Below are 56,860 nucleotides of genomic sequence, written 5' to 3'. Positions count from 1 at the left end.
CGATGCGCCACGTATTCGTCTATGGCACCTTGAGAGCCGGACAGGCCAACGACATCGGCCATGCGGCCGCCCGCCACGGCATCGCCGCGCCGACGCTGCTGGGCGCGGCCGCGCTGCCGGGCGAACTGTACGATTTCGGCACGTATCCGGGCATGATCGCCGGGCCGGCCGGCAAGTCACTGGTGTGGGGCGACGTCTACGAGGTCGACGAGCAGCTCGTCCCGGTGCTCGACGAGATCGAGCGCGTGTATCCGGGCGTCGACTCGCTGTTCAAGCCGGAAGAGGTGATCGTCGAGCTCGGCGGCCGGCAATATGCCTGCCTGTATTATCCGGTCGCCGCACATGCGGCAGCCGGGCGTCCGCGCATCGCGTCGGGCGACTGGGTTCAGCACCGGCGCGAGCAGGAAGCCGCCTGAGCGCGCCTGCCGGCGGCGGTTGAATTCGCCACACAAGAAAAAAAGCGCCCCGCGGGGCGCTTTTTTCATGCCGTCACCGCATGCGAGCGGCGGCACAGCGTGGGCCGGCCGTCGAGCGCATCGGACAGGCGCGTCAGATTTCCTCGTACAGCGGCAGCGTCAGGAATTCGGTGAAGCCTTCCGACGTCGACATCTGCTCGAAGATCGCCGCGGCGCGTTCGTACGGCTGCGTGTTGCCGCCGACCGCGCGCTTCACGTTGTCGAGCTCGATCTTCGCGAATTCGCGCACGAGTTCGGCCGTGACCTTGCGGCCGTCGTCGAGCACGCCCTTCGGCGAGCGGATCCACTGCCACACCTGCGAGCGGGAAATCTCGGCCGTCGCCGCATCTTCCATCAGGTTGTGGATCGGCACGCAGCCGTTGCCGTCGAGCCACGCGCCGAGGTAGTGAATCCCGACGTTGATGTTGTTGCGCAGGCCGGCTTCGGTGATCGGCGCTTCCGGCTGGAAGTCGAGCAGGTTCTTGCCTTCGACCTGCACGTCGTCGCGCTGCTTCGCGATCTGGTTCGGCTTGTCGCCGAGCACCTTGACGAACTCTTCCATCGCGATCGGCACGAGGCCCGGGTGCGCGACCCAGCCGCCGTCGTAGCCGTCGGTCGCGTCGCGCTGCTTGTCCGAGCGCACGCCGCCCATCGCCTTGTCGTTCGCTTCCGGATCGTTCTTGATCGGGATCAGCGCGCTCATCCCGCCGATCGCCGGCGCGTTGCGCTTGTGGCAGGTCTTCAGCAGCAGCAGCGCGTACGCCCGCATGAACGGCACCGTCATCGTGATCTTCGAGCGGTCGGCCAGGCAGAAGTCGCGGTCGTTCTTGAACTTCTTGATCGCCGAGAAGATGTAGTCCCAGCGGCCGGCGTTCAGGCCCGAGCTGTGTTCGCGCAGTTCGTACAGGATCTCGTCCATCTCGAACGCGGCGAGGATCGTCTCGATCAGCACCGTCGCGCGGATCGTGCCGCGCGGCACGCCGACCGCTTCCTGCGCGGCGACGAAGATGTCGTTCCACAGGCGCGCCTCGAGATGGCTTTCCATCTTCGGCAGGTAGAAGTACGGGCCCGACCCGCGCGCGAGCAGTTCCTTCGCGTTGTGGAACAGGAACAGCGCGAAATCGAAGATGCCGCCGGACACGCGCTGGCCGTCGACCGTCACGTGCTTTTCGTCGAGGTGCCAGCCGCGCGGACGCACGATCAGCGTCGCGACCTTGTCGTTCAGCTTGTACGACTTGCCGTTCTGTTCGAGCGAGATCGTGCGGCGGACCGCGTCCTTCAGGTTGATCTGGCCGTCGATCTGGTTCGTCCAGCTCGGCGCGTTCGAATCCTCGAAGTCCGTCATGTACGAATCGGCGCCCGAGTTCAGCGCGTTGATGATCATCTTGCGCTCGACGGGGCCCGTGATCTCGACCCGGCGGCATTGCAGGTCGGCCGGCAGCGGCGCGACCTTCCAGTCGCCTTCGCGAATCGCCTTCGTCTCGGCCAGGAAGTCGGGGCGCTCGCCCGCGTCCAGGCGTTTCGTCCGCTCGACGCGCGCCTGCAGCAGCGCCTGGCGGCGCGGCTCGAACGTGCGGTGCAGCGCCGCGACGAGTGCCAGCGCGTCGGGCGTCAGGATGGCTTCGTAACCCGGCTTGATTTCGCCGGTGATCGTCATGCCTTGCGGCAGCGTGATCGGGGTGCTCATGAGTCTCATCTCCTTGGTCGGTCAGTTGCGGTTTCGGTGAAGGGGGAAGGCGGCAGCTGCGAGCGTCATGCACCCGGGCCGGGGCGCGTGCGGTTCGCAGGTTTGCCGGACGGAGCCGGGGTGGCGAGGAAGGCGAGCAGGTCGGCCATGCCGGTGCCCGTGCCGTCGGGCGGCGCGCCGAGTTCCTCGGCGGGCGCGCCCGTGCGGTTGAGCCAGAACGTCGTGTAGCCGAACCAGGTGGCGCCGGCGACGTCCCACGCGTTCGACGACACGAACACGATGCCGCGCCGGTTCGCCCCGAACGCGGCGGTGCCGAGCGCGTAGGCGGCCGGGCTCGGCTTGTACGCGCGCACGGTGTCGGCTGACAGCACGCGATCGAACAGCCCGGACATGCCGGCGCTCTTGATCGCGATGTCGAGCATCTGCGGGGTGCCGTTGGACAGGATCGCGAGCGGCGGGCGCGGTTCGAGCGCGCGCAGCTTGCGCAACGCGGGCACCGTGTCGGGATAGGTCGACAGGCACGCGTATTCGTCCATCAAGCGCTTCTCGGCCGCGCTGTTCAGCGCGAGCCCGAGCCGGCGCGCGGCGAACCGCAGCGCATCGAGCGTGATGTCCCGGAACGGGCGGTAGCGGGCGCCGGCCGGATCGGCGAGCGTGCGCAACTGCGAGTATTCGATCTGCTTGCGTCGCCACAGCTGCGACAACCGTTCCCCGTGACCGGGAAACATCTGCTCTGCCGCGGCCAGCACGGCACGCACGTCGAACAACGTGCCGAAAGCGTCGAAGAGAATGGCGTCGGGAGAGGAGAGTGTCGTTGTGGCCGACATAGCCTTGCGCTCCAGTTTCAGAGGTCGGGTCGATTCTATTCGTGATCGAAGGTGCTAAAAAAGACGCTAATCATCACTTGATCTTTTACTTTCATATACCTAATCTTGAGCGGCTCACGCTATTTGAAGGGCGGCGATGCCGTCGCCGAGAGTCATGGACCGGTTCAAACAGATCGAAACGTTCGCCGCGGTCGCGGCGAAAGGCAGCCTGTCGGCGGCGGCGCATGCGGAAGGCGTCGCGCCGGCGATCATCGGGCGCCGCCTCGACGCGCTCGAGGAGCGGCTCGGCGTCAAGCTGCTGGTGCGCACGACGCGCAAGCTCACGCTGACGTTCGAGGGCTCGGCATTCCTCGAGGATTGCCAGCGCATCATCAACGACATGCAGAACGCGGAAGCGAGCGTGTCCGCCGGCGGCGTCAAGGCGAGCGGCCACCTGCGGATTTCCGCGCCGGCCGGCTTCGGCCGCCGGCACGTCGCACCGCTCGTGCCCGAATTCAGCGTCGGGCACCCGGACGTGTCGGTCACGCTCGACCTGTCCGACCGGATGGTCGATCTCGTCAACGAAGGGTTCGATTGCGCGGTGCGGCTCGGCGAGCTGCCCGACTCGTCGCTGGTGTCGCTGAAGCTCGGCGAGAATCGCCGCGTGTGCGTCGCGTCTCCCGCATATCTCGCGCGGCGCGGCACGCCGGTCACGCTCGCGGAACTGGCGCGGCACAACTGCCTGGCCCTGGCGGCGAACGCGAACCAGCAGCGCGGCTGGGCGTTCCAGGAGGACGACAAGGTCGTGTCGATCCGCGTGAACGGCACGATGGAATGCTCGGACGGCGCGGTGCTGCACGAGTGGTGCCTCGCAGGCCATGGCCTCGCGTGGCGCTCGTGGTGGGAAGTCGGCGAGGACATCGCGGCCGGGCGGCTCGTCAGCGTGCTCGACGCGTTCGCCGCGCCGCCGATCGGCATCCACGCGGTGTTTCCGCAGCGCCGGCATCTGCCGCTGCGGGTGCGCCTGTTTCTCGATTACCTGAAGCACACGTACGAGCGGCCCGGTTATTGGGGCGAATAGGCGGGGGCGACGCGCGCCCGCGTGTTTCCGATATGAGGGCGAACCCGCTGGCGGTGCGGCTGGCGCGATTTCGCACACTACAATCGTAAGAGGCATGCGCGTCGTGTCGCGGCGGGCTCGGCTGGAGCCGCGGCGCGCGGCGTGCGATTGACGAAGGAGGGCGCGATGTTCCGGCACATCCTCGTTCCAACCGACGGTTCCGAACTGTCGCAGAAGGCGATCGACGGTGCGATCGACCTGGCTCGTGCGGTCAGCGCGCGCGTGACGGCCTACGCGTGCCTGCCGCAATATCCGTACTCGCCGTTTTCCGAAGTGATCATCGAGCCGCCCGCCGATTTCCGCGCGCGCAGCGAGCGCGAGGCGCGTGCGCATCTCGACGAGGTGGAAGCGGCCGCGCAGGCGGCCGGGGTCGAGTGCGACACGTGGACGAGCGTGCACCCGTCGCCGTATCTCGGCATCATCGAGGCGGCCGAACGCGGGGGGTGCGACGTGATCTTCATGGCGTCCCACGGACGCCGCGGGCTCGGCAGCCTGTTGATCGGCAGCGAGACGCAGCGCGTGCTGACCCATACGAAAATTCCGGTGATCGTCTATCGGTAGGGCAGCGCCGGCCGTGGCCAGGCGGGCTGTACCGTAGAAAAAGGGCGCGCCGGACGAAGCCGGCGCGCATCGTTGCTGGCGGCCCGCAGGCCGCGCGGCCGGTCGCGCGATCGGTGTCGCGCGCCTGCCGTCTCCTCCCTGATTGTTGTTCCGGTGGCCGATGCCGCGGCGGCGCGAGACGCGGCAGGCATCGGCGTCACGCCTGGGCGTGTTACGCGACCTTCTTGCCGTCGAAGAACTGTTCGTCCTCGGTCGACCCGTGCAGCGCGGTCGTCGACGCTTCGCGCTCGACCGTCTGCGTGACCGCGTCGAAGTAGCCCGTGCCGACCTCGCGCTGGTGCTTGACGGCCGTGAAGCCCTTGTCGGCGGCCGCGAACTCGGCCTGCTGCAGTTCGACGAATGCGCTCATCTGCGTGCGGGCATAGCCGTGCGCGAGGTTGAACATCGAGTAGTTCAGCGCATGGAAGCCGGCCAGCGTGATGAACTGGAACTTGTAGCCCATCGCGCCGAGCTCCTTCTGGAACTTCGCGATCGTCGCGTCGTCGAGGTTCTTCTTCCAGTTGAACGACGGCGAGCAGTTGTACGACAGCAGCTTGCCCGGGAACTGCTTGTGGATCGCTTCCGCGAACTTCTTCGCGTACTCGAGATCCGGCTTGCCGGTTTCGCACCAGATCAGGTCGGCGTACGGTGCGTACGCGAGGCCGCGCGAGATCGCCTGTTCGAGGCCCGGCTTCGTGCGGAAGAAGCCTTCGACCGTGCGCTCGCCGGTCAGGAACGGCTTGTCGTTGTCGTCGACGTCGGATGTGATCAGGTCGGCGGCTTCCGCGTCGGTGCGGGCCACCAGCACGGTCGGCGTACCCATCACGTCAGCCGCGAGACGCGCGGCCGACAGCTTCGCGACGGCTTCGCGCGTCGGCACGAGCACCTTGCCGCCCATGTGGCCGCACTTCTTCACCGACGCGAGCTGGTCCTCGAAGTGAACGCCCGACGCACCGGCCTCGATCATCGCCTTCATCAGTTCGAACGCGTTGAGCACGCCGCCGAAACCGGCTTCCGCATCGGCGACGATCGGCGCGAAGAAATCGACGTAGCCTTCGTCGCCCGGATTCTTGCCTTCCGACCACTGGATCTGGTCGGCGCGCGTGAGCGTGTTGTTGATGCGCTTGACGACGAGCGGCACCGAGTTCGCCGGGTACAGCGACTGGTCCGGGTACATTTCGCCCGCGACGTTCGCGTCGCCGGCGACTTGCCAGCCGGACAGGTAGATGGCCTTCAGGCCGGCCTTGACCTGCTGCATCGCCTGGTTGCCGGTCAGCGCGCCGAGTGCGTTGACGAACGGCTCGTTGTTGATGAGGTTCCACAGTTTTTCCGCGCCGCGCTTGGCCAGCGTGTGCTCGATCGGGATCGAGCCGCGCAGGCGGACCACGTCCTCAGCCAAGTAGCCGCGCTTGATGCCCTTCCAGCGCGGATCGGTTTCCCATTGCTGCTGCAGTTCCTGTGCCTGTTGCTGACGCGACATGATGAGCTCCTTGATGCGAGGTATGCGTGACGGTCCGAATCCGACGGGGTGATGCTGTTCGCGAGGGAAGCGAGGCGTTCCGTTCCGCGAGGTCTTGTATAAGAGTCTAGGCAAATCGTCGGGAGCGAAACAGGGGCTATCGCGGGAAGTGTCGATTTTTTTAGTTGTTTTGAATCAATGAGTTGCTTGCATCATTTCGAGATAAGAAATGCATTTTCCTATCCCGCAATCACACGGGTTGTGCCGTGCAGCATGATTTTTTACGACACAAAAAAATTTCCCGCATCGTGAAATTTCGACAAGGCGAAAAAAAACCGGCGCGGATGCGCCGGTTGGCTGGATGGGCAGGGCGCCGATCCGCGGGGCGGCCGCGGGGCCGCCCGGGTGTGCTTACGATGCCGAATTGCTGCGGCGCGGGCCGCCGCTGCGTTGACCGTCGCGACGCGGGCCGCCGTCACGGCTGCCGCCCGGCTTGCCGCTCCAGCCGCCGCCATTGCCGCCGCCGTAGCTGCGGCCGTTGCCGTTGCCGCCATAACCGCCGCCCGGCTTGCCGCCGAAACGACGACCGCCGTTACCGCCGCCCGGACGGCCGCGGCCGCCGTTGCCGCCGTTACGCGGGGGCGCCTTGCGCGGCTCGAAACCTTCGATCACGTTGACCGGCAGCGGCGAGCGCACGAAGCGCTCGATGCGCTTGAGCGCGCCTTGCTCGGCGTGGTGCACGAGGCTCACCGCGATACCCGAACGGCCCGCGCGGCCGGTACGGCCAATACGGTGCACGTAGTCTTCCGCGAACTTCGGCAGGTCGTAGTTGAACACGTGCGTGATGCCCGGGATGTCGATGCCGCGTGCCGCGACGTCGGTGGCCACCAGCACGCGCACGCGGCGCTCGCGCAGCGCACGGATCGTGCGGTTACGCGCGCCCTGCGGCAGGTCGCCGTGCAGCGCGGCCGATTCGAAACCTGCGTCGGCAAGACGGCCGGCGAGCTGGTCGGCATCGATCTTGGTCGCCGTGAAGATGATCGCCTGGTCGAGCGCGTCGTCGCGCAGCAGGTGATCGAGCAGGCGATCCTTGTGATCGCGGTCGTCGACGTAATGGACGGTCTGCGCGATGTTCGCGCGCGATTCCAGGCGCTGCTGGATCTCGATGCGCTCGGGGTCCTTCAGCAGGCGGCTCGTCAGCGAACCGATCTTGCCGTCGAGCGTGGCCGAGAACAGCATCGTCTGGCGCGTGTCCGGCGTGGCGTCGACGATCGTTTCGATGTCTTCGATGAAGCCCATGTCGAGCATGCGGTCGGCTTCGTCGAGCACGAGCATCTTCAGTTCGGACAGGTCGATGCGGCCGCGCTCGAGGTGATCGAGCAGGCGGCCCGGCGTGGCAACCAGGATTTCCGGGTTCTTCGCGAGCAGCATCAGCTGCTGGCCGTACGCGACGCCGCCGAGGATGCTGACCGTGCGCAGGCGCTTCAGGTGCTTGCCGTACGTCGAGGCGGCCGTCGTGACCTGCATCGCGAGTTCGCGGGTCGGCGTCAGCACGAGCAGGCCCGGGCGCGCGACGGGTTGCGGGCGGCGCGCGCGGCGGTCGCCCTGGTTCGGTTCACGCGGCGCGCGCGGTTGCTGCGCCTGCGTCTTCTGGAGCTGCGCGAAACGTTCGATCGCGGGCAGCATGAATGCGGCGGTCTTGCCCGAACCGGTCGGGCTCGACACCAGCAGGTCGCGGCCGGCGATGCCGGCCGGAATCGCGCGCTGCTGGACCGGCGTCGGCTTCACGTAGCCGGCGGCCTGCAGCGCGGAGACGATCTCCGGCGACAACCCGAGCGACGCGAAGCTCGGCTCGTCCGACGCCGGTTCGACCGCGGCCGGTGCGGCGGCGTCGTCGAGACCGAGCGCCTGGTCGGCGATCGCGTTGAGCGGGCTGGAGTTGATGCTCGAAGTCATAACAATCCTTGAAACACAGTGGGTGAAACGTCGGCGCCAATCGCGCATACCCAAGTCGTCGGATTCAGCGAGCAAATCGGGAAACGGGTGCAATCCGCCGAACCGTCGGCGGATGAGGCATTAGAAGCTGTTTTGGGTGCGGCGCGCTTCAGGAGCGGGGCCGCCAGCCTAGTTGACGACCGCAAGGGTCGAAGCAGGAGGGGACAGGTTCTAAACCGGATTGGAGCTTAACGCTACGAGGCGTCGGGCCGGAACGGCTTGCGAGCCGAGCGCGGGAGGTGACGCAGGCCGCATTATAAAGAAATTTGCTGCGCTGCGCCACTGATTTGATTGCCGATTGCGGCGGCGTCGATTCCGTCAGGACGCCGTGCCGTTTTTCAGCGATTCGACGAGTTCGATGTACTGCTGCTTCGCCGCATCCTGCGATGTGCCCTTCAGCGCTTCCCAGGCATCGTACTTGTATTTGCCGACGATGTCGGTGAAACCCGGCTTGTCGCCGTGCGCGTCGCCGTCGGTCGCCTGCTTGAAGAGCGCGTACAGGCGCAGCAAGGTCAGGTTGCCCGGCCGTTCCGTCAGTTGCTTGACGTCGATCTGGGCCTGGTCGAATTGGGCGGTGAGTTCGCTCATCGGGTGTCTCCGTAAGGGTTTCAGATCGGCCGATCTTAACAAGCGGACCGTCGCGCGGGGTCGAGCGATCCTTCCAAACCGCCGCCGACGCCGCCCGTGCGCACAGATCGGGCCCGATCGCCCGTGGGAGCGGGGCGGCGCATTACAATGTCGGCCATGACGCAAACAGTGCTCCTCGCCATCGATACGTCGACCGAATACTGCTCGGTCGCGCTGCTGCGCTCGGCCCACGCCGATGACGCCGTTTCCACCCCGCAAACCTGGGTCCGTCACGAGCCGACGGGCGCCGTGTCGAGCACGCGCGTGCTGCCGGCGATCCAGGAACTCTTCGCCGAATCGGGGCTGACGCTCGCCGATTGCGACGCGATCGCGTTCGGCGCGGGCCCCGGCTCGTTCACCGGCCTGCGGACCGCGACGGGCATTACCCAGGGCCTCGCGTTCGGGGCCGGGCTGCCGGTCGTGCCGATCGGCACGCTGCTCGCGTGCGCCGAGCATGCGCGCCTGCGCGCACCCGGCACGACCCGCGTGCTCGCCGCGCTCGACGCGCGGATGGATGAAGCGTACTGGGCGGATTTCGCGTGGGACGACGGCATCGGCGACTGGCGCACGCTGCAGCCGGCGTCGCTCGACGCACCGGGCGCCGTCGGCGTACCCGACGTGCCGTTCACGCTCGCCGGCAATGCGGCTGCCGCGTTCGGCGCGCAGTTGCCGGCCGCCGCACGGGCGGCCGCGATCGACGGCGACGCGATGCCGCACGCACTGGCGGTCGCGCATGCGGCGCTGCGTGCGTTCCGTGCCGGACGTGCGGTGCCGGCCGACCAGGCCGCGCCCGAGTACGTGCGCGACAAGGTCGCGCAGACGACTGCCGAGCGCATCGCGGCACGGGCCGCGCAGACGGGCGGAGCGAAGGGATGACGGGCGTCCTGCTGAGCGACCGCTATCTGGCGCCGATGACGGACGCCGATCTCGACGAGGTCGTCGCGATCGAGCACGTCGCGTACGAGTTCCCGTGGAGCCGCGGCAACTTCGAGGATTCGTTGCGCAACGGCTATCTGGGCGTATGCCTGCGGCACGTGACGGGGTCGCTCGTCGGCTATTGCGTGCTGATGCCCGTGATCGACGAGATGCATCTGCTGAACCTGTGCGTCGCGCCGGCCGCGCAGCATGCGGGCGCGGGCCTCGCGCTGCTGCGCGAGGCCGTGCGCATTTCGCGCGCGGAGGGGCTCGACGGCGTGCTGCTCGAAGTGCGGCCGTCGAATCCGCGAGCGATCCATCTGTACGAGCGCTTCGGCTTCGTGACGATCGGCCGGCGCAAGAACTACTATCCGGCGAAGCATCGCAGCCGGGAGGACGCGATCGTGATGCGTCTGACGCTGAACAAGGACGAGGGGGACGCGCATGGCATGGGCTGAAGCGGCGCTCGAGGAACTGGGCCTCGCGCAGATCTGGGTGCGGCGCGGGCAGCGCGCGGATGAAGGCGCGGCAGCCGAAGCGCCTGCCGTCGCACCAACCGCGGCGGCCGACGACGGTTCGGCCGTCGCGGTCGAGCGGCCGGTGCGTGCAGCGCATGCGCCGGTGCAGGGCGATGCGCCGACGGCGGTCCCGCGTGGCGCTGCCGAGGGCTTGCCGGCGCGCGAGTCGCGGGCGCCGGCGCACGGTGTCGTCGACGGCGATCGTCCGCGCGCGCAGGCTGCATCGCCCGCATCGACCGATACGATGCCGCCGACGGGCGATGCGCCGCCGGCGGCAGACGACGATTTCGCGTGGTTCGACGCGGCGCCGCCGGGCGAATCCGTGCCCGTGCCGGCCGCCGAATCGCGCCCCGCCGGCGCACCGGTCGCCGCGCTCGACTGGGATGCGCTGGCCGCCCGCGTGGCCGACTGCACGCTGTGCCGTCTGTGCGAGAAGCGGACCAACACCGTGTTCGGCGTCGGCGATCGCGAAGCGGACTGGATGCTGATCGGCGAAGCGCCGGGCGAGAACGAGGACAAGCAGGGCGAGCCGTTCGTCGGCCAGGCCGGCAAGCTGCTCGACAACATGCTGCAGTCGCTGTCGCTCAAGCGCGGCGACAACGTTTACATCGCGAACGTGATCAAGTGCCGGCCGCCCGGCAACCGCAACCCGGAGCCGGACGAAGTCGCGAGCTGCGAGCCGTATCTGCAGCGCCAGGTCGCGCTCGTGAAGCCGAAGCTGATCGTCGCGCTCGGCCGTTTCGCGGCGCAGACGCTGCTGAAGACGGACGCGAGCATCGCGTCGCTGCGCGGCCGCGTGCATGCGTACGAAGGCGTGCCGGTGATCGTCACCTACCACCCGGCCTATCTGTTGCGCAGCCTGCAGGACAAGTCGAAGGCGTGGGCCGACCTGTGCCTCGCGCGCAATACGTTCCGGCGGGCGGAAGGCGCCGACGCGAACGGCCCGGCCGGGCAATGACGAGCGACGCGGCGTTCGCATTCGTCGACACGCTGCATGACGTCGCGGTGCGCGATCTGGGCTGGCTGCTGGCCAGCCCGAGCCTGCTCACCGCGGTACCGGGCGCGCCGCTCGCGTGCCCATGGCCGGATGCGGCGGGCCAAGCGGCCGTCGAGGCGTGGCTCGCCGCGCTCGATGCGCAGCCGGGGCCGCTGCATCGCGCGCTCGACGGATTTCGGCCCACCCGGCTCGGCCGCTACGCCGAATGCCTGCTCGAGTACTTCCTGACGCACGGGCCGTCGCTGCGGCTCGTCGCGGCCAATCTGCCACTGCGCAGCAACGGCCGCACGCTCGGCGAAGTCGATTTTCTCGTCGATGCGCCGGACGGCCGGCGCCTGCACTGGGAACTTGCGGTGAAGTGCTATCTGTGCGCGCCGGTCCGCGACGGCGCGTCGCTCGCCGATTTCGTCGGCCCCAATCTCGTCGACCGGTTCGATCGCAAGCGCAGCCGGCTGCTCGACCATCAGTTGCGGCTCGGCGAACACGACGGCTTTGCCCGGCTCGGCTACGGCGCGCCGTCCGATGCGCAGATGTTCATCAAGGGCTGGCTGTTCCATCCGCACGGTGCGCCGGTGCCGCCGGTGTCCGCCGAAATCGCGCCGGATTACCCGCGCGGTTTCTGGCTGACGCACGCGCAGTGGCCGGCGTGGGCGGCCGCGCAGCGGGACGGCGCGGCATGGAGCGTGTTGCCGAGACTGGCGTGGCTGGCGCCGCGGCGGGCTGCCGCCGGCGCGGGTTTCGCGCCCGAGCCGCTGGCGCGCGCGCTGGCGTTGCCGCCCGTGCTGGCGACGCGCCAGGCGCCTGATCTGATCGCGGTCCATGAAAAGGGTAGTGACGGCACGTGGCGCGAGACGGCGCGCGGTTTCGTCGTGCCCGACGACTGGCCGGTGCGCGCGCAGGCGTTCGCGGCGCAGGATCACTGACCCCGCGTCAGCGGGCGCTCACCACCAGCGATGAAAGTGATGGACCGGGCCGACGCCGTGACCGACGTCGAGGTGCCCGCTCGCGGCAATTGCGCCGGTCAGGTAGGTCTTTGCTTCGCGTACCGCGCTTTCGAGGTCGGGCTGCTGCGGCAGCAGCGCGGCGATCGCCGACGACAGCGTGCAGCCGGTGCCGTGCGTATTGCTGACCGGCACGCGCGCGCCGTCGAGCCGCACGGTGCGCGTCGCTTCGACGAGCCAGTCGGGGCTGGCGGACGCGTCGGGCAGGTGGCCGCCCTTCATCAGCACCGCGCGGGCGCCCGTCTGCAGCAACGCGCGGCCTTGCCGCACCATCTCGTCTTCGGTGGTGGCGGGTGCGTCGTTCAGCAGCGCGGCCGCTTCGGGCAGGTTCGGCGTGACGACCGTCGCGAGCGGCAGCAGCGTGTCGCGCAGCGCGTCGACGGCGTCGGGTGCGAGCAGCGCGTGCGCGCTCTTCGAGATCATCACCGTGTCGAGCACGACGAAGCGCGGCGCGTAACGGCGCAGCGCGTCGGCCACCGCCTGCACGATCGCCGCGTTGGCGAGCATCCCGATCTTGACTGCATCGATGCGGATGTCGCCGAACACCGCGTCGAGCTGCGCGGTCACGAAGGCGGCGTCCGGCGCATGCACGCCCGTCACGCCGCGCGTGTTCTGCGCGGTCAGCGCGGTGATCACGCTCGCGCCGTACGCGCCGAGCGCGGAGAACGTCTTCAGATCGGCCTGAATGCCTGCGCCGCCGCCCGAATCGGAGCCGGCGATCGTCAGGATGTTAGGTATCGGGTGCGTCATGAGGGCAACGCGCCGGTTCGAGGCCCGGCGCCGGCGGACGGAAACGGAGAGTGTAGCGTCAGTGCCGCGATTCGCCGATCAGCGCGACCGAGTCGAACTGACGCTGGTTCGCCTGGTGGCGGCGCATCACGAGCCACATCGTCAGGCACACGAACGTGCCGAACAGCACGATCACGACGCCGACCGGCACGTCGAGCCACACGAGCACCGCGTACAGGCACAGCATCACGAGCACCGACAGGTTCTCGTTGAAGTTCTGCACCGCGATCGAGTGGCCGGCCGACAGCAGCACGTGGCCGCGATGCTGCAGCAGCGCGTTCATCGGCACGACGAAGTAGCCGGACAGCGCGCCGACGCCGATCAGGAAGATGTAGGCGACGATCAGGTAGAACGGCAGGCGCAGATGGCCGAAGTGCACGGCCCAGTGCGACGGGAACAGGTCGCGCGTGTAGAACGCCATCAGCATCACCGCGATGCCCATGACGATGCCGACGGGCAGCACGGTCAGCGACTTCTTCAGCGGAATCCGGGCGGCCGCGGCGATCGCGCCGGCCGCGACGCCGACCGCGACCACGGCCTGCAGGATCGCGCCTTCGGACAGCGACATGTTGAGCGACACCTCGGCCCACTTCAGCACGATGAACTGCAGCGTCGCACCCGCGCCCCAGAACAGCGTGGTGACCGCCAGCGAAATCTGGCCGAGCTTGTCGCGCCAGAGCACCATGAAGCAGTCGGCGAAATCGGTGAGCAGCTTGACCGGGCCGCGTTCCTGCTTCGGGTAGCGGGCGCCGGTGTCGGGAATGCGCAGGTTGAACAGCGCGGCGACCACGTAGATGGCCATGATGATCGCCATCGCGGCTTCGGCCGGCGTGCCGATCCAGGCGGGCGTGTGCGCGATCACGTGCGACGCGATGTGCGGGCTGATCAGCGCGCCGCCGAGCACGGTGCCGAGGATGATCGAGCTGACGGTCGTGCCTTCGATCCAGCCGTTCGCGGCGACCAGCCGGTCGGCCGGCAGCAGCTCGGTGAGAATTCCGTATTTGGCGGGCGAGTAGGCCGCCGCGCCGAACCCGACGATCCCGTACGCGATCAGCGGGTGGGCGCCGAACAGCATGATCAGGCAGCCGATCACCTTGATCGAGTTGGTGATGAACATCACGCGGCCCTTCGGGCGCGAATCCGCGAAGGCACCGACATACGCCGCCAACACCACATACGACAACACGAAGAACAGCTTCAGCAGCGGTGTCATCCAGTTGGGGGCGTGGAGGTCTTTCAGCAGGGCGATGGCGGCGATGAGAAGCGCATTGTCGGCCAGCGACGAGAAAAACTGCGCGGCCATGATGGTGTAAAAACCTTTTTTCATCTGATGCGATGCTTTCGTCGCTGCGGCAGGGCCGCGTAGGCCGCCTGGTATGCGATCGGCTTATTCCGTTCGAAATGGGTTGTGCGCACGGCTTTATAACATGAAAATACGCGAATTCGGACTAGCAAGATTCCCCGATCGTTCCGCAAATTGTCGGCTTCGGTGCTCAAAAGGCGCGGTAAGCTGATGATTCGCAAGCGTCTTTACGTAAATTTCCCATGCCGCGCCCGATCTCCGCCACCATCCACACCGCCGCTCTCGCGAACAATCTCTCCGTCGTCCGCCGCTTTGCCGGCCCGTCCAAGGTCTGGGCGGTCGTCAAGGCCAACGCGTACGGCCACGGTCTCGCCCGCGTGTTTCCGGGCCTGCGCGGCACCGACGGCTTCGGCCTGCTCGACCTCGACGAGGCCGTGAAGCTGCGCGAGCTCGGCTGGGCCGGCCCGATCCTGCTGCTCGAAGGCTTCTTCCGCTCGACCGACATCGACGTGATCGACCGCTACAGCCTGACCACGACCGTCCACAACGACGAGCAGATGCGGATGCTGGAAACGGCGCGGCTGTCGAAGCCCGTCAACGTGCAGCTCAAGATGAACAGCGGGATGAACCGGCTCGGTTACGTGCCGGAGAAATACCGCGCCGCGTGGGAGCGCGCCCGCGCGTGCCCCGGCATCGGCCAGATCACGTTGATGACCCATTTTTCGGACGCGGACAACGAGCGAGGCGTCGCCGAGCAGCTCGCGACGTTCGAGCGCGGCGCGGAAAACATCGCCGGCGCGCGCAGCCTCGCGAATTCGGCGGCCGTGCTGTGGCATCCGGATACGCACTTCGACTGGGTGCGGCCGGGGATCGTCCTGTATGGCGCGTCGCCGTCCGGGCTGTCGTCCGATATCGCGGATACCGGGCTGAAGCCGGCGATGACGCTCGCGTCCGAACTGATCGCGGTGCAGACGATCGCGAAGGGCCAGGCGATCGGCTATGGCTCGACGTTTTCCGCGCAGGCGCCGATGCGGATCGGCGTGGTCGCGTGCGGTTACGCGGACGGCTATCCGCGCGTCGCGCCGGAAGGCACGCCCGTGATCGTCGACGGCATCCGTACGCGGATCGTCGGTCGCGTGTCGATGGACATGATCACCGTCGACCTGACGCCGTGCCCGCAGGCCGGCGTCGGCGCGCGGGTCGAACTGTGGGGCAACGCGCTGCCGATCGACGATGTCGCGCGCCATTGCGGGACGATCGGCTACGAGCTGATGTGCGCGGTCGCCGGCCGCGTGCCGGTGCGAGCGGAATAAGGGCGTCGCGCGTGGCCAAACAGAAAACCGTTTACGTCTGCAGCGAGTGCGGCGGACAGACCCCGAAGTGGCAGGGGCAGTGCCCGTCGTGCCAGGCCTGGAACACCCTCGTCGAATCGGTCGCCGAGTCGCCGGCCGCCCATCGCTTCCAGTCGCTCGCGAAGCGGGCGCCGGTGCAGCGCCTCGCCGACATCGAGGCCGCCGACGTGCCGCGCTTCTCCACCGGCATCGGCGAATTCGACCGCGTGCTGGGCGGCGGGCTGGTGCCGGGCGGCGTCGTGCTGATCGGCGGCGATCCGGGCATCGGCAAGTCGACGCTGCTGCTGCAGTCGCTCGCGGATATCGCGAGCGAGCGGCGCGCGCTCTATATCAGCGGCGAGGAATCGGCCGCGCAGATCGCATTGCGCGCGCAACGGCTCGCATTGCTCGACGGCGGCGCACCGGCTGCCGAACTGAAGCTGCTCGCCGAGATCCAGCTCGAGAAGATCCAGGCCGCGATCGATACGGAGCGGCCGGACGTGGCCGTCATCGACTCGATCCAGACCGTCTATTCGGACGCGCTCACGTCGGCGCCCGGCTCGGTCGCGCAGGTGCGCGAATGCGCGGCGCAGCTCACGCGCATCGCGAAACAGTCGGGCACCGCGATCATCATGGTCGGGCACGTGACGAAGGAGGGCAATCTGGCCGGCCCGCGCGTGCTCGAGCACATCGTCGACACGGTGCTGTACTTCGAAGGCGACACGCATTCGTCGTTCCGGCTCGTGCGCGCGTTCAAGAACCGCTTCGGGGCGGTCAACGAGCTCGGCGTGTTCGCGATGACCGAGCGCGGGCTGCGCGGCGTAGCCAACCCGTCCGCGCTGTTCCTGTCGCAGCATGAGCAGGTCGTGCCCGGTTCGTGCGTGCTCGTCACGCAGGAAGGCACGCGCCCGCTGCTCGTCGAAATCCAGGCGCTGGTCGATACCGCGCACGTGCCGAACCCGCGCCGGCTCGCGGTCGGCCTCGAACAGAACCGGCTCGCGATGCTGCTCGCGGTGCTGCACCGCCACGCGGGCATCGCGGCCTTCGATCAGGATGTGTTCCTCAATGCGGTGGGCGGCGTGAAGATCACCGAGCCGGCCGCCGACCTCGCGGTGCTGCTGGCGATTCACTCGTCGATGCGCAACAAGGCGCTGCCGAAAGGGCTGATCGTGTTCGGCGAGGTGGGGCTGGCGGGCGAGATCCGGCCGTCTCCGCGCGGGCAGGAACGGCTGCGCGAAGCGGCGAAGCTCGGCTTCACGTCCGCGCTGATTCCGAAGGCGAATGCGCCGAAACAGCCGATCGAAGGGCTGAACGTGATGGCCGTCGAGCGGCTCGAGCAGGCGATCGACCGCGTGCGCGATCTTGAATGAGCGGCGCGGGCCCGCGCGCGGACCGTACATCGCCCGGCGATCTGTCGCGTAATTCGCTGTAAAGAATATGTAGGCTGCTGTAACCCGCCGGACATCGCTTTTCCCTATCCTTTGCCGGATTGTCGAACCGCGCAATGCGAAGGGAACCTATGTTGAAATCGTACGGGGAAGCGCCTGGCGGACGCCTTTACAACCTGCGCGGCTGCCGCGTGTCGGAGCCGATTCGCCAGCCGTGGGGCGGCGGATGCCGGATCGTCGAATGGATCGACGAAGAAGGGCGCCTGGCGCGCAAGGTCGTATCCGAGGATGTGACAGAAGCGGAAGTCGCTGCGGCGATCCGCCGGCCGATCAAAGGACGCCGGCACCTGATGGGCGACGACGAGCAGATGCCGCGCGACACGCTGCCGCGCCGCTGAGCGGCTCGCGCGGCCGGCCGACGGGCCGGGCAACTACGTCAAACGCAATGAAAACGAGGCCGGGCCAGCGCGCCCGGCCTTATCGTTTCCGGATGCGGCGCGGCCGGGCGGATTCGTGGGGCGGTGACGCCCCGACGCGCTGCACCACCGATGAAGCGATCATCGGCTGATGGCGCGCCGGCGGCCGCGCTCAGCCGATCTGCTCGAGTTCTTCCTGCACGGCGAGCCAGTCCGCCTCGACCGTCTCGAGCCGGGTGTTGACCTCGCCGAGCTTGCGAATCGCCTCGGTCAGCTCCGTCTTGCGCGCGGCCTCGTAGCTGGCCGGATCGGCGACGAACGCATCGAGGCGCGCCTTCTGAGCGTGCAGCGTTTCCATTTCCTTTTCGAGCTTCGTGATGCGGTTCTGCAGCGGCTTCTTCAGCTGCGACAGCCGCTGGCGTTCCTCGGCCGCCTGGCGCTTCTGATCCTTGCGGTTGACGCCCGGATCGGCGCCCGCGGCGGCCGCGCTGTCGGCCTTGGCGGCCGCGCGCTGCTCGGCCGCGTGCTGCAGCAGCCAGTCGCGGTAGTCGTCGAGGTCGCCGTCGAACGGCTGCAGCCGGTGCTTCGCGACCAGCATGAACTGGTCGGTCGTCGCGCGCAGCAGGTGGCGATCGTGCGACACGAGGATCAGCGTGCCTTCGAACTGCGCGAGTGCCATCGTCAGTGCGTGGCGCGTTTCGAGGTCGAGGTGGTTCGTCGGTTCGTCGAGCAGCAGCAGGTTCGGCTTCTGCCAGATGATCAGCGCCAGCGCGAGGCGGGCTTTTTCGCCGCCCGAGAACGGCCCGACCGGGCTCGTCGCCATGTCGCCCGAGAAATTGAAGCCGCCGAGGAAGTCGCGCAATTCCTGCTCGCGCGTGTCGGGCGCGAGCCGCGCCAGATGCGCGAGCGGCGAGTCGTCCTCGCGCAGCGTTTCGAGCTGGTGCTGCGCGAAATAGCCGATCGTCAGCCCCTTGCCGTCGCGCACGTGCCCCGACAGCGGTGCGAGCGTGCCGGCCAGCGTCTTGATCAGCGTCGACTTGCCCTGGCCGTTCGCGCCCAACAGGCCGATGCGCTGGCCGTTCTGGATCGACAGCGCGACGCGCTCGACGATCGGGATGTCCGTTCCGTCGTCGGCATGGTAGCCGCAGCGGACGTCCTCCATCACCATCATCGGGTTCGGCGCGGCATCGGGCGTGCGGAATTCGAACGTGAACGGCGACGCGATGTGCGCGGGCGCGATCAGCTCCATCTTCTCGAGCGCCTTCATCCGGCTTTGCGCCTGCTTGGCCTTGGTCGCCTTGGCCTTGAAGCGGTCGACGAAGCTCTGCAGGTGCTCGATCGTCTTCTGCTGCTTTTCGTACGCGCTTTGCTGCAGCGCCAGTTGCTGCGCGCGCAGCACTTCGAACTGCGAGTAGTTGCCGCCGTAGCGCTTCACCTGGCGGTTTTCCAGATGCAGCGTGACGTTGCAGATCGAATCGAGGAATTCGCGGTCGTGCGAAATCACGACGAGCGTGCCGGGGTAGCGATGCAGCCAGTCTTCGAGCCAGACGATCGCATCGAGGTCGAGGTGGTTCGTCGGTTCGTCGAGCAGCAGCAGGTCGGAGCGGCACATCAGCGCCTGCGCGAGGTTCAGCCGCATGCGCCAGCCGCCGGAGAAGCTCGCGACGGATTCGCGCGTCTGCGCGAGCGTGAAGCCGAGGCCGAGCAGCAGCGCTTCGGCGCGGGCCGGCGCGGTGTAGCCGTCGGCATCGGCGAACGCCGCGTGCGCGTCGGCTTCGGCGGCGCCGTCATGCGCGGCCGATGCGGCGGCGATGCGGGCCTCGATCTCGCGCAGCGCGGTATCGCCGTCGAGCGTGTAGTCGAGCGCCGAGCGGTCGACCGCGGGCGTTTCCTGCGACGCGTGGGCGATCCGCCACGACGGCGGCATCGAGAAATCGCCGGCGTCCGAGTGCAGCTCGCCGCGCAGGACGGAAAACAGCGTCGACTTGCCGGCGCCGTTCGCGCCGATCAGGCCGGCTTTCTCGCCGGGATTGAGCACGAACGAGGTCGACTCGAACAGCGGCTTCGTGCCGCGCGCAAGGCTGAACTGATTGAAACGGATCACGGCGGAAATGGCTGGCCAAAACCGCTATTCTAGACTGCGCGCCGGTCACGCCGGGCATCGGCCGTCCGGCGGATGCCGCAACGGCGCAATTTCGCCTAGACTCCACGTCGATCCGGTTTCGTAAAAGGAGTGCCCGATGTCCACCCTGTATTCGTTCAGCGCAGAGACGCTCGCCGGTGCGCCGGTATCGCTCGACGCGTATCGCGGCAAGGTGCTGCTGATCGTCAATACCGCGAGCGAGTGCGGTTTCACGCCGCAGTACGCGGGTCTGCAGAAGCTGTACGACCAGTACGCGGCGCGCGGTTTCTTCGTGCTCGGCTTCCCGTGCAACCAGTTCGGCAAGCAGGAGCCGGGGGACGCCGCGCAGATCGGCGCGTTCTGCGAACGCAACTACGGCGTCACGTTTCCGATGTTCGCGAAGATCGACGTGAAGGGCGACCATGCGCATCCGCTGTATCGTTATCTGACCGACGCGGCGCCCGGCATTCTCGGCCTCAAGGCGATCAAGTGGAATTTCACGAAATTCCTGATCGACCGCGAAGGGCGGATCGTCAAGCGCTACGCGCCGTCCACCAAGCCCGACGAAATCGCCGCGGACATCGACAAGCTGCTGTGACGGCGCAGGGCGGCGTGCGCCGCGCCGATGCGGATCGTGCGGGGGCGGCTCGCGCTGGCCGTCAAAGGATCGGCGCGAACAGCCGCGCGACGTGCATCGCGATGCGCCGCCAGGCGGGCGACTGCCGGTATTCGTCCGCATCGACCTCGTAGGCCTGCGCGAAGTCGGCATCGAGCATCGCCTCCACTTCGTGGGCGAACGCGCGGTCGACGGTCATGACCATGACCTCGAAATTGAGGCGGAACGAGCGGTTGTCGAGATTCGCGCTGCCGATCGCCGCCGCGATGCGGTCGATCAGCACGACTTTCTGGTGCAGGAAGCCGGGCCGGTAGCGGAACACCTTCACGCCGGCATCGACGAGGTCGCGCGCGTAGAGCTTCGACGCCTCGAACACGACGTAGTGATCGCGCCGGCTCGGGATCAGGATGCGCACGTCGACGCCGCGCATCACGGCGAGCTTCAGCGCGGAAACCACGGCTTCGTCCGGAACCAGGTACGGGGTGGTGATCCAGACCCGCTCGCGGGCGGCATTGATCGATTCGACGAAGAACAGCGAGCCGGTTTCCTGCTTGTCGGCCGGCCCCATCGGCACCGCGAGGCAGTGCATGCCGTCGCCGGGCTGCGCGGGCGGCGGCAGCGCGATGGGCGGCAGCTTCTGCGTCGCCCAGTGCCAGTCTTCGGCGAACACGTACTGGATGCTCGCCACCACGGGGCCGCGTATCTCGATGTGGGTGTCGCGCCATGGCGACAGGCGCGGCTTCGCGCCGAGATATTCGACGCCGACGTTGTGGCCGCCGACGAACGCGCGATTGCCGTCGACGACGACGATCTTGCGATGGTTGCGGAAGTTCAGCTGGAAGCGGTTGACGAATTTCCGGTTGGTCGCGAACGGATGGACCTCGACGCCGCCCCGGCGCAATGCGTCGACGTAGCTGTGCGGCAGGTCGAAGCTGCCGATGCTGTCGTACAGCAGGCAGCAGCGCACGCCGGCCGCCGCGCGCGCAAGCAGCGCATCGCGCATCATCCGGCCGAGCGCATCGTCGCGCACGATGAAGAACTGGACGAGCACGTAGTCGCGCGCGGCGTCGATCGCCGACAGGATGGCGGAGAACGTCGCGTCGCCGTTCACGAGCGTGCGCACCGAATTGCCGCCGAGGAACGGCATGCCGCCGAGCCGCGTGAGCGCGAGTACGGCAGCCTGGCCGAGTGCGTCGGCGGCGGGCCCGTCGGTCGCGTCGGTGGTGCGCCACGGCGAGCGCGGTGTGTGCGTGCGCAACATTTCCAGCTCGTGGCGCCGGGCGTCGACGTAGCCGGAGAATTTGCTGCGGCCGAGGAACAGGTACGGGACGAGCGTCAGGTACGGCATGGCCGTGAGCGAGACGGCCCACGCGATCGCGCCTTGCGACGTGCGCGTGTTCATGATTGCGTGGCACGCCGCGACGATCCCGAGCACGTGGACGGTCAGGATCAGGGTGCCGAGATGTAGCCAGTCGAGGGTCATGGGCGCGTAAAGGACTCCCGAGCGGACTCCCGAGGGGATTCCGCAGGTCGTGCGGCCGGGCGGCCGCCTACGCGCATCTTACCCAACCGTGCAGCGCAGTGGTGCGCCGCACGGCGGGTGGGCCGGGAACGCTCAGGCCTTGCGCGGCAGGTCCGACGCCTGGATCAGGAACACGGCGTCGTCGCCCGCGCTGGTGGGCAGCCACGTGAGCTCGAGGCCGCCGAATGCCGCTTCGACGTGCTCGCGCTCGTTGCCGATCTCGACGACGAGCACGCCGTCGTCATGCAGCCAGCGGTGCGCTTCGGCGACGATACGTCGCACGATGTCCATCCCGTCGTCGCCGCCGGCGAGCGCCATCTCCGGCTCGTGCCGGTATTCGGGCGGCAGCGCGGCCATCGACGCGGCGTTCACGTACGGCGGGTTCGTCAGGATCACGTCGTAGCGCGAGTCGGGGTCGGTGCGGAACGCGGGCAACGGTGCGTACAGGTCGCCGCGGTGCAGCCCGATGCGGTCTTCGAGGCCGTAGTCGCGCACGTTGATTGCCGCGACTTCGAGCGCCTTGTCCGACAGGTCGACCGCGTCGATCTCGGCGTTCGGGAACGCGCTCGCCGCGAGGATCGCGAGGCAGCCGGAGCCGGTGCACAGTTCGAGCACCGCGCCGACCTGCTCGGGGTCGGCGACATACGGTTGCAGTCCGTCGTCGAGCAGTTCACCGATGAACGAGCGCGGCACGATCACGCGTTCGTCGACATAGAAGCGGTGGCCGTGCATCCACGCTTCATGCGTGAGGTACGCGGCCGGCACGCGGTCGGTCGCGCGTCGTTCGATCACCGCGAGCACGGCCGCGATTTCGTCGGGCAACAGGCGCGCGTCGAGGAACGGCTCGAGCGTGTCGAGCGGCAAATCGAGCGTATGCAGCACGAGGTAGGCCGCTTCGTCGTACGCGTTGTCGGAACCGTGGCCGAACGCGAGCTTCGCTTTCGAGAAGCGCGTGACCGCGTAGCGCAGCAGATCGCGGACTGTGGCAAAAGGTGTCGTCATGCGAGGCTCCGTCAGGCGATCAGTTGTTCGAGCACGCGTCGGTACACGTTCTTCAGCGGGTCGACGAAGCGCACCTCGATGTGCTCGTCGATCTTGTGGATGCTGCCGTTCGGCGGGCCGAATTCGATCACCTGCGGGCAGATGCGCGCGATGAAGCGGCCGTCCGACGTACCGCCCGTCGTCGACAGCTCGGTCGTGATGCCGGTTTCGGTGCGGATCGCGTGTTCCAGCGCGCCCGACAGTTCGCCGCGCGGCGTGAGGAACGGCAGGCCGCTCACCGACCACTTCAGCGTGTATTCGAGGCCGTGCTTGTCGAGGATCGCGTGCACGCGGGCCTGCAGGCCTTCGACGGTGCTCGCGGTCGAGAAGCGGAAGTTGAACAGCAGGTCGGCGTGGCCGGGGATCACGTTGGTCGCGCCGGTGCCGGCGTGCAGGTTCGACACCTGCCAGGTGGTCGGCGGGAAGTATTCGTTGCCGGCGTCCCATTGCTCGGCGGCGAGCTCGGCGAGCGCCGGCGCGAGCAGGTGGATCGGGTTCTTCGCGAGGTGCGGATACGCGATGTGGCCCTGCACGCCCTTGACGACCAGTTCGCCGGACATCGACCCGCGGCGGCCGTTCTTGACGACGTCGCCGAGCTCGGTGGTCGACGTCGGCTCGCCGACGATGCAGTAGTCGAGGCGTTCGCCGCGTGCCTGCAGCAGTTCGACGACCTTCACGGTGCCGTCGGTGGCCGGGCCTTCCTCGTCGCTCGTGATCAGGAACGCGATCGCGCCGCGATGGTCGGGATGGGCCGCGACGAATTCCTCGGACGCGACGACGAACGCCGCGAGCGACGTCTTCATGTCGGCCGCGCCGCGGCCGTACAGCTTGCCGTCGCGATGGGCGGGGATGAACGGCGGCGAGGTCCACTGTTCGAGCGGGCCGGTCGGCACGACGTCGGTGTGGCCCGCGAACGCGAGCAGCTTGCCGTCGCGGCCATCGGTGCCGCGCTTGACGGCCCACAGGTTGGTCACGCCGTGCGACGCGATGGTCTCGCATTCGAAGCCGAGCGCGGCGAGGCGCTCGGTCATGATCTGCTGGCAGTGCTGGTCGTCGGGCGTCACGGACGCGCGGGCGATCAGCTGTTCGGTAAGGGCTAGGGTGGCGGACATGGTTCGGACCACTTTCGATAAAAAATGCCGGCGCGGTGGCCGGCAGCGACAGGGCGGCGCCCGTGGGCGCAGCGCGGGCAACCCTATGCGGCAAACAGCGCCGCGTATTGATCGGCCACGAAGCCGAGCGATTTCACGCGGCCGTTGACGACGAGCACGGGGCGCTTGATGACCGACGGCTTGTGGATCATCAGTGCGACCGCGCCGGTCTTCGTTTCGGCAGCCGCCTTCATCGCGTCGTCCAGGCCGCGCCACGTGGTGCCGCGCTTGTTCACGAGCGCGTCGAGCGACACGTCCTTCAGCCAGTCTTCGATCAGCGGTGCGCTGACGCCGAGCTTCTTGAAATCGTGGAACTCGAATTCGACGCCGTGATCGTCGAGCCACACGCGGGCCTTCTTCACGGTGTCGCAGTTCGGAATGCCGTAGACGACCACGGTGTGCGGCTTCGCCATCAGTCGCCTCGCAGCAGCTCGTTCAGGCCGACCTTCGCACGCGTCTTCGCGTCGACCTTCTTGACGATCACCGCGCAGTACAGGCTGTGCGAGCCGTCCTTCGACGGCAGGTTGCCGGCGACGACGACCGAGCCGGCCGGGATGCGGCCGTAGCTGACTTCGCCCGTCTCGCGATCGTAGATCTTCGTGCTCTGGCCGAGGTACACGCCCATCGAGATCACCGAGTTTTCCTCGACGATCACGCCTTCGACGACTTCCGAGCGCGCGCCGATGAAGCAGTTGTCCTCGATGATGACCGGGTTCGCCTGCAGCGGCTCGAGCACGCCGCCGATGCCGACGCCGCCCGACAGGTGCACGTTCTTGCCGATCTGCGCGCACGAACCGACCGTGGCCCACGTGTCGACCATCGTGCCTTCGTCGACGTACGCGCCGATGTTGGTGTACGACGGCATCAGCACGACGTTCTTCGCGATGAACGAGCCGCGGCGCGCGATGGCCGGCGGGACGACGCGGAAGCCGCCCGCGGCGAAGTCTTCGGCCGTGTAGTTCGCGAACTTCGACGGCACCTTGTCGTAGAACTGCGAGTAGCCGCCGGCCGGCATCGGCGCGTTGTCCTCCAGGCGGAACGACAGCAGCACGGCCTTCTTCAGCCACTGGTGGACCGTCCAGTTGCCGTCGATTTTCTCGGCGACGCGCAGTGCACCCTTGTCGAGTTGCTCGATCGCGTGAGCGACGGCTTCGCGGACGTCGGCGGGCGCGGCCTTCGGCGACAGCTCGGCGCGGTTTTCCCAGGCGGTATCGATGATTTGCTGAAGTTGTTGCGACATGTTCGTTTTCGCAGGAGATGGATGGAATTGATCGGGATGGACGTCTTACCGCGCGAGAGCGCGGCAGAAATCGACGATGCGTTGCGCGCCCTCGACGCATTCGGGGGTGCCCGCGACGAGCGCGATCCGGATGAAATCGCGGCCCGGGTTCGTGCCGTGCGCATCGCGCGCCAGGTACGAGCCGGGCAGAACCGTCACATTATAGTCGGCGTACAGGCGGCGGGCGAACTCGGTGTCCGACAGGCCGGTGCGCGACACGTTGGCCCACAGGTAGAACGCGGCGTCGGGCAGCTTCACGTCGATCACGTCGGCGAGCATCGGTGTGACCGTATTGAATTTCTGCAGGTACAGCGCGCGGTTCTCGCGCACGTGCGCCTCGTCGTTCCACGCGGCGATGCTCGCGTGCTGCCAGACCGGCGACAGCGCGGCGCCGTGGTACGTGCGGTACAGCAGGAATTGCTTCAGCAGCGCGGCGTCGCCGGCGACGAAGCCCGAACGCATGCCCGGCACGTTCGAGCGCTTCGACAGGCTCGACAGCATCACGAGCCGCTCGAAGCCGCGGCCGAGGCGGTGCGCGGCCTCGAGGCCGCCGAGCGGCGGCGCCGCTTCATCGAAATAGATTTCCGAATAGCACTCGTCGGACGCGATCACGAAACCGTGGCGGTCGGACAGCGCGAACAGCTCGCGCCAGTCGTCGAGCGTCAGCACGGCGCCCGTCGGGTTGCCGGGCGAGCACACGTACAGCAGCTGCGTGCGCGCCCAGACTTCATCGGGCACGGCCGCGTAGTCGCACGCGAAGTTGCGGGCCGGGTCGCTGTTCGCGAAATAGGGTTCGGCGCCGGCCAGCAGCGCCGCGCCTTCGTAAATTTGATAGAAAGGATTCGGACAGAGTACGATCGCCTTCTTGCCGTCCGCGGCCGGGCGCGCGTCGATCACCGTCTGCGCGAGCGAGAACAGCGCCTCTCGGGAGCCCGACACCGGCAGCACCTGCGTGGCCGGATCGACCGCCGGCAGCCCGTAGCGGCGCTCGAGCCAGTGCGCGATCGACGTGCGCAGCGCGTCCGAGCCGGCGGTGGCCGGGTACGACGCGAGGCCGTCGAGCGCGGCCACCACGGCGTCGCGGATCAGCGCCGGCGTCGCGTGTTTGGGCTCGCCGATGCCGAAGCTGATCGGTTTGAGGTCGCCGGAAGGCGTCACGTCCTTGAACAGGGCGCGCAGCTTTTCGAAGGGATAGGGCTGGAGCGAGTCGAGTCGAGGGTTCACGGGCGAAGCGGCCATCGCGGCCGGTTGGAGCGAAAGAAGCGGCGGGCGCGCCGCGCGGCTGCGAACGGGCGCGTCGGGCGCGCGGGTCGCAGCGGACGATTATAGCGTGACGGAATGCGGTCACGGCCTGCCGGAACGGCGGCCGGGCCGGTCGAATAAAGGGTATCGAACCAAATGAACAACGCGGTACGCGGCAGTCTGCCGACGCTGGCCATCCTGATCGGCGCGTCGGTATGGGGCCTGATCTGGTATCCGCTGCGGATCCTCGCGTCGCTCGGCGTGACGGGCACGCTGGCGAGCGCGCTGACGAGCCTCGTCGCGTTCCTGTTCGTGATCGTCGCGCGCCACCGCACGATCGCGACGCTGCGCTGGCACTGGGTGCTGCCGGGCATCGCGGTGACGGCCGGCGTGACGAACCTCGGGTTCGTATGGGGCACGATCCACGGCGAGGTGCTGCGGGTGATGCTGCTGTTCTACCTGACCCCGGCCTGGACCGCGATCTACGCGCACTTCCTGCTGCGCGAACGGCTGACCTGGGCCGGCGCGGGGCTGGCGGCGCTGTCGATCGGCGGCGCGATGCTGATGCTGTGGTCGCCGAAGCTCGGCTTGCCGCTGCCGGCCAACCCGGCCGAATGGGCCGGTCTCGCCGCCGGGCTGAGCTTCGCGATGAGCAACGTGCTCGTGATCAAGGCGAGCCGCGAGCTCCCCGAGATGCGCGCGGAAATGCGCACCGCGACGCTGTTCGGCGGCGCGGCGGTGTTCGGCGCGATCGCGTCGCTGTTCGAAGGGCTGCCGGCCGTGCCGGCGAGCGGCCAGCTCGGCGTGGCCGCGCTGATCATCGCCGCGATCGGCGTGACGATGGCGTCGAACAACCTGCTCGTCCAGTACGGCCTCGCGCGCGTGCCGGCGAACCGCGCGTCGATCATCATGCTGTTCGAGATCGTGATCACCGCGCTGTCGGCGTGGGTGTTCGCGAACGAGTTGCCGACCGCGCGCGAGTGGGCGGGCGGCGCGTGCATCGTGCTGGCGACGCTGCTGTCGAGCCGGGTCCATCGTGCCGCGCCGGCACCGGGCAAACCCGGCGACGGTCGGGACGGCGCACGCGCGATGGTATGATGGAAGCCGTTTGCGGGGCCAACGCGGGATGCGCGCGGCCCCGTTTTTGAATTCCGGGGCGCGTGGCGCGCAGGGGCTCTCCGGCCCCGCGCCGTGCGGCCCCGTCCGTTTCACACCTTCTTCACATCCGATACCGCCGTGCGTCTGAGCTCGATCAAACTCGCTGGCTTCAAATCCTTCGTCGATCCCACGCATTTCCAGGTTCCGGGCCAGCTCGTCGGCGTGGTCGGCCCGAACGGATGCGGCAAGTCCAACATCATCGATGCCGTGCGCTGGGTGCTCGGCGAGTCGCGCGCGTCCGAGCTGCGCGGCGAATCGATGCAGGACGTGATCTTCAACGGTTCGACCGCCCGCAAGCCCGGCAGCCGGGCCAGCGTCGAACTGATCTTCGACAACTCCGACGGCCGCGCGGCCGGGCAGTGGGGCCAGTACGGCGAGATCGCCGTCAAGCGCGTGCTGACGCGCGACGGCACGTCGAGCTACTACATCAACAACCTGCCGGCGCGCCGCCGCGACATCCAGGACATCTTCCTCGGCACCGGCCTCGGCCCGCGTGCGTACGCGATCATCGGGCAGGGCATGATCGCGCGGATCATCGAGGCGAAGCCCGAAGAGCTGCGCGTGTTCCTCGAGGAGGCCGCCGGCGTGTCGAAGTACAAGGAACGCCGCCGCGAAACCGAGAACCGCCTGCACGACACGCGCGAGAACCTGACGCGCGTCGAGGACATCGTGCGCGAACTCGGCGCGAACCTCGAGAAGCTCGAGGCGCAGGCGGTGGTCGCGACCAAGTACAAGGAACTCGTCGCCGACGGCGAGGAGAAGCAGCGCCTCTTGTGGCTGCTGCGCAAGAACGAGGCGGCCGGCGAGCAGCAGAAGCAGCAGCGCGCGATCGAACAGGCGCAGATCGACCTCGAGGCGCAGACGGCGAAGCTGCGCGAAGTCGAGGCGCAGCTCGAGACGCTGCGCGTCGCGCATTACTCGGCGAGCGACGCGATGCAGGGCGCGCAGGGTGCGCTCTACGAGGCGAATGCCGAGGTGAGCCGCCTCGAAGCCGAGATCAAGTTCATCGTCGAATCGCGCAACCGCGTGCAGGCGCAGATCGCCGCCCTCAACGCGCAGCGCGAGCAGTGGCGCGCGCAGGCCGAGAAGTCGCAGGACGAGCTCGAGGAAGCCGAAGAGGCGCGCGCGATGGCCGACGAAAAGGCCGCGCTCGCCGAGGACAACGCGGCCGCGAAGCACGATGCGCTGCCGGCGCTCGAAGCGAAGTGGCGCGACGCGCAGGCGCAGCTCAACGACGAGCGCGCGCGGATCGCGCAGACCGAGCAGTCGCTGAAGCTCGAAGCCGCGCATCAGCGCAACGCCGACCAGCAGCTCCAGCAGCTTCAGCAGCGCCACGAGCGCCTGAAGAGCGAAGCGGGCGGGCTCGACGCGCCGGACGAGACGCAACTCGAAGAGCTGCGCATGCAGCTGGCCGAACAGGAAGAGATCCTCGCGGAAGCCCAGGCGCGCCTGGCGGACGCGCAGGAAACGGTGCCGCGTCTCGACGGTGAACGCCGCGCCGCGCAGGAGCGCGTGCAGGCTGAAGCCGCGCAGATCCACCAGCTCGAAGCGCGCCTCGCCGCGCTGAAGCAACTGCAGGAGAACGTGCAGACCGAAGGCAAGGTGCAGCCGTGGCTCGACAAGCACGAGCTCGGCGCGCTGCCGCGTCTGTGGAAGAAGCTGCACGTCGAGGCCGGCTGGGAAGCGGCGCTCGAGGCCGTGCTGCGCGAGCGTCTCGCCGCGCTCGAAGTATCGAATCTCGACTGGGTGAAGGCCTTCGCGAGCGATGCGCCGCCCGCGAAGCTCGCGTTCTACGCGCCGCCCGCGGCCGGTGAGCCGCCTGCCGCGGTGGCCGGGCTGCGGCCGGTGCTGTCGCTCGTGCGCATCGACGACGCGGGCATCCGCGCGGTGCTGAACGACTGGCTCGGCAACGTCTATGTCGCCGACGACGTCGCGCAGGCGCTCGCGACGCGCACGCAGCTGCCGGCAGGCGGCGCGTTCGTCGTCAAGGCCGGCCATATCGTCACGCGTGTCGGCGTGCAGCTGTACGCCGCCGATTCGGAGCAGGCCGGGATGCTGGCCCGCCAGCAGGAAATCGAGAACCTGGCGCGCCAGGTGCGGGCGCAGGCGCTGCTCGCCGACGAGGCGCGCACGGCCGCCGTGCGGGCGGAAGCCGCGCACACGCAGGCCACGCAGGCGCTCGGCGACGTCCGGGCCCAGGCCGAACGGGCGACGCAGCGCGTGCATGCGCTGCAGATGGACGTGCTGAAGCTCGCGCAGGCGCATGAACGCTATACGCAGCGCAGCACGCAGATCCGCGAGGAGCTCGAGGAAATCGGCGCGCAGATCGAAGAGCAGCGTGCGCTGCGCGCGGAATCGGAAGCGAATTTCGAGCGCTTCGACGGCGAGCTCGCCGAACTGCAGGCGCGTTTCGAGGACAACCAGCTCGCGTTCGAGTCGCTCGACGAATCGCTGACGCAGGCGCGTCAGGAAGCGCGCGACCTGGAGCGCGGCGCGAACGACGCGCGCTTCGCCGCCCGCAATGCGGTGACCCGGATCGACGAGCTCAAGCGCACGATCCAGGTGGCGCACGAACAGAGCGAGCGCGTCGCCGCGTCGCTGGAAGACGCGCGCGCCGAACTCGAGACGATCAACGAGCAGACCGCGCACACCGGCCTGCAGGACGCGCTCGAGATTCGCGCGGTGAAGGAAGAGGCGCTGCAGGCCGCGCGGATCGAGCTCGACGACCTGACCGCGAAGCTGCGCGCGTCGGACGAGCAGCGGCTCGTCGCCGAGCGTTCGCTGCAGCCGCTGCGCGACCGCATCACCGAGCTGCAACTGAAGGAGCAGGCCGCGCGCCTGTCCGTCGAGCAGTTCGCCGAGCAGCTCGCGACCGCCGAGGTCGACGAGGCCGCGCTGGCCGCGAAGCTCACGCCGGATCTGAAGCCGTCGTACCTGCAGGGCGAAGTCACGCGCCTGAACAACGCGATCAACGCGCTCGGCCCGGTGAACATGGCCGCGCTCGACGAGCTGAAGGCCGCGAGCGAGCGCAAGGTGTTCCTCGACGCGCAATCGGCCGACCTGATCGACGCGATCACGACGCTTGAGGATGCGATCCACAAGATTGACCAGGAAACCCGCACGCTGCTGCAGGGTACCTTCGACGAGGTCAATCGTCATTTCAGCGACCTGTTCCCGCGCCTGTTCGGCGGCGGCCAGGCGAAGCTGATCATGACGGGCGACGAGATCCTCGATGCCGGCGTGCAGGTGATGGCGCAGCCGCCCGGCAAGAAGAACGCGACGATTCACCTGCTGTCGGGCGGCGAAAAGGCGCTGACCGCGACCGCGCTGGTGTTCGCGATGTTCCAGCTGAACCCGGCGCCGTTCTGTCTGCTCGACGAGGTCGACGCGCCGCTGGACGACGCGAACACCGAGCGTTTCGCGAATCTCGTGCGCGCGATGTCCGACAAGACGCAGTTCCTGTTCATCTCGCACAACAAGATCGCGATGGAAATGGCGCAGCAACTGATCGGCGTGACGATGCAGGAACAGGGCGTGTCGCGGATCGTTGCAGTGGACATGGAAACCGCCGCGGGTTTTGCCCAGAATTGACGTTTGACGAAACCGGACCGCGTTCGCGCGGCGCATGGGCGCCCGTTCGCGGTCCTGACGAAAAAGAATTGCTGATGGAGCGTGCATGGACGAGTTGACACTCGGTTTGATCGGCGCGGGCGCCGTCGTGGTGGGCGGCGTCGTGGTCTACAACGCATGGCAGGGCGCGAAAGTGCGGCGCAGGATGCCGCGCCCGATGCCGGAAGAAGCGGCCGAGGCGATGAACCGCCCCGAGCGCGACGAAGAGTTGCCGTTCATCGAGCCGGTGCGTCAGCCGGTGCGCCGCGAGCCCGCGGCGCCGGTCGCGGCGGCGACGGCGGCGGCCGAAACCGCGCGCGTCGAGCCGACGTTCGGCGGGGCCGCGCCGGCCGATACGCCGGCCGACCTGCAGGCAGAGGCGACGGGCGTCGACACGTCGGCCGAATCGAGCGAACCGGCTGCCGGCGAAGAGGCCGTGCCCGCCGCCACGCATGACGCGGCGGCCGAACCGGCCGAGCCGACCGAACCGGTGATGCCGGCCGCGACGACGGTCTCGTCGGCGCCGCCCGCGATCGTCGATCGCCGGATCGACTGCATCGTGCCGATCCGCCTCACCGGCCCGCTGCCGGGCGACAAGATCCTGCCGGTCGCGCAGCGGCTGCGCCGCGCGGGCAGCAAGCCCGTGCACATCGAAGGCAAGCCGGAAGGCGGCCAGTGGGAGCTGCTGCAGAACGGCGTGCGCTACGAAGAACTGCGCGCGGCCGCGCAGCTTGCGAACCGCAGCGGCGCACTGAACGAGCTCGAATTCTCCGAATTCGTGACGGGCGTCCAGCAGTTCGCCGACGCGATCGACGGCGCGCCGGAATTCCCGGACATGATGGAAACGGTCGCGATGGCGCGCGAGCTCGACGCGTTTGCCGCGCAGTGCGACGCGCAACTGTCGATCAACGTGATGTCGGACGGTGCGCCGTGGTCCGCGAACTACGTGCAGGCGGTCGCGTCGCAGGACGGGCTGCTGCTGTCGCGCGACGGCACGCGCTTCGTGAAGCTCGACGCCAAGCAGAACCCGGTGTTCATGCTGCAGTTCGGCGATACGAACTTCCTGCGCGACGACCTGACGTACAAGGGCGGCAACATGATCACGCTGGTGCTCGACGTGCCGGTGGCCGAAGAGGACATCCTGCCGTTCCGGCTGATGTGCGATTACGCGAAGTCGCTGTCCGAGCGGATCGGCGCACGCGTCGTCGACGACTCGCGCCGGCCGCTGCCGGAGTCGACGCTGCTCGCGATCGAGCAGCAACTGATGAAGCTGTACGCGAAGCTCGAGGAAGCGGGCATCCCGGCCGGTTCGCCGGTCACGCGCCGCCTCTTCAGCCAGTAACGCGCCGGGCGCGGACGGCGGTATTCGACACCGTCGTTCGTCGCTGCGGCGAGCACGTTTCATGTGCGCTGCAGCACGTCATCCGGCCCGCATTGCGTGCCCCGCTGCGGCGTCAAACTGAGATAATCGGGCATCCGATTTTTTTCAGAACGACTCTGCCGCCAGCATGGCCCGAACCCAAGCCGAACCGCCAGCCAGCCAGCCCGACGCGCGCGCCGCGTGGCTGCGCGACCAACTCGAGCGGGCGAACTACGCCTATTACGTGCTCGACCAGCCGGATCTGCCCGACGCCGAATACGACCGGCTGTTCCGTGAGCTGCAGCAGCTCGAAACCGACCATCCCGAACTCGTGACGCCCGATTCGCCGACGCAGCGCGTCGGCGGCGAAGCGGCCGGCGGCTTCACGCCGGTCGTCCACGATGCGCCGATGCTGTCGCTGAACAACGGCTTCGCCGACGAGGACATCGTCGCGTTCGACAAGCGCGTCGCTGATGCGCTCGCCAAGGCGACCGATCTCGCCGGCTCGGTGACCGACCCCGTGGAATACGCGTGCGAACTGAAGTTCGACGGCCTGGCGATTTCGCTGCGCTACGAGAACGGCGTGTTCGTGCAGGCCGCGACGCGCGGCGACGGGACGACGGGCGAGGACGTGACCGAGAACGTGCGCACGATCCGCTCGATTCCGCTGAAACTGAAGGGCAAGCACGTGCCGGCCGTGCTCGACGTGCGCGGCGAGGTGCTGATGTTCAAGCGCGATTTCGCACGCCTGAACGAACGCCAGCGCGCGGCCGAGCAGCGCGAATTCGCGAACCCGCGCAACGCGGCGGCCGGCAGCCTGCGCCAGCTCGACTCGAAGATCACCGCGCAGCGGCCGCTGTCGTTCTTCGCGTACGGGATCGGCGTGCTCGACGGGATGCCGATGCCCGACACGCACAGCGCGCTGCTCGACTGGTACGAGGCGTTCGGCCTGCCGGTGAACCGCGAGCGCGCGGTCGTGCACGGCGCCGAAGGTTTGCTCGACTTCTTCCGCAAGGTCGGCGAGAAGCGCGAGTCGCTGCCATACGACATCGACGGCGTCGTCTACAAGGTCAACCGGCGCGACGAGCAGGAGCGGCTCGGCTTCGTGTCGCGTGCGCCGCGCTTCGCGCTCGCGCACAAGTTCCCCGCGCAGGAAGCGCTGACGAAGCTCGTCGCGATCGACGTGCAGGTCGGCCGCACCGGCGCGATCACGCCGGTCGCGCGCCTCGAGCCGGTGTTCGTCGGCGGGGCGACCGTGACCAACGCGACGCTGCACAACGAGGACGAAGTGCGCCGCAAGGACATCCGGATCGGCGACACCGTGATCGTGCGCCGCGCGGGCGACGTGATTCCGGAAGTGGTCGGCGCGCTGCTCGACCGGCGCCCGGCAGACGCGGCCGAATTCGTGATGCCGACCGAATGCCCGGTGTGCGGCTCGAAGATCGAGCGCCTGCCGGACGAGGCGATCGCGCGCTGCACCGGCGGGCTGTTCTGCCCGGCGCAGCGCAAGCAGGCGCTGTGGCATTTCGCGCAACGCCGCGCGCTCGACATCGACGGTCTCGGCGAGAAGATCATCGACCAGCTCGTCGAACTGAATCTGGTGCGCACGCCGGCCGACCTGTTCAATCTCGGGTTCGCGACGCTGGCCGAACTCGACCGGTTCGCGGAGAAGTCCGCGCAGAATCTGCTCGATTCGCTCGAGAAGGCGAAGCACACGACGCTCGCGCGCTTCATCTACGGGCTCGGCATCCGCCATGTCGGCGAATCGACCGCGAAGGATCTCGCGAAGCATTTCGGCTCTCTGACGCCGATCATGGACGCGTCGATCGAGGAACTGCTCGAAGTGAACGACGTCGGACCGATCGTCGCCGAGTCGATTCACCAGTTCTTCGCGGAAGAGCACAACCGGACGGTGATCGAGCAGTTGCGCGCGCCGGGCAAGGTCACGTGGCCGGAAGGGCCGCCCGCGCCGAAAGCGCCGCAGGGCGTGCTCGCCGGCAAGACGGTCGTGCTGACCGGCACGCTGCCGAATCTGACGCGCGATGCGGCGAAGGAAATGCTCGAAGCGGCGGGCGCCAAGGTGGCCGGCTCGGTATCGAAGAAGACGGATTACGTGGTCGCGGGCGCCGAAGCCGGCAGCAAGCTCGCGAAGGCCGAGGAACTCGGCATCCCCGTGCTGGACGAAGACGGTCTGCACCAACTCCTGGAGGGTAATACGCCATGATTCGCGAGATCCTGAAGATGGGCGATCCGCGCCTGCTCGAAGTCGCCCAACCGGTCGAGCGGTTCGATACACCCGAGCTGCACGAGATCGTCGCGGACATGTTCGAGACGATGCACCACGCGAACGGCGCCGGGCTGGCCGCGCCGCAGATCGGCATCGGGCTGCAGATCATCATCTTCGGCTTCGGCAACAACAACCGCTACCCGGATGCGCCGCCGGTGCCCGAAACCGTGCTGATCAACCCGAAGATCGAGTACATGCCGCCGGACATGGAAGAGGGCTGGGAAGGCTGCCTGTCGGTGCCGGGGATGCGCGGCGTCGTCAGCCGCTACGCGAAGGTGCGCTACAGCGGCTTCGACCAGTTCGGCCAGAAGATCGATCGTGTCGCCGAGGGGTTCCACGCGCGCGTGGTCCAGCACGAATACGATCACCTGATCGGCAAGCTGTATCCGATGCGGATCACCGATTTCACGCGCTTCGGCTTCACCGAGGTGCTGTTCCCGGGGCTCGATCCGGCCGACGACGACTGATCGGCCCGTTTTCGGCAGACAAGAAAAAAGCCCGCTCGAGCGGGCTTTTTCATTGGATGGCGTACCGGGTGCCTGCGGTCAGAACGTCTCGTCGGCCGACAGGTAGCGCCATTGGCCCTGCGGCAGCGCGCCGAGCATCACGCGGCCCATCCGCACGCGCTTGAGGCCGATCACGTCGAGGCCGACCAGTTCGCACATGCGGCGGATCTGGCGCTTCTTGCCTTCGCGCAGCACGAAGCGCAGCTGCTCGCCGTTCTGCCAGCTCACCATCGCGGGCTTCAGCGCGACGCCGTCGAGTTCGAGGCCGTGGCGCAGCTTCGCGAGCGATTCCGCCGGAAAGTGCTGGTCGATGTCGATCAGTCGTTCGCCGAAGCGCACGCGCACCAGGTATTCCTTGTCGATGTCCGACTGCTCGCCGATCAGTTGCTTCGCGATCACGCCGTTCTGCGTCAGCACCAGCAGGCCGGTGGAGTCGATGTCGAGACGGCCGGCCGGCGCAAGCGCATGCAGGTGTTGCGGCGAGAAGCGCACCGGCGAATGATCGCCGCTCCAGCGGTTCGCGCGCGTGATCAGCACGGCCGCCGGCTCGTAGCCGTCTTCCGCCTGGCCCGACACGTAGCCCACCGGCTTGTGCAGCAGGATCGTCACTTGCGCGGCCTGCGCGGCGCTCGCACGCTCGTCGATCTCGATCTTCTGGTCGGCGCGGACCTTGGTGCCGAGCGTGTCGATGCGTTCGCCGTCGACGAGCACCCAGCCCTTTTCGATCCATTCGTCGGCTTCGCGGCGCGAGCACATGCCGAGCTCGGACATCCGCTTCGACAGGCGCATCAGGCCCGTTTCGTCGCCGTAGTCGACGTCGGCCGTCGCGCGCTTGACGGGTTGCGCGGTCTTCACCGCGCCGAACGAACGGCGGTCGCCGTCGCGCGCCGGGCGGGCGGGGCGGTCGCCGAAGCTGCGCTTCGCGCCTTCGCTGGCGGCCTTGTCGCGGTAGGACGGACGCTTGCTGTCGTCGGCGCCTGCTGCGCGGCGCGGACGTGCGTCGTCATCACGGCGCGGCGGGCGATCGGACGACGTGCGGCGGTCGCCGAAGCCGCGCTTCGCGCCTTCGCCGGCGGCCTTGTCGCGGTACGACGGGCGCTTGCTGTCGTCACCACCCGCTGCACGGCGCGGACGCGTATCGTCGTCGCTGCGGCGCGGCGGGCGATCGGACGACGTACGGCGGTCGCCATAGCTGCGCTTCGCGCCTTCGCCGGTGGCTTTGTCGCGGTACGACGGGCGCTTGCTGTCGTCACCGCCTGCTGCGCGGCGCGGACGTGCGTCGTCATCACGGCGCGGCGGGCGATCCGACGACGTACGGCGGTCGCCATAGCTGCGCTTCGCGCCTTCGCTGGCGGCCTTGTCGCGGTAGGACGGACGCTTGCTGTCGTCGGCGCCCGCTGCGCGGCGCGGACGTGCGTCGTCATCACGGCGCGGCGGTCGATCGGAAGACGTGCGACGCTCGCCGAAGCCGCGCTTCGCGCCTTCACCGGATGCGTTGTCGCGATAGGACGGGCGCTTGCCTTCGTCGCCACCCGCGCGACGCGGACGCGCATCGTCATCGCGGCGCGGCGGGCGATCCGACGACGTGCGACGGTCGCCGAAACTGCGCTTCGCGCCTTCACCGGCTGCATTGTCGCGGTACGGCGCGCGCGTGCCGCGCTCGGCACCGCCGTCACGCGGCGCGCGCTTGGCCGGTGCGCGATCCGCGCCCGGGCGTTCGGCGCCGGCGGCGCCGCGCGGCTTGAACGAGCGCTCGCCGGTGGCGGCGGCCGCGGGCGCCTTCTTCGGGCGGGCCGGCTTGTCGCCTGCGGGCGGCGCGGCGGGACGCACCGCCTTGCGGGCGACGAGGCTGCCGGAGCGGACAGGGGCGCGAGTCGGCGACGCCGGCTTCGGATTCTTGACGGTTAATTTGGTGCGCATAAACGCTGGGATTCATTCAGACTGCGATCGCACGCAGCAATTCGGTTTCGAGCTGGATCTGCAGGCGGTTATCGGACAGGCCGGCACCCGCGAGCAGGAAGATGTCTTCGACGCGCTCGCCGAGCGTATTGATCCGCGCCGCATGGACGCCGATCCGATGTTCGGCGAGGACGCGCGCGATCGAATAGAGAAGGCCCGGCCGGTCGTTGGCCGACACGGACAGGATGTAGTACTGACCGCGCTCGTCGGCCCGCAGGTCGACGCGCGGCGTGATCGGAAACGTCCGGGACAGCCTCGACAGGCGGCCCTTCGACGGTTCCGGCAGCGGGGCGGTTTCGGCGAGCCGCGCCGCGAGCTGCTGCTCGACGAGGTTCGCGATGTCGCGGTAGCGCACGTCGCGCTCAGTCTGCGTGACGATGAAGTTGTCGAGCGCATACCCGTGCCGCGTCGTGCTGACGCGCGCATCGAGCACCGACAGCCCGTTGCGGTCGAAATACGCGCAGATGCCCGCGAACAGGTCGGGGCGGTCCTTCACGTACACGAGCACCTGCAGCGCGTCGCCGATCGGCGACGGCCGCGCGCGGACGATCGCGGTTTCGGCGTTCACGTGCCGGTACAGCACACGCGTCTGCCATGCGATGTCGGCCGCGTCGTGACGCAGGAAGAAGCCGACGTCGAGCTGATCCCACAACGCGCGGTGCGCATCGTCGGGCACGGTTTCCAGGCGCAGCAGCGCGAGCGCCTGCTCCTGTCTCGACTTCAGCTCCGAATGCGCGTCGGGGTTCGCGCCGCCGAGCACCGCGAGCGTGATGCGGTACAGATCCTCGAGCAGCTTGCCCTTCCACGTGTTCCACACCTTCGGGCTCGTGCCGCGGATATCGGCGACGGTCAGCAGGTAGAGCGCGGTGAGATACCGCTCGTTGCCGACGACCTCGGCGAAGCGCTTGATGACTTCGGGGTCGCTCGTGTCCTGTTTCTGCGCGACCTGGCTCATCGTCAGGTGATGCTGGACGAGCCATACGATCAGCGCCGCGTCGTCGCCGGCGATGCCGTGCTCGCGGCAGAAGCGCCGCGCGTCGGCCATCCCGAGCGTCGAGTGGTCGCCGCCGCGGCCCTTCGCGATGTCGTGGAACAGTGCCGCGACATACAGCACCCACGGGCGCTCGAAGTTGCCGATCAGCTGGCTGCAGAACGGGTATTCGTGCGCATGCTCGGCTACCGCGAAGCGGCGGATGTTGCGCAGCACCATCAGGATGTGCTGGTCGACCGTGTACACGTGGTACAGGTCGTGCTGCATCTGCCCGACGATGCGGCGGAAATTCAGCAGGTAGCGGCCGAGCACGCTCGTCTGGTTCATCAGCCGGAACGCGTGCGTGATGCCTTCGGGCTGCTGCAGGATCCGCATGAACGTGTCGCGGTTGCGCGGATCGCGGCGCCACGCGTTGTTCATGATCTCGCGCGAGTTGTACAGCGCGCGCAGCGTGCGGGCGGACAGGCCTTTCACGCCGCGCGTCGTTTCGTACAGCAGGAAGGCTTCGAGGATCGCGTCGGGATGGCGCTCGAACACGCCGTCGTCGACGATCTCGAGCATCCCCTGTTTCTCGACGAAGCGATCGGCCGACAGCACGCGCGTGATGCCGCTCGTCGCGGGGAACAACTGCGCCTCGATGTTCTGGATCAGGATCGTCGCGAGCTGCGTGACCGCTTTCGCGGCCCAGTAGTAGCGACGCATCAGCTGCTCGCTCGCCCGCTTGGCCTGCGTCGGCTGGTAGCCGAAGCTTTCGGCGGCCTGCGTCTGGAGGTCGAACACGAGCATGTCCTGGCGACGCCCGGCGATCACGTGCAGCCGCGCACGCAGCGTCTTCAGGAACCCTTCGTTGCGGCGCAGCTCGCGCGCTTCGCGGTCGGTGATCAGGCCGCGCGTGTCGAGTTCGCGCCAGCTGCTGCCGAAGCCGGCCGCGCGCGCGATCCACAGGATCGTCTGCAGGTCGCGCAGCCCGCCCGGGCTTTCCTTCACGTTCGGTTCGAGGCTGTACGGCGTGTCCTGGAACTTCGCGTGGCGCTGGCGCATCTCCAGCACCTTCGCGGTGAAGAACGCGCGGGCGTCGAGCGCTTCGTGGTAGCGCACGGTGAAGCGCTCGAACAGCGCGGTGCTGCCGACGATGCGGCGCGCTTCCAGCAGCGAGGTCTGCACCGTGACGTCCTGCGACGCCTCCTCGATGCACTGCGCGACCGTGCGCACGCTGCTGCCGATCTCGAGGCCGAGATCCCACGCCATGCCGATGAAGCGCTCGATGCGCGCGTCGAGCGCCGCGTCGTGCGCATCCGGCAACAGCACGAGGATGTCGACGTCGGAATAGGGCGCGAGCTCGCCGCGCCCGTACCCGCCGACGGCGACGAGCGCGAGCGTCGCGGGCAGTCCGCAGTCGTCCCACACGCGTTTCAATGCATCGTCGGTGAGTTTCGACAGCGCGTGCATCAGCGACGCGACGTTCGCCGCGCGGCGAAAGCGCTCGAGCATCTCCGTCTTGGCGGCCTTGAATTCGGCGCGCCGCGACAGCGCTTCGGGCGAGGGGGCAGCGTGAGCGCTCATGGGCGGCCGTTCAGGTGCGAAAGTGGGGCGGGCGGGGCGCGACGGCGCTCAGACGGCGGCGGCCGGCTGTGCGAACACCGGGCGCGCCGGCGTGCCGGCAGACACGGTCAGCACTTCGTAGCCGGTTTCGGTGACGAGCACCGTGTGCTCCCACTGCGCGGACAGGCTGCGGTCGCGGGTCTTGACCGTCCACTGGTCGGGCATCGTGCGGATGTCGCGCTTGCCGGCGTTGATCATCGGCTCGATCGTGAAGATCATCCCGGCCTTCAGTTCGATGCCGGTGCCCGGACGGCCGTAGTGGACGACCTGCGGATCCTCGTGGAACACCGTACCGATGCCGTGGCCGCAATATTCGCGCACGACGCTGTAGCCCTGCGCCTCCGCGTGCTTCTGGATCGCATGGCCGATGTCGCCGAGATGCGCGCCGGGCTTGACCTGGTCGATGCCGAGCCACATGCATTCGTAGGTGGTCTGCACGAGGCGCTTCGCGAGGATCGAGCCCTCGCCGACGATGAACATCCGGCTGGTGTCGCCGAAATAGCCGTTCTTGATCACGGTGATGTCGATGTTCAGCGCGTCGCCGTTCTTGAGCACCTTCTCGCCGGGAATGCCGTGGCAGATCACGTCGTTGACCGAAATGCAGGTGGCCTTCGGGTACGGCGGATAGCCGGGCGGCTGGTAGTTCAGCGGCGCGGGGATCGTGCCTTGCTCGTTGAGCATGAACTCGTGGCAGAGGCGGTCGAGTTCGGCGGTCGTGACGCCCGCGACGACGTGCGGCGTGATGAAGTCGAGCACTTCGCTCGCGAGACGGCAGGCGACGCGCATCTCCGCGATATCGTGTTCGTTTTTGAGCGTAATAGCCATCGAGGTATGCCTGGAATGCGGTGAATTGACGGATTATCGCACCTTATGGCGGGCCTCGCAGCCCCTGCGGGCCGCGCGGATGCGGGTTTTCGCGGATTGCCCGGCCCGCTGCCGCGCGGCAAGCGAAAGTGCCGAGCGACTTGAGAGCGGACAAATCCGCGTGCTATACTCTTTGGCTAAGTCGATATCCAAATGCCGAATTTGCCCCAAGTTGGGGCGGCATCGCGGTGAAAGGCTTACGGCACGGGCGTTTTGCGCGTGCCGAATCGCAAGCCGGCGCAACCAGGGTGCCGTCCGTGCGGAATTCACGCCTTCGTGGCGGGTTCGCGCGGCGGTACGGCAGCCGGCTTAAGACCCAACCCTCGTGGAGAATTTACATGGCAGTTACGATGCGCCAAATGCTGGAAGCGGGTGTCCACTTCGGTCACCAGACGCGCTTCTGGAACCCGAAGATGGCTCCGTTCATTTTCGGTCACCGCAACAAGATTCACATCATCAACCTCGAAAAGACGCTGCCGATGTTCACGGACGCACAGAAGTACGTGCGCCAGCTGGCAGCGAACCGCGGCACGATCCTGTTCGTCGGCACGAAGCGCCAGTCGCGTGACACGATCGCCCAGGAAGCGCAACGTGCGGGCATGCCGTACGTCAACGCACGCTGGCTCGGCGGCATGATGACCAACTTCAAGACGCTGAAGGTGTCGATCAAGCGCCTGAAGGACATGGAAGCGGCAGTCGAGGCGGGCGAGCTCGAGAAGATGAGCAAGAAGGAAGCGCTGCTGTTCGAACGCGAAATCGCCAAGCTGCAGAAGTCGATCGGCGGCGTGAAGGACATGGGCGGCATTCCGGACGCGATCTTCGTCGTCGACGTCGGCTACCACAAGATCGCCGTCACGGAAGCGAACAAGCTGGGCGTGCCGGTCATCGCCGTGGTCGATACGAACCACTCGCCGGAAGGTGTGGATTACGTGATCCCGGGTAACGACGACTCGAGCAAGGCAGTCGCGCTGTACGCCGAAGGCGTGGCCGACGCGATCCTCGAAGGCCGTGCGAACGCGGTCAACGAAGTGGTCCAGGCCGCACGCGGCGACGACGAGTACGTCGAGGAAAACGCGTAACTGGCCCCGAGCCGGCGCAAAAAGGGGGCTCTCAACAGGCCCCCTTTTTTTAAGCTTGTGCGCCGGACCTGATCGCGCCGAATCGGCGCGGGTCCGGAAACGAATCTCGGCCGTTCGCGTCCAAGCGGGCGGCGTTGTGAATACAGACTCAAGGAGCGAATGATGGCGGCAATTACCGCAAGCATGGTGGCAGAACTGCGCGCGAAGACCGACGCACCGATGATGGAGTGCAAGAAGGCGCTGACGGAAGCCGACGGCGATCTGGCCAAGGCTGAAGAACTGCTGCGCGTCAAGCTCGGCAACAAGGCGAGCAAGGCCGCATCGCGCGTGACGGCTGAAGGCGTCGTCGCCTCGTTCGTCGGCGGCAACGCGGGCGCGCTGGTCGAGCTGAACTGCGAAACCGACTTCGTCGCGAAGAACGACGACTTCCTCGCATTCTCGAAGACGGTCGCGGAACTCGTCGCGACGCAGAACCCGGCCGACGTGGCCGCGCTGTCGGCGCTGCCGCTCGACGGCTCGACCGTCGACGCAGTCCGCCTCGCGCTGATCGGCAAGATCGGCGAGAACGTGTCGATCCGCCGTTTCGTCCGTTTCGAAACCGCGAACAAGATCGCGACGTACCTGCACGGCGCGCGTATCGGCGTGATCGTCGAGTACACGGGCGCGGACGAGCAGGTCGGCAAGGACGTCGCGATGCACATCGCGGCGATGAAGCCGGTCGCGCTGTCGTCGGCCGACGTGCCGGCGGAACTGATCGAGACGGAACGCCGCGTGGCCGAGCAGAAGGCCGCGGAATCGGGCAAGCCGGCCGAAATCGTCGCGAAGATGGTCGACGGTAGCGTCCAGAAGTACCTGAAGGAAGTGTCGCTGCTGAACCAGACGTTCGTGAAGAACGACAAGCAGACGATCGAGCAGATGCTGAAGGCAGCGAATGCGGCGGTGCAGAAGTTCGCGCTGTTCGTCGTCGGCGAAGGCATCGAGAAGCGCCAGGACGACTTCGCCGCCGAAGTGGCCGCGCAAGTCGCAGCAGCAAAGCAGCAGTAAGCAGTCAGGCAGTATCCGCGGCGGGCGTCCGCTCCGCCGCGGCCGGCGGCGTCGCCGGCCGGCCGGGAACCCCGGTCCGGTCGGCGGCGCTTGCCCGAATCAGTATTTCGCCCCTACAGTTCGTGGTTGTCATCCTCTCGTCGCTCGGAAGCCCCTATGTCCAATGCCTATAAACGCGTCCTCCTCAAACTCTCCGGCGAAGCGCTGATGGGCGACGATGCCTTCGGCATCAATCGCGCGACGATCGAACGGATGGTGGCCGATATCGCCGAAGTCGTGCGTCTCGGCACGCAGCTCGCGGTCGTGATCGGTGGCGGTAATATTTTCCGCGGTGTCGCGGGCGGCGCGGCCGGCATGGACCGCGCGACGGCCGACTACATGGGGATGCTGGCGACGATGATGAACGCATTGGCGCTGCAGGACGCGATGCGCCACGCGGGCATCGAGGCGCGCGTGCAGTCCGCGCTGCGCATGGACCAGGTCGTCGAGCCGTACATCCGGCCCCGCGCGATCCGTCAGCTCGAGGAAGGCCGCGTCGTGATCTTCGCGGCCGGCACCGGCAACCCGTTCTTCACGACGGATACCGCCGCCGCGCTGCGCGGCTCGGAAGTGGGCGCCGAAGTCGTGCTGAAGGCGACCAAGGTCGATGGCGTATATTCTGCCGATCCGAAGAAGGATCCGTCGGCCACGCGCTACACGACGATCAGCTTCGACGAGGCGATCAGCCGCAACCTGCAGGTGATGGACGCGACGGCGTTTGCGCTGTGCCGCGACCAGAAGCTGCCGATTCGCGTGTTTTCGATCAACAAGCCAGGCGCGCTCAAGCGCATCGTGCTGGGCGAGGACGAAGGTACGCTCGTCCACGTGTAAACTCCCGCGGATGCGGGCGACCGGCGCGGGTTGCCGGCCGCGGCGCGCGACATGCGCCGGGCGGGGCCCGCGTTCTTTGAAGGTTTGAAGGTTCGGAGGTTGAAATGAGTGTCGCTGATGTGAAGAAGGGCGTCGAGCAAAAGATGCAGCGCTCGATCGAAGCGTTCAAGAACGATCTGGCCAAGATCCGTACGGGCCGTGCGCACACCGGTCTGCTCGATCACGTGCAGGTCGACTACTACGGCTCGATGGTGCCGATCTCGCAGGTCGCGAACCTGACGCTCGTCGACGCGCGCACGATCGGCGTGCAGCCGTGGGAAAAGAACATGGTCGCGAAGGTCGAGAAGGCCATCCGCGAAGCCGATCTGGGCCTGAACCCGGCAACGGCCGGCGACCTGATCCGCGTGCCGATGCCCGCGCTGACGGAAGAGCGCCGCCGCGAGCTGACCAAGGTCGTGAAGAGCGAAGGCGAAACGGCCAAGGTCGCGATCCGCAACCTGCGCCGCGACGCGAACGAAGCGCTGAAGAAGCTCGTGAAGGACAAGGAAATCTCGGAAGACGACGAGCGCCGTGCGAGCGACGACGTGCAGAAGCTGACCGACAAGCACGTTGCCGAAGTCGACAAGCTCGTGCAGACCAAGGAAGCCGAGATCATGACGGTCTGACGACCGTCCTCGCGCGCCGCCTTCTTCCCGCATTACTGTCTCAACGGCCATGACCTATACCAGCTCTACCGTTCGCGTGCCTGACGTCGGCGTCGTGCCGCGTCACATCGCGATCATCATGGACGGCAACGGCCGTTGGGCGACCGAACGCCGCTTGCCGCGCGTCGCGGGGCACACCCGCGGCGTCGATGCCGTGCGGGCGGTGGTCGAAGGCTGCGCGCGCGCCGGCGTCGAGTACCTGACGCTGTTCGCGTTCAGTTCGGAAAACTGGCGCCGGCCGAACGACGAAGTGTCGTTCCTGATGCGGCTGTTCATCACCGCGCTCGAGCGCGAAGTGGGCAAGCTGCATGCGAACGGGATCCGCCTGCGTGTCGTCGGCGATCTCGACCGTTTCGAGCCGCGCATCCGCGAACTGATTCGCCGCGCCGAAACCAAGACGGCGCGCAATACCCGTTTGACGCTCACCATCGCGGCCAACTACGGCGGCCGGTGGGACATCCTGCAGGCGACGAAGAAGCTCGTCGAGCAGGCCGTGCGCGAAGGTCGCGAGGTCGAAGTGACCGAGGATGCATTCGCGCCGCACCTGGCGATGGCCTATGCGCCGGAGCCCGATCTCTTCATCCGCACCGGTGGCGAGCAGCGCGTCAGCAACTTCCTGCTGTGGCAGCTCGCGTACGCCGAATTCTATTTCACCGACAAGTACTGGCCGGATTTCGACGGCGCGGCACTGGCCGACGCGATGGCGTCGTATACCGAGCGCGAGCGCCGTTTCGGGCGCACGAGTGCGCAGCTCGAACCGCAATCGCAGAACGCCGACTCCCTTTCATGCTGAAAACCCGTGTGATCACGGCGATCGTGATGCTGGCAGTGCTGCTGCCGGTGACGCTGTTCGCGCCGCTCGCCGGGTTCGGTGCGCTGATCGGCGTCGTGCTCGTGTTCGCCGCGTGGGAGTGGGCGCGCCTGCTCAAGCTCGGCGGCGCCGGCCCGGTCGTCTATGCGCTCGTCGCGGCGCTCGCGCTCGCGGCCACCGCGCCGCTCGGCGTCGATGCGGCATCGTCCCGTCCCCTTTTCATGGCGGCCGGCGTGTTCTGGCTGCTGGTCGGCCCGTTCGCGCTGCGGCGCAAGCCCGAACTCGCGGGCGGCGTGTGGCGGCCGTTCCTGCTGGCCGCCGGCCTCGTCGTGTTCGCCGCCTGCTGGCATGCACTCGTGGCAGCCCGCGCGCAGGGCGTGCCGTTCGTGCTGTCGCTGCTTCTGGTCGTCTGGCTGGCCGATATCGGCGCATACTTCGCGGGCAAGGCCTTCGGAAAGCGTAAACTGGCCATCACGATCAGCCCCGGCAAGAGCTGGGAGGGTGCGATCGGCGGCTGGTTCGCGGTGATGGTCGTCGCCGGTGTCGCGATGGCCGTGCATGCCTTCGAACCGACCCTGTTTTCTGCATTCGCCATGCGCTACGGGATGCCCGGCGCGTGGGCCGCGCTGACGCTGCTGGTCGCGTACAGCGTGATCGGCGACCTGTTCGAGTCGCTGCTGAAGCGGCAGGCGGGCGTGAAGGATTCGAGCGGACTGCTGCCGGGCCACGGCGGCGTGCTCGATCGTGTCGACGCGCTGCTGCCGGTGCTGCCGCTCGCGATGCTGCTGCTTGGTTAAACCATTATTCCTGTTATGCAAAAACGTCTGACATTGCTCGGTTCCACGGGCTCGATCGGAGACAGCACGCTCGACGTGGTCGCGCGCCATCCCGAGCGCTTCTCGGTCTATGCGCTGACCGCGCACCGCAACGGCGACAAGCTCGTCGAGCAGTGTCTGCGCTTCGCGCCTGAAGTGGCGGTGGTCGGCGATGCCGCGACGGCCGCGCACGTCGACGCCAAACTGCGCGCGGCCGGCAGCAAGACGGTCGTCCTGCACGGGCCGCAGGCGCTCGTCGACGTGTCGAAGAGCGACGGCTGCGACACGGTGGTCGCGGCGATCGTCGGCGCGGCCGGCCTCGCGCCGAGCCTGGCGGCCGCACGCGCCGGCAAGCGGATCCTGCTCGCGAACAAGGAAGCGCTCGTGATGTCGGGCGCGATCTTCATGGACGCCGTACGCGACCATGGCGCGATCCTGCTGCCGGTCGACAGCGAACACAACGCGATCTTCCAGTGCATGCCGCGCGACGCGGCCGAGCACGGCGGGATCTCGAAGATCATCCTGACCGCGTCGGGCGGCCCGTTCCGTACGCGCGAACCGGCCACGCTGGTCGACGTCACGCCGGACGAAGCGTGCAAGCACCCGAACTGGGTGATGGGCCGCAAGATCTCGGTCGATTCCGCGACGATGATGAACAAGGGCCTCGAGGTGATCGAGGCGCACTGGATCTTCGGGTTGCCCGGCGACCGGATCGACGTGCTGATCCACCCGCAGAGCGTGATCCATTCGCTCGTGTCGTACCGCGACGGCTCGGTGCTCGCGCAGCTCGGCAACCCCGACATGCGCACGCCGATCGCGCACGCGCTCGCGTTTCCCGAGCGCGTCGACGCGGGCGTCGACCAGCTCGACCTCGCGCAGATCGCCCAGCTGTCGTTCGAGAAGCCCGATTACGCGCGCTTCCCGTGCCTCGCGCTCGCGCTGAAGGCGCTCGAGGAAGGCGGTATCGCGAGCGCCGCATTGAACGCGGCGAACGAAGTCGCGGTCGAAGCATTTCTCGAGCGCCGGATCGGCTTCATGGCGATCGCGGCGACGGTCGACGCCGTGCTCAACACGCTGCCGAACCGCGCGCCCGACGGGCTCGACGACGTCCTCGCGGCGGATGCCGAGGCTCGCCGCCTCGCCGCCGCGATCATTGCGAAAGCGCCTGCGCCACGCGTGGAGCGTACTGTCTGAATGGGGTGCTCATGAACGTGCTGGTCGAACTGGTCGCGTTTGCGGTGGCGATCGGGGTACTGGTCGTCGTGCATGAGTACGGACATTATCGCGTCGCGCGCTGGTGCGGCGTGAAGGTGCTGCGTTTCTCGATCGGCTTCGGCCAGCCCGTCGCGCGCTGGGTCAGCCGCCGGACGGGCACCGAGTGGACCCTGTCCGCGCTGCCGCTCGGCGGCTACGTGAAAATGCTCGACGAGCGCGATCCGGGCCCCGGCATTCCGCCCGAGGTGCTCGGCCAGGCATTCAACCGCCAGTCGGTCTACAAGCGCATCGCGATCGTCGCGGCCGGGCCGATTGCGAACTTCCTGCTGGCAATCGCGCTGTTCTCCCTCGTATTCGCCACCGGCGTGACCGAACCGACCGCGATCGTCGCGCCGCCGGCCGCCGGCACCGCGGCGGCCCGCGCGGGCTTCGACGGCAGCGAGACGATCGTGTCGATCCGCAATGCGCAGGGCGGCGAGTCCGAACCGGTGCGATCGTGGTCGGACCTGCGCTGGAAGCTGCTGTCGGCCGCGTTCGACCATCGCGAGGTCGTGCTCGGCGCGCGCGACGGCAATGCGACGTTCGATTTCCGCGTCGATCTCCGCAACGTACCCGACAGCCAGCTCGACGACGACTTCATGGCCCATCTGGGCTTCGAGGCCGGCGGCGGCACGTTGTCGGTCGCGTCGGTGCAGCCGGGCAGCGCGGCGGAACAGGCCGGCCTGAAGGTCGGCGACAAGCTGGTCGCGCTCGACGGCAAGCCGATCGGCGGCGCGTCGCGCTTCATCGACACGGTGAAGCACCATGCGGGCAAGCCGCTCGACCTGCAGATCGAACGCAACGGCGCCGCGCAGACGGTCGCGATCGTGCCGCAGATGCAGCGCGACGACGAATCGGGGCAGCAGGTCGGCCGCATCGGCGCGGCGCTGTCGATGCACGCGCCGTCGGTGGACGTGCGCTACGGGCCGATCGAGAGCCTGCGGCTCGGCACGCACCGCACGTGGGACATTTCCGTGTATTCGCTGAAGATGTTCGGGCGGATGATCACGGGCAACGCGTCGCTGAAGAACCTGTCCGGCCCGGTGACGATCGCCGACTACGCAGGCAAGAGCGCGCGGCTCGGTCCGTCGGCGTTCCTGTCGTTCCTCGCCCTTGTCAGCATTAGCCTTGGCGTCCTGAACTTGTTGCCGATTCCCGTTTTGGACGGGGGGCATCTGTTATATTATGCGGTTGAAGCCGCGACCGGGAAAGCCGTCTCGGAGCGTTGGCAGCTGATTCTGCAAAGAGCCGGGTTGATCTGCATCGTCGCATTGTCGGCGATCGCGCTGTTCAACGATCTGGCTCGGTTAATCCATTTCTGAAGCGTCAGGCGGCGGCCGCTGGCCAGCCGCCCGATTTGATGCAGCTAAATATTGGGGATGCATGTTGTTCAAACCTCATCGCTTTGTACCTAAGACAGTTGCAGCGGCCGCGCTCGCCGCGCACGGCCTCGCGGCGCATGCAGCGGCACCGTTCGTGGTGCAAGACATCAAGATCGAGGGGCTGCAGCGCGTCGAAGCGGGTTCGGTGTTCGCCTATCTGCCGATCAAGCAGGGCGATACCTTCACGGACGACAAGGCATCCGAAGCAATCCGCGCGTTGTACGCGACGGGCTTTTTCAACGACGTGCGCATCGCCACGCAGGGCAACGTCGTGATCGTGCAGGTGCAGGAGCGTCCGGCCATCGCGTCGATCGACTTCACCGGCACGAAGGAATTCGACAAGGACAACCTGACGAAGGCGCTGCGCGCGGTCGGCCTCGCCGATGGCCGCTACTACGACAAGGCGCTCGTCGACAAGGCGGAGCAGGAGCTCAAGCGCCAGTACCTGACGCGCGGCTTCTATGCGGCCGAGGTCAAGACGACGATCACGCCGGTCGACGCGAACCGCGTGTCGATCCTGTTCGCGGTGGCCGAAGGCCCGAGCGCGAAGATCCGCCAGATCAACTTCATCGGCAACAAGGCGTTCAGCACCAGCACGCTGCGCGACGAGATGCAGCTGTCGACGCCGAACTGGTTCTCCTGGTACACGAAGAACGACCTGTACTCGAAGGAAAAGCTCACGGGCGACCTCGAAGCGGTGCGCTCGTACTACCTGAACCGCGGTTACCTCGAGTTCAACATCGAGTCGACCCAGGTGTCGATCTCGCCGGACAAGAAGGACATGTATCTGACGGTCACGCTGCACGAAGGCGAGCCGTACACGGTGTCGGGCATCAAGCTGTCGGGCAATCTGCTCGATCGCGAGGCCGAACTCAACAAGCTGATCAAGATCAAGCCGGGCGACCGTTTCTCGGCCGAAAAGCTGCAGCAGACCACCAAGTCGATCGTCGACAAGCTCGGTGAATACGGCTACGCATTCGCGACCGTCAACGCGCAGCCGGACATCGACCAGGCGAACCACAAGGTCAACCTGAACCTCGTCGTCGATCCGAGCCGCCGCGTGTACGTGCGCCGCATCAACGTGGTCGGCAACACGCGCACGCGCGACGAAGTGGTGCGCCGCGAAATGCGCCAGCTCGAAAGCTCGTGGTTCGACTCGAACCGCCTCGCGCTGTCGAAGGACCGCGTGAACCGCCTCGGCTACTTCACCAACGTCGACGTGACGACGGTGCCGGTCGACGGCACGAACGACCAGGTCGACGTGAACGTGAAGGTCGACGAAAAGCCGACCGGCGCGATCACGCTGGGTGCCGGTTTCTCGTCGACGGACAAGGTCGTGCTGTCGGCCGGCGTGTCGCAGGACAACGTGTTCGGTTCGGGCACGAGCCTGTCGGTGAACGTCAACACCGCGAAGAGCTACCGCACGCTGACCGTCACGCAGGTCGACCCGTACTTCACGGTCGACGGCATCAAGCGGATCACGGACGTCTACTACCGCACGTACCAGCCGCTTTACTACTCGACGAGCTCGAGCTTCCGGATCATCAGCGCGGGCGGCAACCTGAAGTTCGGCATTCCGTTCTCGGAAGTCGACACCGTGTACTTCGGCGCGGGCTTCGAGCAGAACCGCCTCGACGTCGATTCGAACACGCCGCAGAGCTACCAGGATTACGTGAACGAGTTCGGCCGCGTGTCGAACACGGTGCCGCTGACGGTGGCATGGTCGCGCGACGCGCGTGACAGCGCGCTGATTCCGAGCCGCGGCTACTTCACGCAGGCGAACATCGAATACGGCGTGCCGGTCGGCAAGATCCAGTACTACAAGGCCGACCTGCAGGCGCAGTACTACTATTCGTTCTCGCGCGGCTTCATCCTGGGCCTGAACCTGCAAGGCGGCTACGGTAACGGTATCGGCAACCCGTACCCGATCTTCAAGAACTACTACGCGGGTGGTATCGGCTCCGTGCGGGGTTACGAGCCGAGCTCGCTGGGCCCGCGCGACACGAAGACGAACGACCCGATCGGCGGTTCGAAGATGCTGGTCGGCAACATCGAGCTGACGTTCCCGCTGCCGGGCACCGGTTACGACCGCACGCTGCGCGTGTTCACGTTCCTCGACGGCGGTAACGTGTGGGGCAACGCGCCGGGCGGCACGAGTACGGGCGCCAACGGCCTGCGCTACGGCTACGGTGTGGGTCTCGCGTGGATCTCGCCGATCGGCCCGCTGAAGCTGAGCCTCGGCTTCCCGCTGCAGAAGCACGAAGGCGACCAGTACCAGAAATTCCAGTTCCAGATCGGGACGGCGTTCTGAACGAACGCATGACAACAGCAACGAGAGGGTAATTTTGCTAACCGGTAAGTTTTCGAAACGAGTGATGTGCGCGCTGACCGTTGCGCTGGCCCTGGGCGCGGCAACGGTGCACGCACAGGACGTCGCCCGCATCGCGGCGGTCAATTCGGATCGGATCCTGCGCGAGTCGGCACCCGCGAAGGCGGCGCAGACGAAGCTCGAAGCCGAGTTCGCGAAGCGTGACAAGGATCTGCAGGACCTGGCGGCACGCCTGAAGTCGATGTCCGATTCGCTGGACAAGAACGGCACGTCGCTGTCGGCGGCCGATCGCGCGCAGAAGCAGCGTGATCTGGCGCAGCTCGATACCGACTTCCAGCGCAAGCAGCGCGAATTTCGCGAAGACCTGAACCAGCGTCGCAACGAAGAATTGGCGGCCGTGCTGGACAAGGCGAACAAGGTCATCAAGCAGATCGCCGAGCAGCAGAATTACGACCTGATCGTGCAGGAAGCCGTGTACGTCAGCCCGCGCATCGACATCACCGACAAGGTGCTCAAGGCGCTCGCGTCCGGCTCGACGAACTGAACGGAGCAGACGACGAATGGCATTGACGCTTGAGGAACTCGTAAAACGGTTCGGCGGCGAGATCGCCGGCGACGCACAGTGCAAGGTGGGCGGGCTCGCACCGCTCGACCAGGCGGGCCCTCAACAGCTCGCGTTCCTCGCGAACCCGAAGTACCTGTCGCAGGTCGAATCGACCCGTGCCGGTGCGGTCCTGATCGCACCGAAGGATCTGGAAAAGCTGGGCGCGGCCGCCGCCGGTCGCAATTTCATCGTGACGCCGAATCCGTACGCGTACTTCGCGCGCGTCGCGCAGATGTTCATCGATCTGGCCACGCCGCCGCGCGCGGCCGGCGTGCATCCGAGCGCGACGATCGATCCGGCCGCGATGGTCGCCGCGACCGCGGTGATCGGCCCGCACGTGACGATCGAGGCCGGCGCGGTGATCGAAGACGGCGTGCAGCTCGACGCGAACGTATTCGTCGGCCGCGGCACGACGATCGGCGCCGGCTCTCATTTCTATCCGAATGCATCGGTGTACCACGGCTGCAAGATCGGCCCGCGCGCGATCGTCCATGCGGGCGCCGTGATCGGCTCCGACGGCTTCGGCTTCGCACCGGATTTCGTCGGCGACGGCGACGCGCGCACCGGCAGCTGGGTCAAGATCCCGCAGGTCGGTGGCGTGACGATCGGCCCGGACGTCGAAATCGGCGCGAACACGACGATCGATCGCGGCGCGATGGCGGATACCGTCATCGAGGAATGCGTGAAGATCGACAACCAGGTCCAGATCGGCCACAACTGCCGGATCGGCGCGTACACCGTGATCGCCGGCAGCGCCGGCATCGCGGGCAGCACGACGATCGGCCGCCACTGCATGATCGGTGGCGCGGCCGGGATCGCCGGCCACGTGACGCTCGGCGACTACGTGATCATCACCGCGAAGTCGGGCGTATCGAAGTCGCTGCCGAAAGCCGGCATCTACACCAGCGCGTTCCCGGCCGTCGACCACGGCGAATGGAACAAGAGCGCCGCGCTCGTGCGCAACCTCGACAAGCTGCGCGAGCGCATCAAGGCGCTCGAAGCCGCGCTCGCCGCCCAGGGCGGCACCCACGCCTGAGCGCATCATGCGAGACCACGAACCGGGCACGGCCAGCGCAACCGGCCCGGTTTGCCAGACTGGGCCGCGCGGCGGCCCGCTTCAGCCTTTGCATCACCACCGCGCAGCCTCTGCGTGAGACGAACCATCATGAGCACTGAAAAAATCAACCTCGACATCCACAAGATCCTCACGCTGCTGCCGCATCGCTACCCGATTCTGCTCGTCGATCGCGTGCTCGAACTCGAACCGCACAAAGGGATCAAAGCGCTGAAGAACGTGTCGATCAACGAGCCGTTCTTCCAGGGGCATTTCCCGAAGCGGCCGGTGATGCCGGGCGTGCTGATCCTCGAGGCGCTCGCGCAGGCCGCGGCGCTGCTGACGTTCGCGGAAGAGCAGCCGAAGGATCCGGAGAACACGCTGTATTACTTCGTCGGGATCGACGGCGCGCGCTTCAAGCGCGTGGTCGAACCGGGCGACCAGCTGATTCTGAACGTGACGTTCGAGCGCTACATCCGCGGCATCTGGAAGTTCAAGGCGGTGGCGGAAGTGGACGGCAAGGTGGCGGCGGAAGCCGAACTGATGTGCACGGTCAAGACGGCCGACGCGGCGCCCTGAGCGACGCGGCACGCATGGATAACGTAACGCGAGCAACGCGACACATCATATCGAGAGGCAACGGCGCATGACCAGGATTCATCCTACCGCGATCGTCGAGCCGGGCGCGCAGATCGACGAATCGGTCGAGATCGGCCCGTACGCGATCGTCGGCCCGCACGTCACGATCGGCGCGCGCACGACGATCGGCTCGCACAGCGTGATCGAAGGCCATACGACGCTCGGCGAGGACAACCGTATCGGCCACTACGCGTCGGTCGGCGGCCGTCCGCAGGACATGAAGTACAAGGACGAGCCGACGAAGCTCGTGATCGGCAACCGCAACACGATCCGCGAATTCACGACGATCCACACGGGCACCGTGCAGGACGTCGGCGTGACGACGCTCGGCGACGACAACTGGATCATGGCCTACGTGCACATCGGCCATGACTGCCGCGTCGGCAACAACGTGATCCTGTCGAGCAACGCGCAGATGGCCGGTCACGTCGAGATCGGCGACTTCGCGATCATCGGCGGGATGTCGGGCGTGCACCAGTTCGTGCGCATTGGCGCGCACTCGATGCTGGGCGGCGCGTCGGCGCTCGTGCAGGACATCCCGCCGTTCGTGATCGCGGCGGGCAACAAGGCCGAGCCGCACGGGATCAACGTCGAAGGGCTGCGCCGGCGCGGCTTCTCGGCCGATGCGATCTCGGCGCTGCGCAGCGCGTACCGCGTGCTGTACAAGAACGGCCTGTCGCTCGAGGAGGCGAAGGTGCAACTGCGCGAGCTCGCGGGAGCGGGTGGCGACGGCGATGCACCGGTGAAGGCGCTCGTCGAGTTCATCGACGCGTCGCAACGCGGCATCATCCGCTAAGCGATGCCGCTCCCGACCAATCAGCTCCGGCTCGCGATGGTGGCTGGCGAGCCGTCGGGCGACCTGCTCGCGGCGTCGCTGCTCGGCGGGCTGCACGAGCGGCTGCCCGAATCGGCCCAGTATTACGGGATCGGCGGGCAGCGCATGATCGCGCAGGGCTTCGACTCGCACTGGCAGATGGACAAGCTGACCGTGCGCGGCTATGTCGAGGCGCTGGGCCAGATTCCCGAGATCCTGCGGATTCGCGGCGAACTCAAGCGCCAGCTGCTCGCCGAGCGGCCGGACGCGTTCATCGGCGTCGACGCCCCCGATTTCAACTTCAGCGTCGAACAGGCCGCGCGCGACGCGGGCATCCCGTCGATCCACTTCGTGTGCCCGTCGATCTGGGCGTGGCGCGGCGGCCGGATCAAGAAGATCGCGAAGTCCGTCGATCACATGCTGTGCCTGTTTCCGTTCGAACCGGCGATTCTCGACAAGGCCGGCGTCGCCTCGACCTACGTCGGCCACCCGCTGGCCGACGACATCCCGCTCGAACCCGACACGCACGGCGCGCGCATCGCGCTGGGTCTGCCGGCCGACGGCCCCGTGATCGCGGTGCTGCCGGGCAGCCGGCGCTCGGAGATCGCACTGATCGGCCCGACGTTCTTCGCGGCGATGGCGCTGATGCAGCAGCGCGAGCCCGGCGTGCGGTTCGTGATGCCGGCGGCGACGCCCGCGCTGCGCGAGCTGCTGCAGCCGCTCGTCGACGCCCATCCGCAACTCGCATTGACGATCACCGACGGCCGCTCGCAGGTCGCGATGACGGCCGCCGACGCGATCCTCGTGAAGAGTGGCACCGTCACGCTGGAAGCCGCGCTGCTGAAGAAGCCGATGGTGATCTCGTACAAGGTGCCCTGGCTGACCGGGCAGATCATGCGCCGGCAGGGCTACCTGCCGTATGTCGGCTTGCCGAACATCCTGGCGGGACGCTTCGTCGTGCCCGAGCTGCTGCAGCATTTCGCGACGCCCGAGGCGCTCGCCGATGCGACGCTCACGCAGCTGCGCGACGACGCGAATCGCCGTACGCTGACCGAAGTGTTTACCGAAATGCATCTTTCGCTGCGGCAGAACACGGCCGCGAAGGCGGCCGAGGCCGTCGTGCGCGTGCTCGAGCAACGCAAGGGGCGCGCATGACCGCCGTCCGTGCACCGCGCCGCCGCGCGCCGAGCGACGGGCAGGGCGGTTTCGATTTCAGCCGCCCGGACGAGATCGTGTGCGGCGTCGACGAAGCGGGCCGCGGCCCGCTCGCGGGGCCGGTGGTGGCCGCCGCGGTGATCCTCGATCCGGCGCGGCCGATCGACGGGCTCGACGATTCGAAGGTGCTCTCCGCGAAGAAGCGCGACCTGCTGTACGACCTGATCGTCGCGCGTTCGCACGCGTATTGCGTCGCGTCGGCGAGCGTCGACGAGATCGATACGCTGAACATCCTGCACGCGACGATGCTCGCGATGAAGCGAGCCGTGGAAGGGCTGTCGGTGCTGCCGACGCTCGCGCAGATCGACGGCAACCGCTGCCCGACGCTGAGCGTGCGTGCCGAGGCGATCGTCAGCGGCGACGCGCTCGTGCCGAGCATCTCGGCCGCCTCGATCCTCGCGAAAGTCACGCGCGACCGCATGCTGGTCGACCTGCACGAACGCTTCCCGGTGTACGGCTTCAACGTGCATGCGGGCTACGGCACCGCGAAACACCTCGCCGCATTGCGCGAACATGGCCCGTGCGAAGCGCACCGGCGCTCGTTCGCGCCGGTTCGTGCGGCGCTTGATCTGATTCGATGAAAAGCATCACTTCCCGCGACAACCCGCTGTACAAGCGCCTGAAGGCGCTCGCGGGTTCGACGCCCCAGCAGCGCCGCAGCGGCCAGGCGCTGCTCGAAGGTTTCCATCTCGCGAGCGCGTATCTCGACACGGGTGCGACGCCCGAGCTGTGCGTCACGACCGAAGGTGCGCTTGGCCATGCCGAGGCGCAGGCGATCGTCGCGCGTATCGACGCGCAGCGGATCGTCACGCTGCCGGACGCGTTGTTCGGACAGTTGTCGAACGTCGTCAACGGCGTCGGCTTCCTGCTGCTGGTCGATCGGCCGGCGCACCCGCTGCCCGCGCGCGTGACGGAGACGTCGGTCGTGCTCGACGGCGTGCAGGACGCCGGCAATGTCGGCTCGATCCTGCGCAGCGCGGCGGCGGCCGGCGTGCGTCACGTGTTCTGCGCGCCGGGGACGGCCTACGCGTGGTCGTCGAAGGTGCTGCGCTCGGGCATGGGCGCGCATTTCCTGCTGTCGATCCATGAGGACGTCGACGCCGGCGAGCTCTCCGGACGCCTCGCCGTACCGGTCGCGCTGACCGACTCGCACGGCGCGCAGGCCGTCTACGACTGCGACCTGTCGGCGCCCGTCGCATGGGTGTTCGGCAACGAAGGCGCCGGCGTGTCGGCCTTTTGGCGCGACGCGGCCACGCATCGCGTGACGATTCCGCAGCCGGGCGGAATGGAGTCGCTGAACGTTGCCGCGGCAGCAGCGGTGTGTCTGTTCGAGCAGGTGCGGCAGCGGCGGCCGGCGTGACGCCGCATGCGGCAGGTGCCGTAAAACGAGAAAGGCCGCGTTCTGAACTGACCCCACGAAGTTGGACGGTTAAAATCTAAGCGGCCAAGGGCTGAGTCCTGTATTGCACGGGACTCAGCCCATTTAATTTCAGCTTGATGCGTTCGTGGTTGTAGTAGTGAATGTAGCGG

The 56,860-nt window shown here is 67.6% G+C and carries 50 protein-coding genes; 32 read left to right on the top strand and 18 right to left on the bottom strand.

Features of this window, described 5'->3' with window-relative positions:
• Positions 1 to 2 precede the first annotated feature (2 nt).
• A complete protein-coding gene (locus MMB92_RS25350; RefSeq protein WP_006481949.1) occupies positions 3 to 416 on the top strand; it encodes a gamma-glutamylcyclotransferase family protein in 414 nt (137 codons plus the stop codon).
• Positions 417 to 549: 133 nt separating this feature from the next.
• On the opposite strand, the gene aceB is transcribed toward MMB92_RS25350, so the two are convergent.
• Positions 550 to 2,142, bottom strand: coding sequence for a malate synthase A (gene aceB / locus MMB92_RS25345; RefSeq protein WP_006481940.1), 1,593 nt, complete (start codon positions 2,140 to 2,142; stop codon positions 550 to 552).
• 65 nt (positions 2,143 to 2,207) lie between these two features.
• Positions 2,208 to 2,969, bottom strand: a complete 762-nt coding sequence (locus tag MMB92_RS25340) for a haloacid dehalogenase type II (RefSeq protein ID WP_006498665.1) — start codon at positions 2,967 to 2,969, stop codon at positions 2,208 to 2,210.
• A gap of 154 nt (positions 2,970 to 3,123) precedes the next feature.
• On the opposite strand from MMB92_RS25340, the gene MMB92_RS25335 reads away from it, so the two are divergent.
• Together MMB92_RS25335 and MMB92_RS25330 are read left to right on the top strand one after the other, a co-directional pair.
• Positions 3,124 to 4,029, top strand: a complete 906-nt coding sequence (locus tag MMB92_RS25335) for a LysR family transcriptional regulator (protein ID WP_006481938.1) — start codon at positions 3,124 to 3,126, stop codon at positions 4,027 to 4,029.
• Positions 4,030 to 4,194: 165 nt separating this feature from the next.
• Positions 4,195 to 4,629 (top strand): universal stress protein, encoded by a 435-nt coding sequence (locus MMB92_RS25330; protein ID WP_006481942.1) that lies wholly within the window; start codon positions 4,195 to 4,197, stop codon positions 4,627 to 4,629.
• 211 nt (positions 4,630 to 4,840) lie between these two features.
• Here the strand turns inward: MMB92_RS25330 and aceA are convergent, their stop codons facing one another.
• From aceA to MMB92_RS25315, 3 genes are all read right to left on the bottom strand, one after another.
• A complete protein-coding gene (gene aceA / locus MMB92_RS25325) occupies positions 4,841 to 6,148 on the bottom strand; it encodes an isocitrate lyase (RefSeq protein ID WP_006498666.1) in 1,308 nt (435 codons plus the stop codon).
• Positions 6,149 to 6,538: 390 nt separating this feature from the next.
• A complete protein-coding gene (locus MMB92_RS25320) occupies positions 6,539 to 8,083 on the bottom strand; it encodes a DEAD/DEAH box helicase (RefSeq protein WP_006498667.1) in 1,545 nt (514 codons plus the stop codon).
• 357 nt (positions 8,084 to 8,440) lie between these two features.
• Positions 8,441 to 8,710, bottom strand: coding sequence for an acyl-CoA-binding protein (locus MMB92_RS25315; protein WP_006478462.1), 270 nt, complete (start codon positions 8,708 to 8,710; stop codon positions 8,441 to 8,443).
• A gap of 147 nt (positions 8,711 to 8,857) precedes the next feature.
• On the opposite strand from MMB92_RS25315, the gene tsaB reads away from it, so the two are divergent.
• Genes tsaB through MMB92_RS25295 form a run of 4 tightly spaced genes read left to right on the top strand, consistent with a single transcriptional unit; the run spans position 8,858 to position 12,102 of the window.
• A complete protein-coding gene (gene tsaB / locus MMB92_RS25310) occupies positions 8,858 to 9,625 on the top strand; it encodes a tRNA (adenosine(37)-N6)-threonylcarbamoyltransferase complex dimerization subunit type 1 TsaB (protein WP_048989261.1) in 768 nt (255 codons plus the stop codon).
• On the top strand, positions 9,622 to 10,122 hold the full coding sequence (gene rimI / locus MMB92_RS25305; protein WP_006486170.1) for a ribosomal protein S18-alanine N-acetyltransferase: 501 nt from the start codon (positions 9,622 to 9,624) through the stop codon (positions 10,120 to 10,122). The genes tsaB and rimI overlap by 4 nt, the downstream gene beginning before the upstream one ends.
• Complete coding sequence (locus MMB92_RS25300) at positions 10,109 to 11,140, top strand: uracil-DNA glycosylase (protein ID WP_034201580.1); 1,032 nt, start codon at positions 10,109 to 10,111, stop codon at positions 11,138 to 11,140. The genes rimI and MMB92_RS25300 overlap by 14 nt, the downstream gene beginning before the upstream one ends.
• The gene (locus MMB92_RS25295; RefSeq protein WP_277563018.1) at positions 11,137 to 12,102 is read left to right on the top strand and encodes a DUF1853 family protein; all 966 of its coding nucleotides are present in this window, start codon (positions 11,137 to 11,139) and stop codon (positions 12,100 to 12,102) included. The genes MMB92_RS25300 and MMB92_RS25295 overlap by 4 nt, the downstream gene beginning before the upstream one ends.
• An 18-nt stretch (positions 12,103 to 12,120) precedes the next feature.
• Here MMB92_RS25295 and thiD read toward each other — a convergent pair whose 3' ends face one another.
• Both thiD and lplT read right to left on the bottom strand, forming a co-directional pair.
• Complete coding sequence (gene thiD, locus MMB92_RS25290; protein ID WP_006488249.1) at positions 12,121 to 12,930, bottom strand: bifunctional hydroxymethylpyrimidine kinase/phosphomethylpyrimidine kinase; 810 nt, start codon at positions 12,928 to 12,930, stop codon at positions 12,121 to 12,123.
• Positions 12,931 to 12,988: 58 nt separating this feature from the next.
• Positions 12,989 to 14,296 (bottom strand): lysophospholipid transporter LplT, encoded by a 1,308-nt coding sequence (gene lplT, locus MMB92_RS25285; protein ID WP_006488251.1) that lies wholly within the window; start codon positions 14,294 to 14,296, stop codon positions 12,989 to 12,991.
• Between the two features lie 218 nt (positions 14,297 to 14,514).
• Between lplT and alr the strand changes: the two genes are divergently transcribed.
• The 3 genes from alr (at position 14,515) to MMB92_RS25270 (ending at position 17,389) form a co-directional block, all read left to right on the top strand.
• Positions 14,515 to 15,585: an alanine racemase gene (gene alr, locus MMB92_RS25280; RefSeq protein WP_006488243.1), complete on the top strand. Its 1,071-nt coding sequence runs from the start codon at positions 14,515 to 14,517 to the stop codon at positions 15,583 to 15,585.
• Between the two features lie 11 nt (positions 15,586 to 15,596).
• Complete coding sequence (radA, locus tag MMB92_RS25275; protein ID WP_006488230.1) at positions 15,597 to 16,973, top strand: DNA repair protein RadA; 1,377 nt, start codon at positions 15,597 to 15,599, stop codon at positions 16,971 to 16,973.
• A 149-nt stretch (positions 16,974 to 17,122) separates the two neighbouring features.
• A complete protein-coding gene (locus MMB92_RS25270; RefSeq protein ID WP_006488228.1) occupies positions 17,123 to 17,389 on the top strand; it encodes a DUF2866 domain-containing protein in 267 nt (88 codons plus the stop codon).
• Positions 17,390 to 17,579: 190 nt separating this feature from the next.
• Here MMB92_RS25270 and MMB92_RS25265 read toward each other — a convergent pair whose 3' ends face one another.
• The gene (locus tag MMB92_RS25265; protein WP_277563017.1) at positions 17,580 to 19,511 is read right to left on the bottom strand and encodes an ATP-binding cassette domain-containing protein; all 1,932 of its coding nucleotides are present in this window, start codon (positions 19,509 to 19,511) and stop codon (positions 17,580 to 17,582) included.
• A gap of 136 nt (positions 19,512 to 19,647) precedes the next feature.
• Between MMB92_RS25265 and MMB92_RS25260 the strand changes: the two genes are divergently transcribed.
• Entirely contained in the window at positions 19,648 to 20,127 is a 480-nt protein-coding gene (locus MMB92_RS25260; RefSeq protein ID WP_006498673.1) for a glutathione peroxidase, read from the top strand.
• 61 nt (positions 20,128 to 20,188) lie between these two features.
• Here MMB92_RS25260 and cls read toward each other — a convergent pair whose 3' ends face one another.
• From cls to dapC, 6 genes are all read right to left on the bottom strand, one after another.
• Positions 20,189 to 21,628 carry a cardiolipin synthase gene (gene cls / locus MMB92_RS25255; protein WP_034201582.1) on the bottom strand — a complete coding sequence of 480 codons (1,440 nt, stop codon included), beginning with the start codon at positions 21,626 to 21,628 and terminating at the stop codon, positions 20,189 to 20,191.
• Positions 21,629 to 21,760: 132 nt separating this feature from the next.
• Complete coding sequence (gene prmB, locus MMB92_RS25250; protein ID WP_006488226.1) at positions 21,761 to 22,669, bottom strand: 50S ribosomal protein L3 N(5)-glutamine methyltransferase; 909 nt, start codon at positions 22,667 to 22,669, stop codon at positions 21,761 to 21,763.
• A gap of 11 nt (positions 22,670 to 22,680) precedes the next feature.
• On the bottom strand, positions 22,681 to 23,820 hold the full coding sequence (gene dapE / locus MMB92_RS25245) for a succinyl-diaminopimelate desuccinylase (RefSeq protein WP_006493370.1): 1,140 nt from the start codon (positions 23,818 to 23,820) through the stop codon (positions 22,681 to 22,683).
• A gap of 83 nt (positions 23,821 to 23,903) precedes the next feature.
• A complete protein-coding gene (locus MMB92_RS25240) occupies positions 23,904 to 24,272 on the bottom strand; it encodes an ArsC family reductase (RefSeq protein ID WP_006478478.1) in 369 nt (122 codons plus the stop codon).
• Entirely contained in the window at positions 24,272 to 25,099 is an 828-nt protein-coding gene (gene dapD, locus MMB92_RS25235; protein WP_006478479.1) for a 2,3,4,5-tetrahydropyridine-2,6-dicarboxylate N-succinyltransferase, read from the bottom strand. Before dapD ends, MMB92_RS25240 begins: the two co-directional genes overlap by 1 nt.
• A 45-nt stretch (positions 25,100 to 25,144) precedes the next feature.
• Positions 25,145 to 26,377 carry a succinyldiaminopimelate transaminase gene (gene dapC, locus MMB92_RS25230; RefSeq protein ID WP_006488235.1) on the bottom strand — a complete coding sequence of 411 codons (1,233 nt, stop codon included), beginning with the start codon at positions 26,375 to 26,377 and terminating at the stop codon, positions 25,145 to 25,147.
• Positions 26,378 to 26,536: 159 nt separating this feature from the next.
• On the opposite strand from dapC, the gene MMB92_RS25225 reads away from it, so the two are divergent.
• From MMB92_RS25225 to def, 5 genes are all read left to right on the top strand, one after another.
• Positions 26,537 to 27,478, top strand: a complete 942-nt coding sequence (locus MMB92_RS25225; protein WP_006488241.1) for a DMT family transporter — start codon at positions 26,537 to 26,539, stop codon at positions 27,476 to 27,478.
• A gap of 138 nt (positions 27,479 to 27,616) precedes the next feature.
• A complete protein-coding gene (gene smc, locus MMB92_RS25220; protein ID WP_006488233.1) occupies positions 27,617 to 31,129 on the top strand; it encodes a chromosome segregation protein SMC in 3,513 nt (1,170 codons plus the stop codon).
• A gap of 85 nt (positions 31,130 to 31,214) precedes the next feature.
• Entirely contained in the window at positions 31,215 to 32,489 is a 1,275-nt protein-coding gene (locus MMB92_RS25215; protein WP_006498677.1) for a cell division protein ZipA C-terminal FtsZ-binding domain-containing protein, read from the top strand.
• Positions 32,490 to 32,655: 166 nt separating this feature from the next.
• Positions 32,656 to 34,731: an NAD-dependent DNA ligase LigA gene (gene ligA, locus MMB92_RS25210; RefSeq protein ID WP_006498678.1), complete on the top strand. Its 2,076-nt coding sequence runs from the start codon at positions 32,656 to 32,658 to the stop codon at positions 34,729 to 34,731.
• On the top strand, positions 34,728 to 35,261 hold the full coding sequence (gene def, locus MMB92_RS25205; RefSeq protein WP_006484650.1) for a peptide deformylase: 534 nt from the start codon (positions 34,728 to 34,730) through the stop codon (positions 35,259 to 35,261). The genes ligA and def overlap by 4 nt, the downstream gene beginning before the upstream one ends.
• A 78-nt stretch (positions 35,262 to 35,339) precedes the next feature.
• Here the strand turns inward: def and MMB92_RS25200 are convergent, their stop codons facing one another.
• From MMB92_RS25200 to map, 3 genes are read right to left on the bottom strand one after another with little or no spacing between them, the layout of a single operon-like run.
• Positions 35,340 to 37,220: a pseudouridine synthase gene (locus MMB92_RS25200; RefSeq protein ID WP_080466963.1), complete on the bottom strand. Its 1,881-nt coding sequence runs from the start codon at positions 37,218 to 37,220 to the stop codon at positions 35,340 to 35,342.
• 16 nt (positions 37,221 to 37,236) lie between these two features.
• On the bottom strand, positions 37,237 to 39,813 hold the full coding sequence (locus MMB92_RS25195; protein ID WP_006483828.1) for a [protein-PII] uridylyltransferase: 2,577 nt from the start codon (positions 39,811 to 39,813) through the stop codon (positions 37,237 to 37,239).
• A 48-nt stretch (positions 39,814 to 39,861) separates the two neighbouring features.
• Entirely contained in the window at positions 39,862 to 40,677 is an 816-nt protein-coding gene (gene map, locus MMB92_RS25190) for a type I methionyl aminopeptidase (protein ID WP_006483813.1), read from the bottom strand.
• Between the two features lie 377 nt (positions 40,678 to 41,054).
• On the opposite strand from map, the gene rpsB reads away from it, so the two are divergent.
• From rpsB to MMB92_RS25110, 16 genes are all read left to right on the top strand, one after another.
• On the top strand, positions 41,055 to 41,795 hold the full coding sequence (gene rpsB, locus MMB92_RS25185) for a 30S ribosomal protein S2 (protein WP_006483818.1): 741 nt from the start codon (positions 41,055 to 41,057) through the stop codon (positions 41,793 to 41,795).
• 162 nt (positions 41,796 to 41,957) lie between these two features.
• Complete coding sequence (tsf, locus tag MMB92_RS25180; protein WP_006483826.1) at positions 41,958 to 42,839, top strand: translation elongation factor Ts; 882 nt, start codon at positions 41,958 to 41,960, stop codon at positions 42,837 to 42,839.
• A 156-nt stretch (positions 42,840 to 42,995) separates the two neighbouring features.
• Positions 42,996 to 43,709 carry a UMP kinase gene (gene pyrH, locus MMB92_RS25175; RefSeq protein ID WP_006402648.1) on the top strand — a complete coding sequence of 238 codons (714 nt, stop codon included), beginning with the start codon at positions 42,996 to 42,998 and terminating at the stop codon, positions 43,707 to 43,709.
• Between the two features lie 104 nt (positions 43,710 to 43,813).
• Positions 43,814 to 44,374, top strand: coding sequence for a ribosome recycling factor (gene frr / locus MMB92_RS25170; RefSeq protein WP_006483822.1), 561 nt, complete (start codon positions 43,814 to 43,816; stop codon positions 44,372 to 44,374).
• A gap of 49 nt (positions 44,375 to 44,423) precedes the next feature.
• Positions 44,424 to 45,206 (top strand): polyprenyl diphosphate synthase, encoded by a 783-nt coding sequence (gene uppS / locus MMB92_RS25165; RefSeq protein WP_006478494.1) that lies wholly within the window; start codon positions 44,424 to 44,426, stop codon positions 45,204 to 45,206.
• Positions 45,200 to 46,021, top strand: coding sequence for a phosphatidate cytidylyltransferase (locus MMB92_RS25160; RefSeq protein WP_006483814.1), 822 nt, complete (start codon positions 45,200 to 45,202; stop codon positions 46,019 to 46,021). Before uppS ends, MMB92_RS25160 begins: the two co-directional genes overlap by 7 nt.
• Positions 46,022 to 46,036: 15 nt before the next feature.
• Positions 46,037 to 47,233, top strand: a complete 1,197-nt coding sequence (locus MMB92_RS25155) for a 1-deoxy-D-xylulose-5-phosphate reductoisomerase (RefSeq protein ID WP_006483824.1) — start codon at positions 46,037 to 46,039, stop codon at positions 47,231 to 47,233.
• Between the two features lie 11 nt (positions 47,234 to 47,244).
• Entirely contained in the window at positions 47,245 to 48,615 is a 1,371-nt protein-coding gene (rseP, locus tag MMB92_RS25150) for an RIP metalloprotease RseP (RefSeq protein ID WP_264835256.1), read from the top strand.
• Between the two features lie 61 nt (positions 48,616 to 48,676).
• Entirely contained in the window at positions 48,677 to 50,986 is a 2,310-nt protein-coding gene (bamA, locus tag MMB92_RS25145; protein ID WP_006493237.1) for an outer membrane protein assembly factor BamA, read from the top strand.
• Between the two features lie 64 nt (positions 50,987 to 51,050).
• Complete coding sequence (locus MMB92_RS25140) at positions 51,051 to 51,548, top strand: OmpH family outer membrane protein (RefSeq protein WP_006495557.1); 498 nt, start codon at positions 51,051 to 51,053, stop codon at positions 51,546 to 51,548.
• Positions 51,549 to 51,564: 16 nt separating this feature from the next.
• On the top strand, positions 51,565 to 52,644 hold the full coding sequence (gene lpxD, locus MMB92_RS25135) for a UDP-3-O-(3-hydroxymyristoyl)glucosamine N-acyltransferase (protein ID WP_060211373.1): 1,080 nt from the start codon (positions 51,565 to 51,567) through the stop codon (positions 52,642 to 52,644).
• 129 nt (positions 52,645 to 52,773) lie between these two features.
• Entirely contained in the window at positions 52,774 to 53,241 is a 468-nt protein-coding gene (fabZ, locus tag MMB92_RS25130; protein ID WP_006495559.1) for a 3-hydroxyacyl-ACP dehydratase FabZ, read from the top strand.
• A 67-nt stretch (positions 53,242 to 53,308) separates the two neighbouring features.
• Positions 53,309 to 54,097: an acyl-ACP--UDP-N-acetylglucosamine O-acyltransferase gene (gene lpxA / locus MMB92_RS25125; protein WP_006483825.1), complete on the top strand. Its 789-nt coding sequence runs from the start codon at positions 53,309 to 53,311 to the stop codon at positions 54,095 to 54,097.
• 3 nt (positions 54,098 to 54,100) lie between these two features.
• Positions 54,101 to 55,270: a lipid-A-disaccharide synthase gene (gene lpxB / locus MMB92_RS25120; protein WP_060211371.1), complete on the top strand. Its 1,170-nt coding sequence runs from the start codon at positions 54,101 to 54,103 to the stop codon at positions 55,268 to 55,270.
• Positions 55,267 to 55,911 carry a ribonuclease HII gene (gene rnhB, locus MMB92_RS25115; RefSeq protein WP_006483830.1) on the top strand — a complete coding sequence of 215 codons (645 nt, stop codon included), beginning with the start codon at positions 55,267 to 55,269 and terminating at the stop codon, positions 55,909 to 55,911. The genes lpxB and rnhB overlap by 4 nt, the downstream gene beginning before the upstream one ends.
• Positions 55,908 to 56,690 carry an RNA methyltransferase gene (locus MMB92_RS25110; RefSeq protein WP_006495561.1) on the top strand — a complete coding sequence of 261 codons (783 nt, stop codon included), beginning with the start codon at positions 55,908 to 55,910 and terminating at the stop codon, positions 56,688 to 56,690. Before rnhB ends, MMB92_RS25110 begins: the two co-directional genes overlap by 4 nt.
• 76 nt (positions 56,691 to 56,766) lie before the next feature.
• Here MMB92_RS25110 and MMB92_RS25105 read toward each other — a convergent pair.
• Positions 56,767 to 56,860, bottom strand: a 94-nt coding sequence (locus MMB92_RS25105; RefSeq protein WP_146211670.1) for an IS3 family transposase, incomplete at its 5' end; no start/stop codon positions are given.

It is taken from the genome of Burkholderia sp. IO2, assembly GCF_029522185.1.
Taxonomy (GTDB): Bacteria; Pseudomonadota; Gammaproteobacteria; order Burkholderiales; family Burkholderiaceae; genus Burkholderia; species Burkholderia cenocepacia.
Note: the sequence above shows the minus strand (reverse complement) of the source record. Positions and strands in the feature narration are given on the sequence as shown.

Excerpts from the sequence above, each read along its gene's own strand:
- MMB92_RS25350 (WP_006481949.1), top strand. The coding sequence starts at position 3 with ATGCGCCACGTATTCGTCTATGGCACCTTGAGAGCCGGACAGGCCAAC.
- aceB (WP_006481940.1), bottom strand. The coding sequence starts at position 2,142 with ATGAGCACCCCGATCACGCTGCCGCAAGGCATGACGATCACCGGCGAA.
- MMB92_RS25340 (WP_006498665.1), bottom strand. The coding sequence starts at position 2,969 with ATGTCGGCCACAACGACACTCTCCTCTCCCGACGCCATTCTCTTCGAC.
- MMB92_RS25335 (WP_006481938.1), top strand. The coding sequence starts at position 3,124 with ATGGACCGGTTCAAACAGATCGAAACGTTCGCCGCGGTCGCGGCGAAA.
- MMB92_RS25330 (WP_006481942.1), top strand. The coding sequence starts at position 4,195 with ATGTTCCGGCACATCCTCGTTCCAACCGACGGTTCCGAACTGTCGCAG.
- aceA (WP_006498666.1), bottom strand. The coding sequence starts at position 6,148 with ATGTCGCGTCAGCAACAGGCACAGGAACTGCAGCAGCAATGGGAAACC.
- MMB92_RS25320 (WP_006498667.1), bottom strand. The coding sequence starts at position 8,083 with ATGACTTCGAGCATCAACTCCAGCCCGCTCAACGCGATCGCCGACCAG.
- MMB92_RS25315 (WP_006478462.1), bottom strand. The coding sequence starts at position 8,710 with ATGAGCGAACTCACCGCCCAATTCGACCAGGCCCAGATCGACGTCAAG.
- tsaB (WP_048989261.1), top strand. The coding sequence starts at position 8,858 with ATGTCGGCCATGACGCAAACAGTGCTCCTCGCCATCGATACGTCGACC.
- rimI (WP_006486170.1), top strand. The coding sequence starts at position 9,622 with ATGACGGGCGTCCTGCTGAGCGACCGCTATCTGGCGCCGATGACGGAC.
- MMB92_RS25300 (WP_034201580.1), top strand. The coding sequence starts at position 10,109 with ATGGCATGGGCTGAAGCGGCGCTCGAGGAACTGGGCCTCGCGCAGATC.
- MMB92_RS25295 (WP_277563018.1), top strand. The coding sequence starts at position 11,137 with ATGACGAGCGACGCGGCGTTCGCATTCGTCGACACGCTGCATGACGTC.
- thiD (WP_006488249.1), bottom strand. The coding sequence starts at position 12,930 with ATGACGCACCCGATACCTAACATCCTGACGATCGCCGGCTCCGATTCG.
- lplT (WP_006488251.1), bottom strand. The coding sequence starts at position 14,296 with ATGAAAAAAGGTTTTTACACCATCATGGCCGCGCAGTTTTTCTCGTCG.
- alr (WP_006488243.1), top strand. The coding sequence starts at position 14,515 with ATGCCGCGCCCGATCTCCGCCACCATCCACACCGCCGCTCTCGCGAAC.
- MMB92_RS25270 (WP_006488228.1), top strand. The coding sequence starts at position 17,123 with ATGTTGAAATCGTACGGGGAAGCGCCTGGCGGACGCCTTTACAACCTG.
- MMB92_RS25260 (WP_006498673.1), top strand. The coding sequence starts at position 19,648 with ATGTCCACCCTGTATTCGTTCAGCGCAGAGACGCTCGCCGGTGCGCCG.
- cls (WP_034201582.1), bottom strand. The coding sequence starts at position 21,628 with ATGACCCTCGACTGGCTACATCTCGGCACCCTGATCCTGACCGTCCAC.
- prmB (WP_006488226.1), bottom strand. The coding sequence starts at position 22,669 with ATGACGACACCTTTTGCCACAGTCCGCGATCTGCTGCGCTACGCGGTC.
- dapE (WP_006493370.1), bottom strand. The coding sequence starts at position 23,820 with ATGTCCGCCACCCTAGCCCTTACCGAACAGCTGATCGCCCGCGCGTCC.
- MMB92_RS25240 (WP_006478478.1), bottom strand. The coding sequence starts at position 24,272 with ATGGCGAAGCCGCACACCGTGGTCGTCTACGGCATTCCGAACTGCGAC.
- dapD (WP_006478479.1), bottom strand. The coding sequence starts at position 25,099 with ATGTCGCAACAACTTCAGCAAATCATCGATACCGCCTGGGAAAACCGC.
- dapC (WP_006488235.1), bottom strand. The coding sequence starts at position 26,377 with ATGGCCGCTTCGCCCGTGAACCCTCGACTCGACTCGCTCCAGCCCTAT.
- MMB92_RS25225 (WP_006488241.1), top strand. The coding sequence starts at position 26,537 with ATGAACAACGCGGTACGCGGCAGTCTGCCGACGCTGGCCATCCTGATC.
- MMB92_RS25215 (WP_006498677.1), top strand. The coding sequence starts at position 31,215 with ATGGACGAGTTGACACTCGGTTTGATCGGCGCGGGCGCCGTCGTGGTG.
- ligA (WP_006498678.1), top strand. The coding sequence starts at position 32,656 with ATGGCCCGAACCCAAGCCGAACCGCCAGCCAGCCAGCCCGACGCGCGC.
- def (WP_006484650.1), top strand. The coding sequence starts at position 34,728 with ATGATTCGCGAGATCCTGAAGATGGGCGATCCGCGCCTGCTCGAAGTC.
- MMB92_RS25200 (WP_080466963.1), bottom strand. The coding sequence starts at position 37,220 with ATGCGCACCAAATTAACCGTCAAGAATCCGAAGCCGGCGTCGCCGACT.
- MMB92_RS25195 (WP_006483828.1), bottom strand. The coding sequence starts at position 39,813 with ATGAGCGCTCACGCTGCCCCCTCGCCCGAAGCGCTGTCGCGGCGCGCC.
- map (WP_006483813.1), bottom strand. The coding sequence starts at position 40,677 with ATGGCTATTACGCTCAAAAACGAACACGATATCGCGGAGATGCGCGTC.
- rpsB (WP_006483818.1), top strand. The coding sequence starts at position 41,055 with ATGGCAGTTACGATGCGCCAAATGCTGGAAGCGGGTGTCCACTTCGGT.
- tsf (WP_006483826.1), top strand. The coding sequence starts at position 41,958 with ATGGCGGCAATTACCGCAAGCATGGTGGCAGAACTGCGCGCGAAGACC.
- pyrH (WP_006402648.1), top strand. The coding sequence starts at position 42,996 with ATGTCCAATGCCTATAAACGCGTCCTCCTCAAACTCTCCGGCGAAGCG.
- frr (WP_006483822.1), top strand. The coding sequence starts at position 43,814 with ATGAGTGTCGCTGATGTGAAGAAGGGCGTCGAGCAAAAGATGCAGCGC.
- uppS (WP_006478494.1), top strand. The coding sequence starts at position 44,424 with ATGACCTATACCAGCTCTACCGTTCGCGTGCCTGACGTCGGCGTCGTG.
- MMB92_RS25160 (WP_006483814.1), top strand. The coding sequence starts at position 45,200 with ATGCTGAAAACCCGTGTGATCACGGCGATCGTGATGCTGGCAGTGCTG.
- MMB92_RS25155 (WP_006483824.1), top strand. The coding sequence starts at position 46,037 with ATGCAAAAACGTCTGACATTGCTCGGTTCCACGGGCTCGATCGGAGAC.
- rseP (WP_264835256.1), top strand. The coding sequence starts at position 47,245 with ATGAACGTGCTGGTCGAACTGGTCGCGTTTGCGGTGGCGATCGGGGTA.
- bamA (WP_006493237.1), top strand. The coding sequence starts at position 48,677 with ATGTTGTTCAAACCTCATCGCTTTGTACCTAAGACAGTTGCAGCGGCC.
- MMB92_RS25140 (WP_006495557.1), top strand. The coding sequence starts at position 51,051 with ATGTGCGCGCTGACCGTTGCGCTGGCCCTGGGCGCGGCAACGGTGCAC.
- lpxD (WP_060211373.1), top strand. The coding sequence starts at position 51,565 with ATGGCATTGACGCTTGAGGAACTCGTAAAACGGTTCGGCGGCGAGATC.
- fabZ (WP_006495559.1), top strand. The coding sequence starts at position 52,774 with ATGAGCACTGAAAAAATCAACCTCGACATCCACAAGATCCTCACGCTG.
- lpxA (WP_006483825.1), top strand. The coding sequence starts at position 53,309 with ATGACCAGGATTCATCCTACCGCGATCGTCGAGCCGGGCGCGCAGATC.
- lpxB (WP_060211371.1), top strand. The coding sequence starts at position 54,101 with ATGCCGCTCCCGACCAATCAGCTCCGGCTCGCGATGGTGGCTGGCGAG.
- rnhB (WP_006483830.1), top strand. The coding sequence starts at position 55,267 with ATGACCGCCGTCCGTGCACCGCGCCGCCGCGCGCCGAGCGACGGGCAG.
- MMB92_RS25110 (WP_006495561.1), top strand. The coding sequence starts at position 55,908 with ATGAAAAGCATCACTTCCCGCGACAACCCGCTGTACAAGCGCCTGAAG.